Source organism: Nocardia glycosmidis, from assembly GCF_052545115.1.
Genome location: NZ_JBQWRH010000020.1, coordinates 1 through 55587 on the forward strand (window position 1 = coordinate 1; position 55587 = coordinate 55587).

At 67.6% G+C, this 55587-nt stretch carries 57 protein-coding genes and 1 pseudogene (1 of these 58 only partly in view); 21 read left to right on the top strand and 37 right to left on the bottom strand.

The window, feature by feature from the left end; genetic code table 11:
* The first annotated feature begins 301 nt into the window (after positions 1 to 301).
* Entirely contained in the window at positions 302 to 1003 is a 702-nt protein-coding gene (locus tag ACT86A_RS22605; RefSeq protein ID WP_445094195.1) for a recombinase family protein, read from the top strand.
* A 145-nt stretch (positions 1004 to 1148) separates the two neighbouring features.
* Here ACT86A_RS22605 and ACT86A_RS22610 read toward each other — a convergent pair whose 3' ends face one another.
* Complete coding sequence (locus ACT86A_RS22610; RefSeq protein ID WP_445094196.1) at positions 1149 to 2087, bottom strand: NmrA family NAD(P)-binding protein; 939 nt, start codon at positions 2085 to 2087, stop codon at positions 1149 to 1151.
* A 116-nt stretch (positions 2088 to 2203) separates the two neighbouring features.
* Here ACT86A_RS22610 and ACT86A_RS22615 point away from each other — a divergent pair, with 116 nt between their 5' ends.
* Positions 2204 to 2728 carry a winged helix-turn-helix transcriptional regulator gene (locus ACT86A_RS22615; RefSeq protein ID WP_445094197.1) on the top strand — a complete coding sequence of 175 codons (525 nt, stop codon included), beginning with the start codon at positions 2204 to 2206 and terminating at the stop codon, positions 2726 to 2728.
* Positions 2729 to 3367: 639 nt separating this feature from the next.
* Here the strand turns inward: ACT86A_RS22615 and nuoN are convergent.
* From nuoN to ACT86A_RS22685, 14 genes are all read right to left on the bottom strand, one after another.
* Entirely contained in the window at positions 3368 to 4915 is a 1548-nt protein-coding gene (gene nuoN, locus ACT86A_RS22620; RefSeq protein ID WP_445094289.1) for an NADH-quinone oxidoreductase subunit NuoN, read from the bottom strand.
* A gap of 313 nt (positions 4916 to 5228) precedes the next feature.
* A complete protein-coding gene (locus ACT86A_RS22625; protein WP_445094198.1) occupies positions 5229 to 6854 on the bottom strand; it encodes an NADH-quinone oxidoreductase subunit M in 1626 nt (541 codons plus the stop codon).
* Positions 6851 to 8728 carry an NADH-quinone oxidoreductase subunit L gene (gene nuoL / locus ACT86A_RS22630; protein ID WP_445094199.1) on the bottom strand — a complete coding sequence of 626 codons (1878 nt, stop codon included), beginning with the start codon at positions 8726 to 8728 and terminating at the stop codon, positions 6851 to 6853. Before nuoL ends, ACT86A_RS22625 begins: the two co-directional genes overlap by 4 nt.
* A gap of 1 nt (position 8729) precedes the next feature.
* Positions 8730 to 9029: an NADH-quinone oxidoreductase subunit NuoK gene (gene nuoK, locus ACT86A_RS22635; RefSeq protein ID WP_445094200.1), complete on the bottom strand. Its 300-nt coding sequence runs from the start codon at positions 9027 to 9029 to the stop codon at positions 8730 to 8732.
* Complete coding sequence (locus ACT86A_RS22640) at positions 9026 to 9856, bottom strand: NADH-quinone oxidoreductase subunit J (RefSeq protein ID WP_445094201.1); 831 nt, start codon at positions 9854 to 9856, stop codon at positions 9026 to 9028. The genes nuoK and ACT86A_RS22640 overlap by 4 nt, the downstream gene beginning before the upstream one ends.
* On the bottom strand, positions 9853 to 11799 hold the full coding sequence (nuoH, locus tag ACT86A_RS22645; protein ID WP_445094202.1) for an NADH-quinone oxidoreductase subunit NuoH: 1947 nt from the start codon (positions 11797 to 11799) through the stop codon (positions 9853 to 9855). The genes ACT86A_RS22640 and nuoH overlap by 4 nt, the downstream gene beginning before the upstream one ends.
* Positions 11792 to 14305: an NADH-quinone oxidoreductase subunit G gene (locus ACT86A_RS22650; protein WP_445094203.1), complete on the bottom strand. Its 2514-nt coding sequence runs from the start codon at positions 14303 to 14305 to the stop codon at positions 11792 to 11794. The genes nuoH and ACT86A_RS22650 overlap by 8 nt, the downstream gene beginning before the upstream one ends.
* Positions 14302 to 15624 carry an NADH-quinone oxidoreductase subunit NuoF gene (gene nuoF / locus ACT86A_RS22655; RefSeq protein ID WP_445094204.1) on the bottom strand — a complete coding sequence of 441 codons (1323 nt, stop codon included), beginning with the start codon at positions 15622 to 15624 and terminating at the stop codon, positions 14302 to 14304. Before nuoF ends, ACT86A_RS22650 begins: the two co-directional genes overlap by 4 nt.
* The gene (gene nuoE / locus ACT86A_RS22660) at positions 15621 to 16391 is read right to left on the bottom strand and encodes an NADH-quinone oxidoreductase subunit NuoE (protein ID WP_445094205.1); all 771 of its coding nucleotides are present in this window, start codon (positions 16389 to 16391) and stop codon (positions 15621 to 15623) included. The genes nuoF and nuoE overlap by 4 nt, the downstream gene beginning before the upstream one ends.
* Positions 16388 to 17722 (bottom strand): NADH-quinone oxidoreductase subunit D, encoded by a 1335-nt coding sequence (locus ACT86A_RS22665; RefSeq protein WP_445094206.1) that lies wholly within the window; start codon positions 17720 to 17722, stop codon positions 16388 to 16390. The genes nuoE and ACT86A_RS22665 overlap by 4 nt, the downstream gene beginning before the upstream one ends.
* Entirely contained in the window at positions 17722 to 18498 is a 777-nt protein-coding gene (locus ACT86A_RS22670) for an NADH-quinone oxidoreductase subunit C (protein ID WP_445094207.1), read from the bottom strand. The genes ACT86A_RS22665 and ACT86A_RS22670 overlap by 1 nt, the downstream gene beginning before the upstream one ends.
* Complete coding sequence (locus tag ACT86A_RS22675) at positions 18495 to 19049, bottom strand: NuoB/complex I 20 kDa subunit family protein (protein WP_445094208.1); 555 nt, start codon at positions 19047 to 19049, stop codon at positions 18495 to 18497. The genes ACT86A_RS22670 and ACT86A_RS22675 overlap by 4 nt, the downstream gene beginning before the upstream one ends.
* A gap of 51 nt (positions 19050 to 19100) precedes the next feature.
* A complete protein-coding gene (locus ACT86A_RS22680) occupies positions 19101 to 19481 on the bottom strand; it encodes an NADH-quinone oxidoreductase subunit A (RefSeq protein WP_445094209.1) in 381 nt (126 codons plus the stop codon).
* A gap of 490 nt (positions 19482 to 19971) precedes the next feature.
* On the bottom strand, positions 19972 to 20391 hold the full coding sequence (locus ACT86A_RS22685; RefSeq protein WP_445094210.1) for an Rv3143 family two-component system response regulator: 420 nt from the start codon (positions 20389 to 20391) through the stop codon (positions 19972 to 19974).
* Between the two features lie 147 nt (positions 20392 to 20538).
* Here ACT86A_RS22685 and ACT86A_RS22690 point away from each other — a divergent pair, with 147 nt between their 5' ends.
* Genes ACT86A_RS22690 through ACT86A_RS22700 form a run of 3 tightly spaced genes read left to right on the top strand, consistent with a single transcriptional unit; the run spans position 20539 to position 24029 of the window.
* The gene (locus ACT86A_RS22690; protein WP_445094211.1) at positions 20539 to 22080 is read left to right on the top strand and encodes a hypothetical protein; all 1542 of its coding nucleotides are present in this window, start codon (positions 20539 to 20541) and stop codon (positions 22078 to 22080) included.
* A 3-nt stretch (positions 22081 to 22083) separates the two neighbouring features.
* A complete protein-coding gene (locus ACT86A_RS22695; RefSeq protein WP_445094212.1) occupies positions 22084 to 22527 on the top strand; it encodes a hypothetical protein in 444 nt (147 codons plus the stop codon).
* Positions 22524 to 24029, top strand: a complete 1506-nt coding sequence (locus ACT86A_RS22700; protein ID WP_445094213.1) for an FHA domain-containing protein — start codon at positions 22524 to 22526, stop codon at positions 24027 to 24029. Before ACT86A_RS22695 ends, ACT86A_RS22700 begins: the two co-directional genes overlap by 4 nt.
* On the opposite strand, the gene ACT86A_RS22705 is transcribed toward ACT86A_RS22700, so the two are convergent.
* Positions 23998 to 25311, bottom strand: a complete 1314-nt coding sequence (locus ACT86A_RS22705) for an FAD-dependent monooxygenase (protein WP_445094214.1) — start codon at positions 25309 to 25311, stop codon at positions 23998 to 24000. The two genes, ACT86A_RS22700 and ACT86A_RS22705, sit on opposite strands and share 32 nt — an antisense overlap.
* A 396-nt stretch (positions 25312 to 25707) precedes the next feature.
* On the opposite strand from ACT86A_RS22705, the gene ACT86A_RS22710 reads away from it, so the two are divergent.
* Positions 25708 to 26055, top strand: coding sequence for a BlaI/MecI/CopY family transcriptional regulator (locus tag ACT86A_RS22710; protein ID WP_445094290.1), 348 nt, complete (start codon positions 25708 to 25710; stop codon positions 26053 to 26055).
* A gap of 106 nt (positions 26056 to 26161) precedes the next feature.
* On the opposite strand, the gene ACT86A_RS22715 is transcribed toward ACT86A_RS22710, so the two are convergent.
* Positions 26162 to 26734 carry a TetR/AcrR family transcriptional regulator gene (locus tag ACT86A_RS22715; protein WP_445094215.1) on the bottom strand — a complete coding sequence of 191 codons (573 nt, stop codon included), beginning with the start codon at positions 26732 to 26734 and terminating at the stop codon, positions 26162 to 26164.
* A 248-nt stretch (positions 26735 to 26982) separates the two neighbouring features.
* On the opposite strand from ACT86A_RS22715, the pseudogene ACT86A_RS22720 reads away from it, so the two are divergent.
* Positions 26983 to 27285 (top strand): annotated as a pseudogene (locus ACT86A_RS22720) (alpha/beta fold hydrolase); the annotation flags it as partial.
* Between the two features lie 195 nt (positions 27286 to 27480).
* A complete protein-coding gene (locus ACT86A_RS22725; RefSeq protein ID WP_445094216.1) occupies positions 27481 to 28380 on the top strand; it encodes a tyrosine-type recombinase/integrase in 900 nt (299 codons plus the stop codon).
* A gap of 175 nt (positions 28381 to 28555) precedes the next feature.
* On the opposite strand, the gene ACT86A_RS22730 is transcribed toward ACT86A_RS22725, so the two are convergent.
* The 4 genes from ACT86A_RS22730 to ACT86A_RS22745 form a co-directional block, all read right to left on the bottom strand.
* Positions 28556 to 29629, bottom strand: coding sequence for a glycoside hydrolase family 113 protein (locus ACT86A_RS22730; protein WP_445094217.1), 1074 nt, complete (start codon positions 29627 to 29629; stop codon positions 28556 to 28558).
* Positions 29626 to 30084: a Clp protease N-terminal domain-containing protein gene (locus ACT86A_RS22735; RefSeq protein WP_445094218.1), complete on the bottom strand. Its 459-nt coding sequence runs from the start codon at positions 30082 to 30084 to the stop codon at positions 29626 to 29628. The genes ACT86A_RS22730 and ACT86A_RS22735 overlap by 4 nt, the downstream gene beginning before the upstream one ends.
* 20 nt (positions 30085 to 30104) lie before the next feature.
* Positions 30105 to 30320, bottom strand: coding sequence for a helix-turn-helix domain-containing protein (locus ACT86A_RS22740; RefSeq protein WP_445094219.1), 216 nt, complete (start codon positions 30318 to 30320; stop codon positions 30105 to 30107).
* A gap of 200 nt (positions 30321 to 30520) precedes the next feature.
* Entirely contained in the window at positions 30521 to 33547 is a 3027-nt protein-coding gene (locus ACT86A_RS22745; RefSeq protein WP_445094220.1) for a Tn3 family transposase, read from the bottom strand.
* Between the two features lie 152 nt (positions 33548 to 33699).
* On the opposite strand from ACT86A_RS22745, the gene ACT86A_RS22750 reads away from it, so the two are divergent.
* The 3 genes from ACT86A_RS22750 (at position 33700) to ACT86A_RS22760 (ending at position 35429) form a co-directional block, all read left to right on the top strand.
* Positions 33700 to 34191 carry a hypothetical protein gene (locus ACT86A_RS22750; RefSeq protein ID WP_445094221.1) on the top strand — a complete coding sequence of 164 codons (492 nt, stop codon included), beginning with the start codon at positions 33700 to 33702 and terminating at the stop codon, positions 34189 to 34191.
* Positions 34192 to 34485: 294 nt separating this feature from the next.
* Entirely contained in the window at positions 34486 to 34899 is a 414-nt protein-coding gene (locus tag ACT86A_RS22755) for an NUDIX hydrolase (protein WP_445094222.1), read from the top strand.
* Between the two features lie 32 nt (positions 34900 to 34931).
* Positions 34932 to 35429 (top strand): hypothetical protein, encoded by a 498-nt coding sequence (locus ACT86A_RS22760; RefSeq protein ID WP_445094223.1) that lies wholly within the window; start codon positions 34932 to 34934, stop codon positions 35427 to 35429.
* A 129-nt stretch (positions 35430 to 35558) separates the two neighbouring features.
* On the opposite strand, the gene ACT86A_RS22765 is transcribed toward ACT86A_RS22760, so the two are convergent.
* The 3 genes from ACT86A_RS22765 to ACT86A_RS22775 are packed head-to-tail and all read right to left on the bottom strand — an operon-like array spanning position 35559 to position 36935.
* Entirely contained in the window at positions 35559 to 36158 is a 600-nt protein-coding gene (locus ACT86A_RS22765) for a GTP-binding protein (RefSeq protein ID WP_445094224.1), read from the bottom strand.
* Positions 36139 to 36513: a DUF742 domain-containing protein gene (locus ACT86A_RS22770; RefSeq protein WP_445094225.1), complete on the bottom strand. Its 375-nt coding sequence runs from the start codon at positions 36511 to 36513 to the stop codon at positions 36139 to 36141. Before ACT86A_RS22770 ends, ACT86A_RS22765 begins: the two co-directional genes overlap by 20 nt.
* Positions 36510 to 36935 carry a roadblock/LC7 domain-containing protein gene (locus tag ACT86A_RS22775; protein ID WP_445094226.1) on the bottom strand — a complete coding sequence of 142 codons (426 nt, stop codon included), beginning with the start codon at positions 36933 to 36935 and terminating at the stop codon, positions 36510 to 36512. The genes ACT86A_RS22770 and ACT86A_RS22775 overlap by 4 nt, the downstream gene beginning before the upstream one ends.
* A 157-nt stretch (positions 36936 to 37092) precedes the next feature.
* On the opposite strand from ACT86A_RS22775, the gene ACT86A_RS22780 reads away from it, so the two are divergent.
* Both ACT86A_RS22780 and ACT86A_RS22785 read left to right on the top strand, forming a co-directional pair.
* Positions 37093 to 38646, top strand: coding sequence for a succinic semialdehyde dehydrogenase (locus ACT86A_RS22780; RefSeq protein ID WP_445094227.1), 1554 nt, complete (start codon positions 37093 to 37095; stop codon positions 38644 to 38646).
* Between the two features lie 127 nt (positions 38647 to 38773).
* A complete protein-coding gene (locus ACT86A_RS22785) occupies positions 38774 to 39196 on the top strand; it encodes an MmcQ/YjbR family DNA-binding protein (RefSeq protein ID WP_445094228.1) in 423 nt (140 codons plus the stop codon).
* Between the two features lie 9 nt (positions 39197 to 39205).
* On the opposite strand, the gene ACT86A_RS22790 is transcribed toward ACT86A_RS22785, so the two are convergent.
* From ACT86A_RS22790 to ACT86A_RS22800, 3 genes are all read right to left on the bottom strand, one after another.
* Positions 39206 to 39529 carry a hypothetical protein gene (locus ACT86A_RS22790; protein WP_445094229.1) on the bottom strand — a complete coding sequence of 108 codons (324 nt, stop codon included), beginning with the start codon at positions 39527 to 39529 and terminating at the stop codon, positions 39206 to 39208.
* 75 nt (positions 39530 to 39604) lie between these two features.
* Positions 39605 to 40747 (bottom strand): alkaline phosphatase family protein, encoded by a 1143-nt coding sequence (locus ACT86A_RS22795; RefSeq protein WP_445094230.1) that lies wholly within the window; start codon positions 40745 to 40747, stop codon positions 39605 to 39607.
* Positions 40748 to 40790: 43 nt separating this feature from the next.
* Positions 40791 to 41102, bottom strand: coding sequence for a nuclear transport factor 2 family protein (locus tag ACT86A_RS22800; RefSeq protein WP_445094231.1), 312 nt, complete (start codon positions 41100 to 41102; stop codon positions 40791 to 40793).
* Between the two features lie 636 nt (positions 41103 to 41738).
* On the opposite strand from ACT86A_RS22800, the gene ACT86A_RS22805 reads away from it, so the two are divergent.
* The gene (locus ACT86A_RS22805; protein ID WP_445094232.1) at positions 41739 to 42623 is read left to right on the top strand and encodes an LLM class F420-dependent oxidoreductase; all 885 of its coding nucleotides are present in this window, start codon (positions 41739 to 41741) and stop codon (positions 42621 to 42623) included.
* A gap of 21 nt (positions 42624 to 42644) precedes the next feature.
* Here the strand turns inward: ACT86A_RS22805 and ACT86A_RS22810 are convergent, their stop codons facing one another.
* The 4 genes from ACT86A_RS22810 to ACT86A_RS22825 form a co-directional block, all read right to left on the bottom strand.
* The gene (locus ACT86A_RS22810; protein ID WP_445094233.1) at positions 42645 to 43040 is read right to left on the bottom strand and encodes a hypothetical protein; all 396 of its coding nucleotides are present in this window, start codon (positions 43038 to 43040) and stop codon (positions 42645 to 42647) included.
* A 197-nt stretch (positions 43041 to 43237) separates the two neighbouring features.
* Positions 43238 to 43585: a hypothetical protein gene (locus ACT86A_RS22815; protein WP_445094234.1), complete on the bottom strand. Its 348-nt coding sequence runs from the start codon at positions 43583 to 43585 to the stop codon at positions 43238 to 43240.
* 58 nt (positions 43586 to 43643) lie between these two features.
* Positions 43644 to 44264 (bottom strand): HAD family hydrolase, encoded by a 621-nt coding sequence (locus ACT86A_RS22820; protein WP_445094235.1) that lies wholly within the window; start codon positions 44262 to 44264, stop codon positions 43644 to 43646.
* A 124-nt stretch (positions 44265 to 44388) separates the two neighbouring features.
* Positions 44389 to 45534 (bottom strand): LLM class flavin-dependent oxidoreductase, encoded by a 1146-nt coding sequence (locus tag ACT86A_RS22825; RefSeq protein WP_445094236.1) that lies wholly within the window; start codon positions 45532 to 45534, stop codon positions 44389 to 44391.
* A gap of 337 nt (positions 45535 to 45871) precedes the next feature.
* Here ACT86A_RS22825 and ACT86A_RS22830 point away from each other — a divergent pair, with 337 nt between their 5' ends.
* The 3 genes from ACT86A_RS22830 to ACT86A_RS22840 all read left to right on the top strand — a co-directional run bounded on the left by ACT86A_RS22830 (position 45872) and on the right by ACT86A_RS22840 (position 49063).
* Positions 45872 to 46531, top strand: a complete 660-nt coding sequence (locus ACT86A_RS22830; RefSeq protein ID WP_445094237.1) for a pentapeptide repeat-containing protein — start codon at positions 45872 to 45874, stop codon at positions 46529 to 46531.
* Positions 46532 to 46690: 159 nt separating this feature from the next.
* Complete coding sequence (locus ACT86A_RS22835) at positions 46691 to 47740, top strand: AraC family transcriptional regulator (RefSeq protein WP_445094238.1); 1050 nt, start codon at positions 46691 to 46693, stop codon at positions 47738 to 47740.
* Positions 47741 to 48238: 498 nt separating this feature from the next.
* A complete protein-coding gene (locus tag ACT86A_RS22840) occupies positions 48239 to 49063 on the top strand; it encodes a PP2C family protein-serine/threonine phosphatase (protein ID WP_445094239.1) in 825 nt (274 codons plus the stop codon).
* A 561-nt stretch (positions 49064 to 49624) separates the two neighbouring features.
* On the opposite strand, the gene ACT86A_RS22845 is transcribed toward ACT86A_RS22840, so the two are convergent.
* Both ACT86A_RS22845 and ACT86A_RS22850 read right to left on the bottom strand, forming a co-directional pair.
* A complete protein-coding gene (locus ACT86A_RS22845; RefSeq protein WP_445094240.1) occupies positions 49625 to 49951 on the bottom strand; it encodes a hypothetical protein in 327 nt (108 codons plus the stop codon).
* A gap of 198 nt (positions 49952 to 50149) precedes the next feature.
* Positions 50150 to 50611 carry a hypothetical protein gene (locus ACT86A_RS22850; RefSeq protein ID WP_445094241.1) on the bottom strand — a complete coding sequence of 154 codons (462 nt, stop codon included), beginning with the start codon at positions 50609 to 50611 and terminating at the stop codon, positions 50150 to 50152.
* Positions 50612 to 50717: 106 nt separating this feature from the next.
* Between ACT86A_RS22850 and ACT86A_RS22855 the strand changes: the two genes are divergently transcribed.
* Positions 50718 to 51137: a CBS domain-containing protein gene (locus ACT86A_RS22855; protein ID WP_445094242.1), complete on the top strand. Its 420-nt coding sequence runs from the start codon at positions 50718 to 50720 to the stop codon at positions 51135 to 51137.
* Positions 51138 to 51147: 10 nt separating this feature from the next.
* Here ACT86A_RS22855 and ACT86A_RS22860 read toward each other — a convergent pair whose 3' ends face one another.
* The 3 genes from ACT86A_RS22860 to ACT86A_RS22870 are packed head-to-tail and all read right to left on the bottom strand — an operon-like array spanning position 51148 to position 52705.
* Positions 51148 to 51867 carry a metallophosphoesterase family protein gene (locus tag ACT86A_RS22860; protein ID WP_445094243.1) on the bottom strand — a complete coding sequence of 240 codons (720 nt, stop codon included), beginning with the start codon at positions 51865 to 51867 and terminating at the stop codon, positions 51148 to 51150.
* Between the two features lie 5 nt (positions 51868 to 51872).
* Positions 51873 to 52142 carry a BON domain-containing protein gene (locus ACT86A_RS22865; RefSeq protein ID WP_445094244.1) on the bottom strand — a complete coding sequence of 90 codons (270 nt, stop codon included), beginning with the start codon at positions 52140 to 52142 and terminating at the stop codon, positions 51873 to 51875.
* Positions 52142 to 52705, bottom strand: a complete 564-nt coding sequence (locus ACT86A_RS22870; protein WP_445094245.1) for a nucleotidyltransferase — start codon at positions 52703 to 52705, stop codon at positions 52142 to 52144. Before ACT86A_RS22870 ends, ACT86A_RS22865 begins: the two co-directional genes overlap by 1 nt.
* Positions 52706 to 52831: 126 nt before the next feature.
* Between ACT86A_RS22870 and ACT86A_RS22875 the strand changes: the two genes are divergently transcribed.
* Both ACT86A_RS22875 and ACT86A_RS22880 read left to right on the top strand, forming a co-directional pair.
* Positions 52832 to 53257, top strand: a complete 426-nt coding sequence (locus tag ACT86A_RS22875) for a ChaB family protein (RefSeq protein WP_445094246.1) — start codon at positions 52832 to 52834, stop codon at positions 53255 to 53257.
* The gene (locus ACT86A_RS22880) at positions 53244 to 53738 is read left to right on the top strand and encodes a DUF6328 family protein (RefSeq protein ID WP_445094247.1); all 495 of its coding nucleotides are present in this window, start codon (positions 53244 to 53246) and stop codon (positions 53736 to 53738) included. The genes ACT86A_RS22875 and ACT86A_RS22880 overlap by 14 nt, the downstream gene beginning before the upstream one ends.
* A gap of 12 nt (positions 53739 to 53750) precedes the next feature.
* Here ACT86A_RS22880 and ACT86A_RS22885 read toward each other — a convergent pair whose 3' ends face one another.
* On the bottom strand, positions 53751 to 54962 hold the full coding sequence (locus ACT86A_RS22885) for a glycosyltransferase (RefSeq protein WP_445094248.1): 1212 nt from the start codon (positions 54960 to 54962) through the stop codon (positions 53751 to 53753).
* 387 nt (positions 54963 to 55349) lie between these two features.
* Between ACT86A_RS22885 and ACT86A_RS22890 the strand changes: the two genes are divergently transcribed.
* Positions 55350 to 55587: the 5' portion of an STAS domain-containing protein gene (locus ACT86A_RS22890; protein WP_445094249.1), read on the top strand. The gene runs 176 nt beyond the window's last position; only the first 238 of its 414 coding nucleotides appear in the window; the start codon lies at positions 55350 to 55352; its stop codon lies off the right edge, out of view.

Here is a 55587-nt window from a genome sequence, read left to right on the forward strand (position 1 = left end):
GGCGGTTTCTGGCGTATCCGGGTCTGGCGTGCCATCCCCTCGTCAGCCGTGTCGGAGAGATCCGCGAGTTTCGGGGCGACGTCGAGCTCAGGGCGGAGATCGGCGGCCCGAACTTCGATGTCTGGGTGGAGCCTGCATAGAGGCCCACTCCCAGCCGGGACGGGCGTGCGGCATAGCCGACGAGCCTTCAAAAAACGTTTTCTGAAGATCGCCCCGCAAGGCCGCCCGGACCCCTCACGGCCTTCAAAAAGCCCTTCAAAAACCGGGGTCGTTCAACAACCTCGGACCACCGTTTTCTGACATGATCCGGGGCCATGACCGCCCCCGAACCGGCCGAGCCGGATCTCCTCGTCGCCGAACCGCTCGTCCGCGCCGAGATCAAGATCGGATACGCCCGGTCTCGACCAGCGGGCAGAAACTCGAACGACAGCTCGACGCACTCAACGCCTCCGGATGCCGGAAGATCTTCGCAGACAAGAAGTCCGGCAAGAACGCGCTCCGCCCCGAGCTGAAGGCGTGCCACGCCTTCCTCGACTCCGGCGACACCCTCGTCGTCCCGAGTCTGGACCGCTACGGCCGCAGCCTCCAGGACCTCATCAACATGGTCGCCGAACTCCGCACCCGGGGCATCGGCTTCACCTCGCTGCGCGAGAACCTCGACACCACCACCCCCGGCGGCCGCCTCGTCTTCCACGTCTTCGCCGCCCTGGCCGAGTTCATCCGCGAACTCATCGTCATCGGCACCAACGAGGGCCTAGCCGCCGCCCGCGAGCGCGGCCGGGTCGGCGGACGCCCCAGCGTCGCCACCGAGGAAGTCATCCGCACCGCCCGCGACCTGCTGCCCGACCCCGGCCGCTCGATCACCTCGATCGCCAAGCTGCTGGGCGTCTCCCCGGGCAGCCTCGACAACCACATCCCCGAGGCAGACCCAAGCAAGATCAATCTCAGCGGCACTTTCCGTACCTCAACTACTCATGAGCGGGGTAAGCGGCGAACTCCATGAGTTTGCTGAGAGGTTGCTTTACGTCGTCCGCCATCGTGTCGGCGCGGCCGGCGACGGCGGCCACTCCCGGACGATAGTGTCTCGGCCGGGGATTTTCCGACACTCGACCCGATGCCGACGCGTTCGCCGTCCAGTCCGAAGACCCTCAGGGGTATTGGAATTCGTTCCGATGTCGGCCCACGAACTCAGTGAACGGCATCGGCTCATGGCCTATCAGCTTGGCGAGCCGGTGTCGGTCGGGGGTGACCGGCAGCGCTGCTGAGGGGTTTGCCAGCATGGCTCCGATGGTCGATATGTGTTGGGCCATGTCCGGGTTGATCACCGGTCCGGCGGCACCGGCGAGTTCGGCTTGCCATTGCTGTTGCGGGATGTGGGTGTAGTGGACGCGACTGCCGATTTCCGCGCTGATGACCGAGGCGATGTCGGCATGGTTGAGCAGTTCGGCGCCGGGCGTGTACGTGATCGGGTGATCGGCGAATCGATTCGGGTCCACCAGCGCCGCAACCGCTAGGTCGGCGGCATCACGTCCGCTGATCCACGGTACCCGGCCCGCACCGAAGCTGTTGGCGAAGCCGCCGGCCGCCCGGATGGACGGACCATGCAGGAGCAGGATGTTCTCATAGAACAGAGCGGCCACCCGCAGCACCGTCGGCTTCAGCCCGGCCCAGGCGAACAGCTCTTCGGCCACGTATTGAGCTCGCCCGAGTCCGCTGGGGCTTTCCGCGGCCGCAGCGGCCATCGACATCACCACCAGATGCGGTGCCAGCGCGGCTTCACGCAGGACCGAGGCCAGGTTCGCCGCCGCGGGCACGATACCCGGCGCGACCGGGTAGGCGAAGTAGACCGCGTCCATGCCATCGACCGCCGCACGCAACGTCCGCCGATCCAGCAAGTCGCCGATCACCACATCGACGCCTTGTTCGCGCAGTTCCTCGGCCGCGTGCCCGTCGGCACGGGCCATTACCCGCATCTGGTGACCGTGGCCGAGCAGCCGCTCGACGATCCGCGCGCCAGTTCGGCCGTGGCGGCCGGTGGCGCCGAGTACCAGCGTCCGTTGGTCGGAGTGAGTCGCAGGGGCTGTCATGGAGCACCTCGTTGTCGTGGTTGCCGGAGTGGAACACACGGTATGGCGAGTGACTTCTATTATGCAAGTAAAGTAGTCGAGGCTGACCGCCGATATCACGAAGGAAAGGAGCACCTGTGCGACACACCAGTTTCCAGTCGATGGGCTGCCCGGTGGCCGGGGCGTTGGAACTGGTCGGGGACTGGTGGACGCTGGTGATCATGCGCGACGTGCTGGACGGGTTCACCCGATTCGACGAGCTGCAACGCAATCTGGGCATCGCTCCGTCCATGCTGACCCGGCGGCTGCGAACGCTGGTCGAATCAGGCTTGCTGCAGCGGCGGCAATATACGGCCACGCCGAAACGCTTCGAATACACGCCGACGCCGCGTGGCAAGGATCTGGCCGTGGTGATCGTCGCTCTTTACGCGTGGGGCGTGAAGCACTCGGCTGTCGGAAACAGCCAGGTTGTCCTGGTCGACCAGGGCAACGGCGAGGAGATCATCCCGGTCTTGACCGATCAAACCAGCGGTCGACAACTATCGGCGATCAACTCCGCATTCCTGGCAGGACCGCAAGCCGACGCTTTCATGAAGGACAGGCTCGACCCCACACTGCGCCAAGCGCGTCGACTACGGGCACAGTCAGTCACCGAGTCATAAATCCGCTGCTCACCGCCTGGGTTCAGCGTGAACCTTCGCTGGCCTCGTCGGGATTGCGCAACGGGCGGGCCGCCCACCCCGATCAGGGAGGACGAAGCCGGGTACCCGTCGAGGCCGAGGTGAGTGCGTGGATTCCGCCCGGCAGCGCAAGCGCATGTGCGTGGCCCTCGAAGAGGGGCACCTGCCTCAGTTCAGTGCAGCGATGCCGGTAATCGACGCGCGTTACGCACCCATCAGTGGATGATTGCGCAGTGTGGAATCGGTGGTAGACATTGTTGCTCATTATGGAATCGGCGCGTGGCTCCCTACTGCGACAACAGCATTCAGGCCACAGGCGGCCAAGGTAGTCGAGTGAAAAGTTGCATCCTGATCTCGGCTGTGTCCACCTGGACGCCTGTGCGCGGGCGCCCAGTAGTTGGCGAGGGTGATGAAGGCCTGTCTTGTGATGCTTCGAGCGGCGAATTCGCTATGAGACCAACCGAGTTCGGTGGCACGGTGTGCTTGGCCGCCATCATGGCTTTGCCAACGATGCACTTTCCCGGCAGATCGCAGTGGCGGAGGCTGTGGAACTTCGGATGGAGCGCTTCCATTCCGTAGCGGAGCGTGGCGGGGTCTTCGGCGTGGCTGCGGCTGATCGGGTCAGCGGACGAATGTCGCCGCCTGGTCGGCCAGGTCGAGTAGTGGCTGTGGGAAGACGCCCAGCACGAACGTGACCGCCGCGGTGACCGCGACGAGGGTGGTGGTCAGTGGCGGGGTGACCAGAACCGGACCGTCGGCGGGCGAATCGGTGAAGAACATCAGCACGATGACCCGCAAGTAGAAGAACGCCGCGATGGCACTGCAGATCACACCGACGATCACAAGTTCTATGGCGCCGCCCGAGGCTGCGGCCTCGAAGACGGCGAACTTGCTGACGAAACCGCTGGTGAGCGGCAAACCCGCGAACGAAAGCAGAAACAGCGCGAAAATCGTTGCCAGCCAGGGTGAACGGCGGCCGAGACCAGCCCAGCGGGGCAGGGCGGTGGCTTCGTCACCACTCGGTTCGCGGACCAGACTGACCACGGCGAACGCACCGAGAGTACCGATGCCGTAGGTCGCCAGGTAGAACAGCACCGCGGCGACGCCACGGTCGTTGGCCGCCACCGGGCCAGTGAGCAGGAAACCGGCATGGGCCACCGAGGAATACGCGAGCATCCGCTTTACGTCGGTCTGCGTGATCGCCATTACCGCACCGACCGCCATGGTGGCGATCGCGACGGCGGCAAGGATCGGGCGCCAGTCGTCGCGCAGGCCGGGCACCGCGACCTGCAGCACGCGCACCAAGGCGCCGACTGCCGCGATCTTGGTGGCCGCCGCCATGAAACCGGTGATCGCGGTCGGGGCGCCCTGGTACACGTCCGGCACCCAGGACTGGAAAGGTACCGCACCGATTTTGAAAAGCAGCCCGACCGCCAGCATGGCGATCCCGAGCAATGCCAGCGTCGTGTCCTCGGGATGCCCGCCGATAGCGTCGGCGATGCCACCGAGTCGCACCGTGCCCGCCTGCCCATACAGCAGCGCGACACCGTAGAGGAAAAACGCCGAGGAGAACGCGCCGAGCAGGAAGTACTTCAGCGCGGCCTCCTGGGAGAGCAGCCGCTTGCGCCGCGCCAACCCGCACAGCAGATACAGCGGCAGCGACAGTACCTCGAGCGCCACGAACATGGTGAGCAGGTCGTTGGACGCCGGAAACAGCAGCAGCCCACCGACGGCCAGCAAGGTCAGCGGGAACACCTCGGTCGTCGCGACACCCGCGCGCAACGCCGCGGTTTCGGCCGCGCTGCCGGGCACCGCCGAAGCCTGCGGAGTGAACGCGTCCACGCCGCGCCCAAGAGTCGCGGCCGCCAGACTCCAGGTTCCCGGGCCCGACCGCGCCTGCTCGCGCGGCTCGGCTCCGCGTTCGGCGATGAACAAGATGCCGAGGATCGACACCACCAGGATCGTTCCTTGCAGGAACAACGTGACGCCATCTATTGCCACGGCGCCGGCGACAGCAGTGGACTCGGTACCCGTCAATGCCACCACAGCGACCAGCGCCGCGGCCAGACCGACCAGGCTCAGCACCAGATGCGTCGCATACCGGAAGCGGCGGGCGACGAATGCCTCGGCCAGCACGCCGAGGACGGCGGCGCCGAACACGATGAGCATGGGGGACAGGGCGCCGTATTCGATGCTCGGCGCCGGGACGCTCGCGGCGAGCGTTGCGGTGTAGTCGAAGTTGTTCACTCAGACCGTCCTGTGTTTGTTTGGCCGCGCCCGCGACGCTGCGTGTCAGCGGCCCTCTGGTCGTTCGCGTCCGCGCGGCCGGCGCCGGCGACTTCGTCGTGGACGCCGCGGCCGCTCGGACGTGAGCCGGGCATGCTCGGTCTCGCACCGCTCGACAATGATGTGGTTGCGCGGGAGGGCGATCGCCGCACTCGGCGTTCGCTGTGCGTCGATGTATCGCCGACAGTGCGCGCACTCATTTGTGTACGCCCTCGGTGTGGTGGGCTGATCCGGCTTCGGGCAGCGGGGGTATCGACGGCGCGGGATCGCTGCGGCCGATGGTGGTGAGGGTTCGGCTCACCGTGGGATTGATGAAGTCGGTCAGAACTTTCGGGTAGACGCCGAGGAACAGCAACGCAACGATCAAGGGGACCACGACGGCGACTTCGCGGGGAGCGAGGTCATAGATTCGTTCATTGCCTTCCTTCACCGGGCCGGTCATCATCCGCTGGTAGAGCCACAGCACGTAGAGTGCGGCCAGCACCAGGGCGCTGGCGGCGACGACCGCCGCCAGTTGGTAGCGGGTGAAGGTGCCGACCAGCACGAGGAATTCGCTGATGAACGGTGCGAGGCCGGGCAGCGACAGCGTCGCAAGCCCAGCGATGAGAAAGGTGCCGGCCAGCACCGGGGCAACCTTCTGCACGCCGCCGAATGCCGCGATGAGGCGAGTGCCCCGCCGCGACACCAGGAAGCCGGCCACCAGGAACAGTGCGGCGGTGGAGATGCCGTGATTGACCATGTACAGCGTCGCACCGGTCTGGCCCTGGCTGGTCATGGCGAACACGCCGAGGATGATGAAGCCGAAATGGGAGATCGACGTGTAGGCGATCAGCCGCATCAGATCGGTCTGCCCGATGGCCAGCAGTGCGCCGTAGACGATGCCGATCACCGCTAGCGTGATCACCAGCGGCGCATAGGTTTGCGACGCGCCGGGAAACAGCAGCAGGCAATAGCGCAGCATGCCGAAGGTGCCGACCTTGTCCACCACGGCCATCATCAGTACCGCGCTGGACGGTGTCGCCGCGACAGCGGCGTCCGGCAGCCAGGTGTGCAGCGGCCACAGCGGAGCCTTCACGGCGAAGGCGAACATGAACCCGAGGAACAAGGCGTTGAGCACCGCGGGCCCGGCGCCGAGCTGGCCCGCAGCGGCCGCCGCGACCACGACGCGGAAATCGAACGTCCCCGACGAGCCCTCGCCCAGCCCTTCGCGGGCGGTGAGCACGTACAGCCCGATGACCGCGGCGAGCATGATCAGTCCGCCGAACAGGTTGTACAGCAGGAACTTCACCGCCGCCCGGGAGCGCTGTCGGCGCAGGAGCGCGTCTGCCGTGCGTGGCCCGAATCCGCCGATGAGGAAATACATCGGGATGAGCATCGCCTCGAAGAACACGTAGAACAGCAGGATGTCCAGCGCGACGAAGGAGATCAGCACCATCGCCTCGACGAGCAAAATGAGCGCCACATAGGTGTGTGCGACCCGTTTACCGCTGCCCACTTCACGGTCGTCGTGCCAGCCCGCCAGAATCAGCAGAGGTACCAGGGCCACAGTCAGCAACACCAGCACCAGCGCGACGCCGTCCAGGCCGAGGGTGTATCCGGCGCCGAATGCCGGAATCCATCGGTGGGATTCGACGAATTGGTATTGCGCTCCACCGGGATCGAAGCGCACGGCGAGCACGATGCCGGTGACCAGCACGAGCAGCGAGAAGCTCAGCGCCACACCGCGTGCGAGGGTGCGTCGCGCGGCCGGGAGGACGAGCACGATCGCCGCACCGACGAGCGGAACCAGCCACAGCGTCGTCAACCAGGGAAAATCGCTCACCACAACCTCACCGCCAGCAGGGCGGCGACCACCAGGGCCGCGCCGGTGAACATGGACAGGGCATACGCCCGCACGAACCCGGACTGCATCCGCCGGGCACGCGCGGACAACCCGCCGATCAGCGCCGCGGTGCCGTTGACGACGCCATCGATGCCGCGGTTGTCGAGGAAGACCAGCGCCCGGGTCAGATGCTGTCCTGGCCGCATGAACGCTGCCTCGTTGACCACATCGCCGTAGAGGTCTTTGCGTGCCGCGACGGTCATCGCGGACACCGGTACGGGCGCGGTCTCGGGGATGTCGCGCTGCGCGTACTGGGCATAGGCGAGGACCACTCCGATGGCGACCACGCCGAGCGCGAGCACCGTCACCAGTGCCGCTGGGATGGTTTCGGGGCCGTGGTGAGCGCCGACCACCGGTTCCAGCCAGTTCTGCAACGAGGAGCCGAAGACGAACACCGCGCCCGCCCCGACCGAGCCCACCGCGAGCAGGATCATCGGACCGGACATCACCGCGGGTGCTTCGTGCGGATGGGTGTCCGGTTTCCAGCGTCGCTCACCGAAGAACGTCATCAGCATGACCCGCGTCATGTAGAACGCGGTCAGTCCCGCGCCGAGCAACGCCACCAGGCCCAGCGCCACACCGCCTTGGTTGAACGCCGCCTCGATGATGCGGTCCTTGGAGAAGAACCCGGCGAACGGCGGGACCCCGATGATGGCGAGGTAGCCGAGGCCGAAGGTGACGTAGGTGATCGGCAGCAGGGTGCGCAGGCCGCCGTAGCGGCGCATGTCGGTCTCATCGTTCATCGCGTGCATCACCGACCCGGCGCCGAGGAACAGTCCGGCTTTGAAGAATCCGTGGGTGAGCAGGTGCATGATGGCGACCGCGTAGCCGGCCGGGCCGAGACCCGCGGCCAGCACCATGTAGCCGATCTGGCTCATCGTGGAGGCGGCCAGCGCCTTCTTGATGTCGTCCTTGGCGCAACCGACGATCGCGCCGAACAGCAGCGTGACCGCGCCGACCAGCACCACCCCGAGCCGAGCGTTCGGCGCCAGATCGAAGATGGGATTGGACCGGGCGATCAGGTATACGCCCGCGGTGACCATGGTGGCGGCGTGGATGAGCGCCGACACCGGCGTGGGGCCTTCCATCGCGTCGCCGAGCCAGGATTGCAGGGGCACCTGCGCGGACTTGCCGCATGCGGCAAGCAGCAGCAACAGGCCGATCGCGGTGAGCGTGCCTTCGCCCGCGCCGGGCGCGGCGCCGAACACGGCGCCGAAGTCGACCGAGCCGAACGTCGCGAACATCACCATCATGGCGATCGCCAAGCCCATGTCGCCGACCCGGTTGACCACGAACGCCTTCTTGGCCGCCGTTGCCGCGGAGGGCTTTTCGTACCAGAACCCGATCAGCAGATAGGAGGCGAGTCCGACGCCCTCCCAGCCGAGATAGAGTACGAGGTAGTTGTTGGCCAGCACCAGCAGCAGCATGGCCGCCAGGAACAGGTTGAGGTAGGCGAAGAAACGCCGCCGCCCTGGGTCGTGGCTCATGTAGCCGATCGAATAAATGTGGATCAGCGAGCCGACGCCGGTGATCAACAGCGCGAAACACATCGAAAGCTGGTCCAATTGCAGCGCGAAGTCGACGTGGAGCCCGGCGACCGGAACCCAGCTGAACAGATTCTGATGGACCGGCCGTTCGGGAGTATCGCGCCCCAGCATGGCGATGAAGGCGTTCGCGGCGACCGCGAACGCAGCCAGCGCCATCGCGGTGCCGAGAAGGTGACCCCACTTGTCGCCGTAGCGCCCGGCCAGGAGCAGGACGATCGCACCCGCCAGGGGGAGGGCGGGCAGCAGCCACAGCGTTGCGGTGTCCACGTCAGAACTTCAGCAGGTTGGCGTCGTCGACCGAGGTCGAGCGGCGGGTGCGGAAGATGGTCATGATGATGGCCAAGCCGACGACCACCTCGGCAGCCGCGACCACCATCGTGAAGAACGCGAATACCTGCCCGTCCAGGTTGTCGTGCATCCTGGCGAAGGTGACGAACGCGAGATTCACCGCGTTGAGCATCAGTTCGATGCACATGAACACCACGATCGCGTTGCGCCGCAGCAGCACGCCGGCCGCGCCGATCGTGAACAGCAGGGCGGACAGGAACAGGTAGTTCTCGGGATTCACCGGTTGCCTTCCTCGTCGCTGGAGTTGTCGGTCACGTCCGGTGCTTGGGCGTCGCCGACCGAGATGACGGCCGCTTCGGTGAGCGCCCTGGTGCGGCGGTGCCGCAGAATGGTGCTGACCGACAGCTCCTCGAACGAGCCGTCGGGGAGCCGCGCGGGGATGTCCACCGCGTTGTGCCGCGCGTAGACCCCGGGGGTGGGGAGCGGCGTCGCGCGGTGCCCGGTCTCCCGGAACCGGCGCCGGGACATCTCGCGCTGGCCGGTGCGGGGCCCGAGCTGCTCGCGATGGGCCAGCACCATCGCGCCGATGGTCGCGGCGATCAGCAGGGCGCCGGTGAGTTCGAAAGCCCACACATAGCGCAGGAAGATCAGTTCGGCCAGCTCGGCGATCACGTCGCGGCCCGCGAAACCTGAAGTGGGAAAGGTAAATCCGGACTCACGCACACCCCGGGCGATGCCGCCGCTGAGCAGCAGCCCGAAGCCGACGCCGACGCCGGCGGCGGCGAGGCGCTGACCGCGGATCGTTTCCCGCAACGATTCGGCCGAGTCGACGCCGACGAGCATCAGCACGAACAGGAACAGCATCATGACCGCGCCGGTATACACCACGATCTGCACGACGCCGAGAAACAGCGCGTCCTGGGCGATGTAGAAGGCGGCCAGCGCGATCATCGTCGCGGCCAGGCACATCGCGGAATGCACTGCCTTGGGCGCGAAGACCATGCCGAGCGCCCCGCAAACCGCAAGCGGGGCGAGAATCCAGAATTCGACGGCCTCGCCGGTCGAGGTGTGCGTGAGCGGCTCCGCCGCCAGGATCAAATCGGTCACCGTGCTGCTCCTTCCGCGGCCGCCGGTTGCCCGGGCGCGCCGGCCGTGGGCTCGGGGCCGTGCGGGCCGCCGGGCACCTGGCCGAGGTAGTAATCGGCTTCGTCGGTGCCGGGGTACATCGCGTGCGGGGGCGCGGTCATGCCGGGTTGCAGCGGAGCGAGTAACCGGTCCTTCTCGTAGATGAGGTCGGCCCGGTTGTCATCGGCCATCTCGTAGTCGTTGGTCATGGTGAGCGCGCGGGTGGGACAGGCCTCGATGCACAATCCGCAGCCGATGCAGCGCAGGTAGTTGATCTGGTAGACCCGGCCGTAGCGTTCACCGGGCGAATAACGCTCGCTCTCGGTGTTGTCCGCGCCTTCGACGTAGATCGCGTCGGCGGGGCAGGCCCAGGCGCACAGCTCGCAGCCGATGCATTTCTCCAAGCCGTCGGGATGACGGTTGAGCTGGTGCCTGCCGTGATAGCGCGGCGCGGTCGGCGTCTTGTATTCCGGGTAGAACTCGGTGTTCGGTTTCTTGAACATGGTCGCGGCGGTGACCGCGAATCCGGACAACGGCTCGAGCAGACCGGCTTTGGCGCGGGTGGCGTCTCGAATGTGCGCGTCGGCGGGCAGCGGCGGCACCGGAAAACCGAGGAAGACCCGGGAATCAGCGGCGGCGGGCTCCTCGATAGGCGCCGGTTCTCCCTTCGCCCGGCCCGCCCGCAGGAACTGCAGCACCAGCAGGCCGGTGATCACCAGGCCCCCGATCACCAGGATCGGTGTCTGCACGGGGTAGCCCTCGGCCTGCAGCACCCGGGCGGTGGCCACCACCATGACCCAGCCCAAGGAGGCCGGGATCAGCAGTTTCCAGCCGAGATTCATGAACTGGTCGTAGCGCAGCCGTGGCAGCGTGCCGCGCAGCCAGATGAAGACGAACAGGAATGTCCAGACTTTGGCGGTGAACCACAGCACCGGCCACCAGCCGGAGTTCGCGCCGTCCCACATGTTCAGCGGCCACGGCGCGCGCCAGCCGCCCAGGAACAGTGTGGTCGCCAGCGCGGAAACCGTTGCCATGTTGACGTACTCGGCAAGCATGAACATGGCGAACTTCAGCGAGGAGTACTCGGTGTGGAAGCCGCCGACCAGCTCGCCCTCAGCCTCCGGCAGGTCGAACGGCGCCCGGTTGGTCTCGCCGACCATCGAGACGCAGTAGATCAGGAACGACGGCAGCAGCAGGAAGACATACCAGGTGCCTTCCTGCGCCGAGACGATGCGTGAGGTCGCCATGGTGCCGCCGAGCAGGAACACGGCGGCGAAACACAGCGCCATCGCGATCTCGTAGGAGATGACCTGCGCGGTCGAGCGCAAGCCGCCCAGCAGCGGATAGGTGGAGCCCGACGACCACCCGGCCAGCACGATGCCGTAAACGCCGATGGAGGTGATCGCCAGGATGTACAGCACCGCCACCGGCAGGTCGGTGAGTTGCAGCGCGGTGGTGACACCGAAGATCGACACCTGCGGCCCGAGGGGAATGACCGCGAAAGCCATGAAAGCGGGCACCACCGAGATGATCGGCGCCAGAATGTAGATCGGTTTGTCCACGATCGCCGGGACGATGTCCTCTTTGAGGGCCATCTTCACGCCATCGGCGATGCTCTGCAACGAGCCGAACGGTCCGGTCCGGTTGGGACCGATACGCATCTGCATGCGTGCCACGATCTTGCGTTCCGCCACCACCGCGACCAGTGGGATCAGCATCAGGTAGACGAAGATGGCGAGCGATTTCGCGATCACGAGCCACAGGGGGTCGTGTCCGAAGCCGACGGGCGCGTAGGGCTCGGCGGCGTGTGTGGCCAGGGCCGAAGTCGTGACGAACCCGGCGAGCGCGTCAGGCCCGGCGGTGCCGGCATGCGTGACCACGGAAGGCACCGCGGTCGAGGCGATGAACAGTGTCGGGTCACTCATGACGGTGCTCCTTCATCCTCTCGTCGGCGCGCCGGAGTTGGACGATGGCGCCGGGCTGGACGGCGAGCTGTTCGGTGACGGAGCAGCCGGGCGAGTGCTGCGGCAGCCAGACCACGCGATCGGGCAGATCGCTGATCACCAGCGGCAGCGTGATCGCGCCGCGGCTGGTGGCGACGGTGACCGGATCGTGTTCGGCGACACCGATCTCCGCGGCGGTGGTCGCCGACAGACGCAGCACCGGGGGCCTGGCGATGCCGGCCAGGTTCGGTTCGCCGTCCTGCATACGCCCCCCGTCCAGCAGCATTCGCCAGCTGGCGAGGATCGCGGTGCCCACTTGCGCCACGGCCGGCTCGTGCGGCCGGCGCGTGGGCGCGGCGACGGGCACGCCGTCCCAGGCGCCGAGTTCGGCGAGTTCGGCGCGGGCGGATTCGGTATCGGGCAGGCCGAGACGCACCGACATCTCCTCGGCGATGGCGTGCAGCACCCGTTGATCCGACAGCGATGCGGGTTGGCGGCGGACCATGTCGTCGCCGAGCGCGGCGGCGAACGGACGCGGCCTACCTTCCCAGGTGCGGAAGGTGCCGGACTTCTCCATCGCCGAAGCCACCGGGAAGACCACGTCGGCGCGTTCGGTGACCGCGCTACGCCGCAATTCCAGGCTGACCACGAACCGGGCGGCGTCGATGGCGGTCAGTGCCGCGGCCGGGTCGGGCAGGTCGGCGACGTCGATGCCGCCGATCACGAGGGCGCCGAGGCCGGATGCCGCCGCCAGGATGGCCGTGGTGTCACGACCGGCGCCGACCGGCAAGTCCGCGGCGTTCCAGACCGCCCGGACCTGTTGCCGGGCCCGGGGATCAGCGACCGGGCGTCCGCCGGGCAGCAGACCGGGAAGCGCGCCCGCTTCGATTGCGCCGCGTTCACCCGCCCGGCGCGGCACCCAGGCCAGGGCGGCTCCGGTCGCATCGGCGAGCCGCACTACCGCCGACAGCGCGCCGGGGACACCGGCCATCCGCTCGCCGACCATGATCACCGCGCCCGGCTCGCGCAGCAGCCGGGCCAGGTCGGCAAGCGCCGCGGGATCCGCGCCGGTCGTGGTGATCTCCCCGGCACCGATCGCGTCGAGCAGATGGGGTTCGGCGCCTGGCACGGTGCGCATCAGGCGGCCGGACATGCGGTCCAGGCCGCGGGAGTGGAAAGGCGCCAGCGAGTAGACCGGCAGGCCGCGCTTGCGGGCGGCTTTGCGCAGGCGCAGGTAGACGATCGGCGACTCCTCCTCCGGCTCGAACCCGACCAGCAGGACGACCGGCGCGGCTTCCATGCTGTCGTAGGTGACCGCGGCGGGCCGGCCCGCGACCCGGGCGGCAAGGAAGTCGGCCTCCTCCGCCGAGTGCGCCCGGCAGCGGAAGTCGATGTCGTTGGTGCCGAGCGCCATTCGCGCGAATTTGGCGTACGCGTAGGCGTCCTCTTCGGTGACCCGGCCACCGACGAGGACACCCGCATTGCCGACCGCCGCGGCGAGACCCGCCGCCGCCGCGGCCAGCGCCTGCGACCACGAGGCCGGGGCGAGGTTACCGTCCCAGCCGCGCACCAGCGGGGTGGTGATCCGGTCGGGTTCGGTGGCGTAGGCGAAGGCCCAGCGGCCCTTGTCACAGTTCCATTCCTCGTTGACCTGCGGGTCGTCACCGGCCAGCCGACGCAGTACCTTGCCGCGGCGGTGATCGGTGCGCTGCGCGCAACCGGAGGCGCAGTGTTCGCACACGTTCGGACTGGACACCAGGTCGAAGGGGCGGGCGCGGAAGCGGTAGGTGCTGCCGGTGAGCGCGCCGACCGGACAGATCTGTACGGTGTTGCCGGAGAAGTAGGAGTCCAGCGGCTCGGCCTGCGCGGTGCCGACCTGTTGCAGCGCACCGCGATCCAGCAACTCGATGAACGGGTCCCCGGCGATCTGCTGTGCGAAGCGGGTGCAGCGGGCACACAGCACACAGCGTTCCCGGTCCAGCAGTACCGCCGTCGACAGCGGGATCGGTTTGGGATAGGTGCGTTTGTGTCCGTCGAACCGGGATTCGGCGCGACCGGTGGACATCGCCTGGTTCTGCAGCGGGCACTCGCCGCCTTTGTCGCATACCGGACAGTCGAGGGGATGGTTGATCAGCAGCAGTTCCATCACGCCCTCCTGCGCCTTGTCGGCGACGGCGGAAGTGAGCTGGGTACGGGCTACCATGCCGTCGGTGACGGCCATCGTGCAGGACGCGACGGGTTTGCGCTGGCCCTCCACCTCGACCAGGCACTGGCGGCACGCTCCGACCGGGTCGAGCAGGGGATGGTCGCAGAAGCGGGGGATCTGGATGCCGATGAGTTCGGCGGCCCGGATCAGCAGGGTGCCGGGTGGCACGCTGACGGTGGTGTCGTCGATGGTCACGGTCACGAGGTCGGCCGGAGCCGGCCCGCTGACGATGGCGGGAGCACCCGTCGCCCGGATCGAATCGCTACGTGGTACCGGATTCATCGCACCCCTTCTCCTGACTCGGCCCATGCGGTGCACCGCGCCGGGTCGAATGGGCATCCGCCAACCCGCAGGTGGTCGGTGTACTCCTCGCGGAAGTACTGCAGCGAGGAGATGATCGGGCTGGCCGCGCCGTCGCCGAGGGCGCAGAACGACTTGCCGTTGATGGTGTCGCTGATGTCGAGCAGCTTGTCCAGGTCGGACTCGTCGCCGTCGCCGGACTCGATCCGTCGCAGCAGTTGAACGAGCCAGTAGGTGCCCTCGCGGCAGGGCGTGCACTTGCCGCAGGACTCGTGGGCATAGAACTCGGTCCAGCGCAGCACCGCCCGCACCACACAGGTGGTGTCGTCGAAGATCTGCAGCGCTTTGGTGCCGAGCATGGATCCTGCGGCTGCGACGGCCTCGTAGTCGAGCGGAACGTCGAGGTGTTCGGCGGTGAACAGCGGCGTGGACGAGCCGCCCGGAGTCCAGAACTTTACGCGGTGCCCAGCGCGCACACCACCGGCGTAGCCGAGCAGTTCCCGCAGCGTGACACCCAGTGGCGCCTCGTACTGTCCGGGCCGGACGACGTGGCCCGACAGCGAATAGAGGGTGAAGCCGGGGGATTTCTCGCTGCCCATCGAGCGGAACCACCCGATACCGTTGCGGATGATGGGTGGCACGCTGGCGATCGATTCGACGTTGTTCACCACCGTCGGGCAGGCGTAGAGGCCGGCCACGGCAGGGAACGGCGGCCGCAGGCGGGGCTGCCCGCGGCGGCCTTCCAGTGAATCCAGCAGCGCGGTCTCCTCACCACAGATATAGGCGCCCGCGCCCGCGTGCACGATCAGTTCGAGGTCGTAGCCGGAGCCGAGGATGTCGTGACCGAGGAAACCCGCTTCGTAGGCTTGCACCACCGCGGCCTGCAGCCGTCGCAGCACCGGAACCACTTCGCCGCGGACGTAGATGAACGCGTGCGCCGCGCGGATGGCGTAGGAGGCGATGACCACACCCTCGATCAGCGCTTGCGGTGTGGCCAGCATGAGCGGAATGTCCTTGCAGGTACCAGGTTCCGACTCGTCGGCGTTGACCACGAGGTAGTGCGGTTTGGTGACGCCGTCCGGCCCGGGGCCCTGCGGGATGAAGCTCCACTTCATGCCGGTGGGGAAGCCCGCGCCGCCGCGACCGCGCAGGCCCGCGTCCTTGATGGTCTGGATGACCTGGTCGGGCTCCATCCGCAGGGCGGTGCGCAGCGCCTGATAGCCGTCGTGGCCCAGGTAGGTGTCCATCGTCCAGGACTGCGGGTCGTCCCAGTACTCGGTCAATACCGGCGTGAGGGTCATCGGAGGCCCTCCGAATCGTCGTGCGGCGCAGGCGCTTGCCGGTCCTGCTCGCGGGCGATGCGCAGGCCGGCGAGTGTCGCCTCGCCTGCGGCGCCGTCCAGGACACCCGCGCGCTCGTCCGGGAATCCGGCCAGAATGCGCGCGGTCTGTTTGAACGTGCACAGGGGCGCGCCTCGGGTCGGCGTGACTTGCTTTCCGGCGCGCAGGGCATCCACCAGGGCACGCGCGGACTCGGGGGTCTGATTGTCGAAGAACTCCCAGTTGACCATGATCACCGGCGCGAAGTCGCACGCGGCGTTGCACTCGACGTGTTCGAGGGTGATCGCGCCGTCGGCGGTGGTCTGGCCGGGTTCGATGCCGAGGTGGCGCTCGAGCGCGGCGAGGATGGCGTCCCCGCCCATGACCGCGCACAGCGTGTTGGTGCACACACCGACGTGGTAGTCGCCGGTCGGGGTGCGCCGGAACATCGAATAGAAGGTGGCGACCGCGGTGACCTCGGCGCCGGTGAGGCCGAGCTGTTCGGCGCAGAAGTCGATGCCGGTGCCGGTGACGTAGCCTTCTTCGGACTGCACGAGGTGCAGCAGGGGAAGCAACGCGGACCGCGGATGCGGGTAGCGCGCGATGATCTCCTTGGCGTCGGTCTCCAGCCGCTCACGCACGAGCGGTTGGTACGGCTCGGGCCGGGTGCCGAGCTGCAGCAGGACTGCACCGGCACCTGTCACCTGGCCGGCGCCGCCGCGGGAATCGCTATCCGATGCTGGGTTCATCGATCCACTCCGCCCATGACCGGGTCGATGCTGGCGACCGAGGCGATGACATCGGCGACCATGCCGCCCTCGCACATCGCGGCGACCGCTTGGAGATTGGTGAACGAGGGGTCGCGATAGTGCACCCGGTAGGGGCGCGTGCCGCCGTCGCTGACCATGTGCACGCCCAGTTCGCCCCGCGGTGACTCCACCGCCACGTATACCTGGCCGGCCGGGACCCGGATGCCCTCGGTCACGAGTTTGAAGTGGTGGATGAGCCCCTCCATGGACCTGCCCATGATCTTGCCGATGTGCTGGGGTGAGTTGCCGAGACCGTCCGCGCCGAGCTGCAGGTCAGCGGGCCAGGCGATCTTCTTGTCGTCCACCATGACCGGGCCGGGGCGTAGCTGGTCCAGGCATTGCTCGGCAATCTTCAGCGACTCCTTCATCTCCTCCACACGGATGGCGTAGCGGCCGTAGCAGTCGCATCCGGTGGTGGTCGGGATGTCGAATTCGTAGTTCTCGTAGCCGCAGTAAGGCTGTGCTTTGCGCAGGTCGTGCGGCAGGCCGGTGGCGCGCAGCACCGGGCCGGTGATGCCGAGGGCCATGCACCCTTGCAGATCGAGATAACCGATGTCCTGGGTGCGGGCCTTCCAGATCGGGTTGGCGGTGAGCAGATGCTCCATGTCGCGCAGCCGCTTGGGCAGCAACGCGAGCAGCTCGCGTACTTTGCGCACTCCGTCGTCGGGTAGGTCCTGGACGAGGCCGCCGGGCCGGATGTAGGCGTGGTTCATCCGCAACCCGGTGATCGTCTCGAAGACGTCGAGGATCAGCTCACGTTCGCGGAACCCGAACAGCATCGGAGTCAGCGCGCCCAGTTCCATGCCGCCGGTGGCCAGGGCGACGAGGTGCGAGGAGATCCGGTTGAGCTCCATGAGCAGCACCCGGATAATCGTCGCGCGCTCCGGGATCTGCTCGGTGATGTCGAGCAGATTCTCCACGCCCAGGCAGTACGCCGTCTCGTTGAAGAACGGCGATAGATAGTCCATGCGCGTCACGAAGGTGACGCCTTGGGTCCAGTTGCGGAATTCGAGATTCTTCTCGATTCCGGTGTGCAGGTAGCCGATTCCACAGCGGGCCTCGGTGACCGTCTCGCCTTCGATTTCCAGGATCAGCCGCAACACGCCGTGCGTGGACGGGTGCTGCGGGCCCATGTTGACGACGATGCGTTCCTCACCCGCGCCGGCCAGCTTCTCGGCGACCTGGTCCCAGTCTTGTCCGGCTACGGTGACCGCGGCGGCTTCCGGTCCGGTGTCATCGGCGACGCCGGGCCGGGTGTCGGTGTCGTTCATCAGCTGTATGCCCTCCGCTCGTCGGGCGGCGGGATGCGCGCGCCCTTGTATTCGACCGGGATCCCGCCGAGCGGGTAGTCCTTACGCTGCGGGTGGCCGCGCCAGTCGTCCGGCATGGTGATGCGGGTGAGCGACGGGTGACCGTCGAACCGGATGCCGAAGAAGTCGTAGGTCTCGCGTTCGTGCCAGTCGGTGGTCGGGTACACCTCGTAGAGCGAAGGGATGTGCGGGTCCGCGTCCGGCGCGGACACCTCCACTCGCAAGCGGCGGTTGTGGGTGATCGACATGAGTGGGTAGACGGCGTGCAGTTCCCGGCCGGAATCCTCCGGGTAATGCACGCCGTTCACGCCGAGGCAGAGCTCGAAGCGCAGTGCGGGGTCGTCGCGTAACGCCTGCGCGACGGCCGGCAGATGCTCTCGGCGCACGTGCAAGGTGAGCTCGCCGCGGAATACGATCACCTTCTCCAGCGCCGCGTCCAAACGGATGCCGACCCCGGCCAACGCGGCGCGCAGCGCGTCGACCACCTCGTCGAAGTAGCCGCCGTAGGGGGCCGGCGTGCTGCCGGGCAGGGCGACCGGTCGGACCAAGCCGCCGTAGCCGGAGGTGTCGCCGGTGCCGCCGGCACCGAACATGCCGCGCCGTACGGCGATCACGTCGGCACCGGGCTGCGCGCACTCCTGTTCGGGCAGTGTCCCTTCGGGACCAGCGGTGGCCGCGGCGTCGATCGCGTCGTGCGCGGCCGGAGTGTCGGTGTTGTCGGCGGTATCGAAGGTCATCGCAGCAGACCCTCCATCCGGATGGTGGGCGTCGAGGCGAGTGCGGCCTCTTCGGCGGCGCGAATGGCCTCCTCGCGGTTCACGCCGAGCGGCATCTGCCGGATCTTCGCGTGCAGTGCCAGGATCGCGTTGAGCAGCATCTCCGGGCGCGGTGGGCAACCGGGCAGGTAGATGTCGACCGGCACCACGTGATCGACTCCCTGCACGATCGCGTAATTGTTGAACATTCCCCCGGAGGAAGCGCAGACGCCCATCGCCAGCACCCACTTCGGTTCGGTCATCTGGTCGTAGACCTGGCGCAGCACCGGGGCCATCTTCTGGCTCACCCGGCCCGCGACGATCATCAGGTCGGCCTGCCGCGGTGAGGCGCGGAAGGCCTCCATACCGAAGCGAGCGATGTCGAAACGTCCCGCGCCGGTGGCCATCATCTCGATGGCGCAGCAGGCCAGGCCGAACGTGGCCGGCCAGAGTGAGCCCTTGCGCAGGTATCCGGCGAAATCCTCCACCGTGCTCAGCAGGAAGCCGCTGGGCAGTTTTTCCTCGAGACCCATGTTCGTCTGACTCGCTTCCACTCGTCGGCTACGAATTCGGTTGCGCGGCGCTCAATCCCAGCTGAGCCCGCCGCGTCGCCATTCGTAGGCGTAGGCCACGGAGACGTTGATGATGAACAACGCCATCGCGGCGAGGCCGAAGAGACCGAGCGCATCGAAGTGGACTGCCCACGGGTAGAGGAACACGATCTCGATGTCGAAGATGATGAACAGCATGGCGGTGAGGTAGTACTTCACCGGAAAGCGTTGTCCGGTAACGTTTCCCGGCCCACCGGCGACAGCATGCGGCGTGGGTTCGATACCGCATTCGTAGGCTTCCAGCTTGGCTCGGTTGTAACGCTTCGGGCCGACCAGGGCCGCCGCGACAACGGAGAACAGCGCGAACGCCGCCGCGATCGCGCCGAGGACGAGAATCGGCATCTCGATATTCACGACTGCACTTCCCCTCCTTGCGAGCTGCAGCTGGGTGACAACAGCGCCCGAGGCGGGCTGACGTCGCTGTCCGCCTCGGCCGGACTCGCCCCTAGGCTTCGGCTTCACCGGGATGGGTCATTACCAGGACCTTTACCGTGTGAGATAGGGCACAGCCTACAACTGAAAGCTCCGGCCGCCGCGAGTTTCGCGACGTCGTTTGATCGAATTCGGTACAACGATTTATGACTGAAACGGGGGTAATCCCGGAGGTCGCCTCGTGAGGTCGCTCGGCGTCCGCCCGCCGCCGCGAAGTAGCGATGCCGGTGACCTCAAATGTGGTTCCGAGCGGGTTCGAAGCCCGAATCCACCGTCGGCGGGCCGCGACGGCATGGCCCGCCGGACGGTTGGGGGTTGATCCATGCGGCACGAGAAACCGCGGGCGAGCGGCGCGACTAATTAATGCATAATCGCTATGAATTAGCTGGCCGGGGCGGCTGTGGTATGGCGATCAGGCGGCGGAGCGGCTGCGCAGTAGACCGACGACGGTCTCGGTGAGACGGATCGGATCGATGGGATGCGCCACCGACGCCTCAGCGCGCGACCAGCTGGCCAGCCACGCATCGTCTGCGCGGCCGGTGAGCACCAGAATCGGTGGGCAGGAGCTGATCTCGTCTTTCAACTGCTTGGCGATGCCCAGTCCGCCGGCTGGGGTCGCCTCGCCGTCGAGAACGGCCAGATCAATGCCGCCGGCGTCCATCTGGGCGATCACCACCGCCGCGGTGGCCACCTCGAGATACTCGAACGCCGGAAGTTCCGGGGCCGGGCGCTTGCCCAAGGCCAGGATCACCTGGCGGCGGGTGTCGGTGTCGCTGCTGTACACGAGAACCCGCAGTGGGGTGGAACGAGCGGAATCGGCCACGAACGGCATGGTACGTCCAGAAGGGCCCACCGCGGGCCAGGTTGACGCAGAACGTCTCCGCGTCGTCCACCGGTGCACCGCGCGTCACCGGCAGTGTCATTACACCGAAAGCCGATGACAAGTTGTCGATAAGGATCTGCCGGTAGAGTCCGCCCAATGCGGGGCGATATCACGCAGGCCCTCGTCGATACCGACGTGTGGACCGATGCGATGCTGGACACCACTGGGATTCCGGTGATCGACGTACCTTTCGTGACTGTCGGCAGTGGGATCGGATCGTTCGTCACCTATGACACCCTCCGGATCTTCGGCGTGCCCGCGCAGGCGATGGCGGTACTCGGCCCGCAGGACCACCCGTGGGCCTCCTATGAGTATCTGACCAGGGTTTCGCAGATTCCCCGCACGGAACGCTTGCGCAGCGACTCGGCCTCCACACCGGACAACATCTGGGGCTTCCCCTCCTACGCGGTCCGGGAGGCCATCGCGGACAAGTCGATCAAGCCGCTGTGGAACGTTTTCGTCGAACCGATCTTCGCCAACTATTACACCCCGCGGGCAGGCCAGGCATTCGTCTCGATGGAGCGGGAATTCCACCGCATCGGCTACGCGAACTCGCTGCACCGCGGACACGCACGGATGGTGCGCAAGCGCCAGGGCGGCGGCTATTTCACCGTTCTCACCCCACCCGCGGGCTCGATGCCGACCAAGCGCGTCGCCTTCCGGAGCCGGTATGTCCATGTGGCGGTGGGTTATCCGGGCTTGAAGCTGTTGCCGGACCTGCAGGAGTACCGCGAGACCCATCGCGATCCGACCCGCGTGGTCAACGCCTACGAGCCGCATGAGCACGTCTACCAGGCGCTGCAGCGGCGGCCCGGCACGGTGATGATCCGTGGCAGCGGGATCGTGGCCAGCCGTGTCCTGCAGCGGCTCATCGACGACCGGGACAGCTACGGACTGAACACGCAGATTCTGCACCTGTTCCGCACCTACGTCGCAGGCGCACACGGCAAGAACCTCTTCAATCGGCGCAAGGGCGGCGACGGCTGGGCTTACCAGGGCTTCAACTATCCGAAATCGGTGTGGGGCGGTCAGCTGAAGCAGAAGGTGCGAGGGCTGCAAGGGGAGGAACGAGCAACGGCGTACCGGGAGTTCGCGGGCACCAACACCCCGATCAGGGACAGTTGGCAGGAACAGTTGCGGCGTGGCCGCGAACAGGGGTGGTATCAGGTGATGGCCGGCACGATGCGCGCGCCGCGCCCGGCCGCGGGACGTCAAGGCGTAGTCGCGACGATTCTCCCGGATGCCGCCGCGCCGCTGCCGTTTCCGCCGCCGTCGCAGCCGTTCGACACCGCCGTCGACTACATCATCGACTGCACCGGGCTGGAGGCCGATATCCGTGAACACCGGCTGCTGGCCGACCTGCTGGACCACACCGGTGCGGGGCGCAATCCGATGGGTCGGCTCGACGTGGACACCACGTTCGAGCTGATCGGAACCCGCAGCGGCGACGGGCGGATGTACGCGTCCGGCAGTGCGACGCTCGGTGGGCCGTTCGTCGGCGTGGACACCTTCCTCGGTTTGCAGATCGCCGCGCAGGAGATCGCCGACGATCTCGCCGCCGTGGGATTCTGCCGCAGGATGGGTCCGCTGCGCTCGACGCGGCAATGGTGGTTGTGGGTTACGAACAAGAAGATCTGAGCGATGCTTCCTACATTGAACGGGCGAATTCAGACCCGTGTACTCGCGCTGAGCGTGATCGGGTTCTTCGTCGCGCTGGTCATCACCCCTTTTCTGCCGACCGGATCGTTGAGTATCGGTCAGGCGTATCGGGTGACGTTGTCGGTCCTGCTCGCGACCGTTCTGGTCGGCGTGCTCTGGGAGTTCCTCTACCATTTCCTGCAGCAGTTCCGCTGGGAAAAGGACTGGCCGACACTCTTCGGGTTCGTCACCATCCTCAACGAGGCCGCGTTGATCTGGGTCCTGGTGCGCTACACCACGGTGGTGCTGCCCGAGCATCTGCGTCCGTCTCCGGCGGCGTTTCTACTCCAATTCGTGGCCACATGGATTCTCTTCTGGCTCATCGTGAACGGGCCCATGCGGGTGGTCTTCCATCGGTGGCGGTTCCACGGCGGTAGGTTCCTGTGAGCGGGCAGATCGAGGTGCTGCCCGGCGCGCATGTGGTGGCGAGCGTGGGCGGCGCGGTACTGGTGGTCGCACATCGCGGCGAGGGCCCGGTCGGATCGGACACGATGGCCGCTCGGACGACGGCGGTCCTGCTGGACATCGTGCGGGAGGCTGTCGCGCGTGATCGGCACCGCAGTGGGCGCGTAGTGGCGCGACTGGCGACGACCTGGCTGATGAACCTGACCCACGGAGAGGAGGACGACGTCGAATTCGGCGTGATCACCCCGGTGGAGGAGGGCATCGCGGTGTTCCTGCATGGCGGGGTGACCGCGATTCTGCGCGGACTCGAGCGCACGGAGGTACTGCGCGGGCGGGATGCCGGATTCACCGTCGACCGGGTAGTGACACCCGGGCCCGGCATCGGCACGGGGTTGTTCGTGGACGAGCCGCCGCACAGTGTGGGTTCGCTGCCGGGGCGTGGAATCTTCACGCTCGACGCGGGGACAGCGCCGGGGTCCGGCGTTGTGCTGTGGGCGACGGCTCAGCCGCAGCCGACATCACACCCGCGACCGGGTGACCGGTTCCACGCCGCCGCCGTAGCGCGAGCTACGTCGAAACCAGCTCCGGACGCGGAACCGGACTCGGCCGTGACGTCTCACGAGACGGCCGCAGCACAACCTTTCGCCGAGTCCGAAGCGATGTCCGACCCGCCCCTTACCGAGCCCGTCTCCGGCGCGCGACCACCCGGTTCGCCCCGGCTGCGGCCAGGTCCCGGCCAGACATCCGACTCGCCGCGCCACCGGACGCCGAGCCTGCAGAAAGGCGAATCCAGCGATGACGCAACGGAAGTCGATCTCCAGGTGCGGACATCTGGCGCGAACGTAATGCCGTCGATCCCGCCGCCGGATGGCAGCGGAGTGCGACCGGAGCGTGGCAGTGATCGGGACTACGCGATCGCCAACGACGCGAATCTCGCCGAGACGATGGTGCCCTCCGCGGACGCCGTCGCCGACGCACTCGAAGCTGGTGGCACCAACACGCTGGGCCCTCGGGTGATCGTGCACGGTTTTCAATGCGCGCGACATCATCACAACGATCCGCGGGTGTCGTTCTGCGCGGTGTGCGGCATCCGGATGGACCAGCTCACCTGTGTGCTGACCGAGGGTGTGCGGCCGCCGCTCGGGGTGCTGCTGCTCGATGACGGGACCTCCTACGTTCTGGACAACGATTGCGTTCTCGGACGCGAGCCGGAGCACGCGGAGGCGGTCGGGCGCGGCGCTCGCCCGGTGCGCTTGGAAGACAGCTCTGGCGGGATGTCCCGAGCACATGCGGAAATCCGGCTCATCGACTGGGACGTGACGGTGGTCGATGGCGGTTCCACCAACGGCACCCACGTCCGCCAGCCTGGCCATCAGGAGTGGATGCGGGCCATTCCCGGCCATCCGCTCGCCCTCCTGCCCGGCGCTCAGATCCAGCTCGGCGGACGGGTTCTCACCTTCGACTCACCCCATGGACAGCTGTAGGTGTAGCTCTCGCGGCGCGTACTGTGCTGCATCCAGCAGGTCCGGAGTCGGGCACCCCTGCGTAGTCGGGCAGTTCGACGCCGTTGATCGCACGCCCGACCAGTTCGACGAACCATTCGCCGGCGAAATCGGGGCTCGGCTCGGCGCCCGGACCGGGGACGTCGCGGCTGCGCGCGTGCAGCCGGCCGATCTCCTGGTTGGCCTCGACGAACGAGCGCATCCGCTGTTCGTAGCCGGCGAACCCGGCTTCCGGGTCCCACCCGGCGGCGGCCAGCTCTCCGGCCAGCAGGTAGGCGCCGACCAGGGCCAGCCCGGTGCCCGCCCCGGACATCGGCGACGAGCTGAACGCCGCGTCCCCGAGCAGCACCACCCGCCCGGTCGACCAGCGGTCCATCACCACCTGGGCGACCTGGTCGAGATAGAAGTCCGGGGTATCGTCCAGATGCGCGAGGATGTCCGAAGTCAACCAGCCCAGGCCGGCCGTCCGCTCGCGCAGCAGGCGCTTCTGGGCCGCGACGTCGCGGTAGTCGACGTCGAGGTCGGCCGCGGTGAAGGAGAACATGGCCATCGCCCGGGTGGCGTCCTGGATGGGCCGCAGGCCGGCTGAGCGCCCGGACTCCTGATAGTCGATCAGCCAGCGGTCCAGCCCGAACTCGTTGGGCACACTGTAGAAGGCCAGCACATGCCCGAGGTGGCGGACGAACCGCTCGCGCGGCCCGAAGACCATCGCTCGCAGCGCCGAGTGCAGCCCATCCGCCCCGGCCACCAGGTCGAAGCGCCGCCGGTCGCCGCCTGCGAAGGCCACGTCGACTCCGTCCGCGTCCTGGGTGAGTTCGGCGATGCGGTCGCCGAAGACGTATTCGACACTGTCGCAGGTGTCGTCGTAGAGAACCTGGGACAGGTCTCCGCGCAGGATCTCGATCTCCGCGATGTACCCGTCGCCGCCGTCGTCATCGGCACGGTAGGTTTCCAGCACGTTCCCGTCTACGTCCACGGTGTACGCGCCGGCGGTCTCGGTGCAGGCCGCGCGTACCGCCGCGTCCAGCCCCATCCGCCGGATGACCTCCTTGGCCACCCCACGCGCATCCACCGCCTGCCCACCGGGACGCAACGCGGGAGCCCGCTCCACCACAGTCACCTCGGCTCCCCGCCGGCGCAGCCAGTGGGCCAGCGCGGGCCCCGCGATGCTCGCCCCCGCCACCAGCACCCTGGGACCGCTCACCCGCGCCCCCGGCTCACCCGTCCGGATCATGTGCTCCTTTTCGGAGTCGTCGACGCTCATCATTGCCTCCCTGTGTTTCCTCGCGCACTGGAACGGGTCCCAGCACAGGCCCACCGCTGTCGGTGTATCCAGCCGTATCGACTACGGATCCACACAAAATTCATCGGTACAGCCGAAATCGTGTCCACGCTCCTGCAAACACCCTGAACTCGGCATTACCGAGCGCCCTCAGGGGACCTTGCCGGCCGTGGCGTCAACCATCTGACCAGCGAAATCCTGCCAAGATCTTGACTCGAGACATCCGACAGGTGTTGTGCCGTCCGGCGGGCAGCCGGATGGGTCTACTGCTTACCTCCGTAGTCATCGCCCAGGCCGGTACCCTGTCCCCACGATGGGCACAGTTCGGATGAGGGAGTCGGTACGGTGCGAGGGTTCGGGGATCTGGAGGCGGTGATCATGGACCGCATCTGGGATCAGGACGCGGAGGACACCACGGTGCGCGAGATATTCGACGAGCTGTCGGCTCAGCGGGACATCGCCTACACCACGGTCATGTCGACCATGGACAACCTCCACCGGAAGGGCTGGCTGGCACGCGACCGCGCGGGCAAGGCCTATCGATATTGGCCGACACTCACCAGAGAGGAGCACAGCGCCCGGCTCATGCTCGAGGCCCTCGGCTCCGGCGGGCGTTCGGACCTGGTGCTCAGTCATTTCGTCGATCGGATCAGCGCCGAGGAGTCGGCCGGGCTGCGCGCCGCGCTGCGCAGGCTGGCGGCGCGCAAGACGCCAGAAGCGCCGTGAGCCTGGTCATCTGCTGATGCTGTACGGCAGCGTCGTGGCGAGTCCCGGTTGCGCGGTCGGACTCGTCGCGGCATCGCACCACGCTTGGGTCTGATCGACTGGCCGACTAGAGGGAGTCGATCCAGCGTTGCAGACGGCGGCCCTCGGTGGCCATCAGCTCTGGCTCGCGGAACGTGTTGGTCAGCACCGAGATCCCCTGGTATGCCGCGACCAGCGCGACGGCCAACTCGCGCGCATCGCGCTGATGTCCCATCTCATGGAACTGCCGTTCGGCCCAGCCGACCAGGCTGCGCATGTGTTCGGCCAGCTTCTGGTCCAGGCCGTCGGCGCGCTTGTCCAGTTCTGAGGCCAACGTGCCGGTGGGGCACCCGTAACGCGCGGCGAGGTCGCGCTGATCGACCCAACCGCGGACGAGCGCCGCTAGCCGCCGGCGTGGGGTGGGTAGCGCGTCGAGCTGGGCGAGCAGTGCGCACAGCGCGTCGCCATGCGCGCCGATGGCGGCCTCGACCAGCTCGTCCTTGGTCTTGAAGTAGTAGTAGATGTTTCCGACGGGTACGTCGGCGGCGCGCGCGATGTCGGCGAGCGTCGTCTTCTCGACCCCCTGCTCATGCAGGACGGTGGCCGCGGCGGCGGTGAGACGTTCCCGCTTGCCCAGCTCTCGCGCAGTTGAGTGAGTCACCTGACTAAGTCTAGACAAGTCCGCGGGTCTCGGCTAACGTCGGCGTCTAAGTCAGTCAACTAACTAACTCTGGGGAGTAGCAGTGATCGTGGTACTGCGACCCCGTCCGCCGACTCTGACCGGGTAGCCATCGCTGCCCGCCGGTACCACCGACGCTACCGACACGCGCCGCCGAAGCCCGCCGGTCGGGTCGTCATCGAGATCGTGGTCGACCGCGTTCGCACCCTCAACCTCTGATAAGGACATCCATGCCTGACATCCGCGTACTCGAATCGACCATGCATCACCGCGAGACCGGCACCGGCGCGCCGATCGTGTTTCTGCACGGCAACCCGACCTCGTCGTACCTGTGGCGCAACATCCTGCCCGCCGTCGGCCCCGGCCGGTTGCTCGCCCCGGACCTGATCGGTATGGGGCACTCGGGTAAGCCACCGATCGACTACACGTTCGCCGACCACGCGCGATACCTGGACGCCTGGTTCGACGCGATGAGGTTGGACCGCGTGGTGCTGGTCGGCCACGATTGGGGCGGCGCGCTCGCGTTCGACTGGGGGGTCGAGGAACATCGCTGATAAATCCGGCGCTAAGCAGTTACCGCATATAGCCGCACACTATGTGCGGTAACCTCGGGGTCGCCCTGGCGCGATGTCCCTTTCGCGCGGGGTCTACTCGGGAAACTATCTGCGGTAGCGGTCGGAGGTCGGTCGATGGGTCGGGTTCGGATGCTTCCGACGCCGACGAGCGGTGTGCGATTGGCCGATGCGGTGCGGATCTACCTCGCCACGATCACCGTGCCCAACACCCGGGCGACCTACGCGGCGGCGCTGGACAGGCTGGTGGCGGATTTCGGCGCCGACACGAATGTGGCGCTGCTGGACCGGGAACCGGATCGGGTCGCCGGCTGGTTCACGTTCGTGTGGGGTGGCAAGGCCCCCAAGACGTTCAACATCCGGTTGACCGCGCTCGCGGCGGCGTGCGGGTATTGGCGAGAGCAGGAGTGGCTGGCCGGTGACCCGTTGGTGCGGTTGCGGGCGCGGCCCGCGCCGCCGGACACCAGCAAGGCGTTGAGCCGGGATCGGGTCACCGAGATCCTGGGGTCGGACACGCTGCTGCGGGAACGGGTGTTGTGGCACATGCTCTACGAATCCTCGGCGCGTGCCGAGGAGGTGCTGATGCTGGATGTGCCCGAGCTCGATACAGCGAATCGGTGTGCGGTGGTAACCCGCAAGGGCGGTGCGCGGGAGGTGATCGCGTGGCAGACCGGCACCGCACGGTTGTTGCCGCGGATGCTGGTCGGCCGCAAGTCCGGGCCGCTGTTCCTCACCGACCGCAGGGCCCGACCCTCGGTGGCGAAGAACGATGTCGACCCGGTGACGGGGCGAGCGCGCCTGTCGTACCGGCGCGCGGCCGAGCTGTTCGAGATCCACACCAGCCAGTACGACGGCGGCCCGTACACACTGCATCAGCTCCGTCACTCGCGGCTCACGCACGCCGCGGAGGACGGCGCGTCGACGCCGGTGCTGATGAAGCTGTCCGGGCATACCTCGGTGCGCAGCCTCGCGAAATACGCGAGGGTGTCCGACGATGCGCTGCGGCGCTATCAGGCAGACAGCGACCCGGCCGCACGGCGGCGGTCAGGCCGTTGATGGTGTCGCGCCGACTCGCCTTCTCGCGACATCGGTCAGTCCTCGTGCGTGCCGGGTTTCGCGCGGCGGGCGAGGCGGCTCAGGGTGCCGGCGCGGGTGAATTGCCCCTGCGGATGCACGTCACCGATTGGCGACCGCCCATGGACGAGTCGATTCTGGGGAATGACGCCGGGACTCAGACGTGCTCGGTGTTCGTTGCGTAGTAGTCGGCGACGGCGGTGAAGGATCGTTTTGGGTCCCAGGGCATGTCGGGGTAGCTGGTGCCGAGGCGGTGGCGGTCCCACCAGGGTGCGTCGGGGTGGTTCGGGCCGAGGCGGGTGCCGAAGCTTTTCACCAGGCTGTAGCTGGCCATGTCGAGGTCGTGGTGGGGGTCGTCGCTGTAGGGGTGCAGCGGATCGACGAAGGTCATGACGAAGGTGGCGTCGACTCCGGCGGCATCGAAGATCGACAGTGTCTCGGTGAGTTCGCGGGCTTGTTCGTCCTCGTCTCGGGTGTAGTCGCCGTCCAGCCGTGCCGGGGAGGCGTCGCGATCGGAGGTGTCGAGGATGGCGAACCCTCGGGCTCCGGCGTCGGCGGCGCCTTGATAGGTGCAGCAGCCGAACTCGGTGATGGCGACGGGCAGGTCGAAGGCGAACCAGCGGCGTAGCAGGTCGGCAAACCGATCCCGGATACGGGCGTCGCGGTAGAGATCGAGGCCGACGATGTCGAATCGGCTCCAGTCGACGGTTTCCAGCGGTATCGAGGCGTAGGTGAGCGGTCCGTCGAAGACACGGCGCGTTCGGGCGGTCGCGTCGGCGAGGAAGGCGTTGAGCGGCTCGTTGTGTTCACCGGTCTGGATGCGCTGCCAAAAGTCCGGACGCTCTAGCCGCTCGAACACCGAGCCGCCCTCGACGATGCCGGCCATGAACAGCGTGGCCTCCGAGCCGACACTGAGCACCACGCGGCCGGGTTGCTGCTGGTGAAGGTGTCGGGCAGCCTCGGCGGCGGTGACGATGTAGTCGACGGTCTGCTCGGGAGTGTGGTCCCACAGTTCCGGCGACAGCCATACCTCCAGGCCGCGGTCGAGCGCGGCCTGTCCTGCGACGAGCAGCCGGTCGATGTCCTGTCCGCAGATCCGCACCGCGTTGCAGTGCAGATCGTCGTGGATGATCTGCAACTCGCGGCGTGTCTCGTCCGGTGAGAATTCCGGGCGCCAGCTCTGGCCCCACATCACACGGCCAACGTCGTAGCAGACACCTCGGCGGTTCATCCGGTCTCTCCTTCATCGGGTTCGGATAGGCGTGCACGCACGGTGTCGGGGTCGACGTCGAGTGCGGCCAGAAGTTCGGCGGCCGGGTCGGGGCGCTGCGTCGTCAACAGCGCCACCAAGAAATGCGTTGCGTTTATGGGCCCGGTGCTCAACGGCCGGGCCTCGTCGATGGCGCGTTTGAATACCGCCCGTGCACCGGAGGTCAACGGCAGCCGCCGGCTCACCGGCACCGGGGGGTTGTTCTCGTCGAGTGTGTCGGCCCGGATACCGACGGCGGCCAGCGCCGCCACATCCAGCGCATCGGACGCGGCCCTCGCTTGCGGCAGCGACACCCCCAGCGCGTTCGCCGCCCGTGAGTTGTCGTGCAGGAGCCCCAACAGTAGGTGATCGGTGCCCACTCGCCGATCCCCGCGCCGCGCGGCTTCTTCGAACGCCGAGGTCAATATCAGTTTCACGACGCTGGGTCGCCTCGGCATCACCGCACCCGCTTTCCGTATTTGGCGTGAATCGACTGACGCGAAACCCCCAGGGCATCGCCGATCTGCTCCCACGACCAGCCGTGCTCCCGAGCCAGCCGGACACTGCGCGCCTCCACCTGCTCGGCGAGCCGATGCAGCGCGCCCACGGCCCGCAGACCGACAGCGGGATCCTCGACCCTGCTCGTGTCCGCTGCCGGCTCGCGCTCACCCATACCGTCAGTCTGAACTGACAGCACCCTGGGTGTCAACCTGGACTGACAGTGATGATGGAAGTGAGCATCTCCCACCGGAGCCTGACTCATGGACTGTTGTCGATCGTCTCGGCGAACTACGTCATCACCGAATGCGTCAGATCAATGAGGCTCGCCCCCAGATTCGATGAGACAAGACAGTGAGCACCGACAGCGGCTGCTCATTCGTCGTCGCGGGCGTCGGGATCGCGCAGCCGGCGGTGGGTGCCGCCGAGGTCGGGCAGGTGGAAGGCGTAGTGCCCGTCGATCCCGATGTGGCCGCGGATGAACGCCGACACCCGGGCGGCGTCCTCCTCACGCACCGGATAGTCTTGTGCGCGAAGCTGTTCCAGGGCACGATCCAGGTAGACGGTGTTCCACAGCACGAGACAGTTGAGCACCAGGCCGAGCGCGGAGAGCTGGTCTTCCATGCCCTCGTAGTAGGCGCGCACCATCTCACCTTTGCGGCCGTGGTAGATCCGCCGCGCGAGGTCGTGGCGTCCTTCGACGAGGTTGGCCTGGGCCTTGCCTTCGCGACGGTAGGGTTCGTCGTCGGCCAGCCGCAGAATGTGCAGGGTCTTGAAGATCCGCCCATAGTGGGCGATGGCCTCTCCCAGCGGGGTCGGTCGCCCGTCACGGGAGATCATGCGGGTCACGTCGTGGCCGCTGACCTCGCCGGAGTGGATGGACACCGCGACCCGGCGCATGTCCTCCCAATGCGTGGTGATCTTGTCGATGTCGATCCGGCCGCGCGCGGCCTGGTCCAGCGGCCCGTAGTCGGCGCGGGTGTCGAACCGCCACAGCCGCTGATCGGGCAGGTTCGCCAACTGCGGCCGGTACCGATATCCGGCCAGATGCAGGAGCCCGAAGACGATATCGCTGTACGATCCGGTGTCGGTGATGATCGAATCGGGCACTTGCCCGCCGCGCTGGCTCTGCAGCACGTCGACCAGGTGCAGCGAGTCGCGCGGCGTCCCGGACACGACCTTCGCCGCCAGGCCCGCGGCCTGATCGTTGAGCATGTTCAACCAGGTGATGCCTCGGCGGCGCCCGAAAAACCGTGGGCTCGGCCGGGCGTGGATCGCGCGGACCGGGGTGACGAACCGGATGCCGTCGACCGACGCCAGCAGCCCGCCGCCCCATGTCTGCGCCAACGGTACTTGCGCCTGGGCCTGGATCAGCGTGACGTTGGCGGCACTCATCGTCTCCGGCCGCACATAGTGCTGGTCGACGTGATGCAACCGGTCCCGGGTCAGCGCGGGCACGCCGGGGCTGGTCACTGGTTTGAAACCCACGTTCATGGCGTGCCCGCAGAGCACGGCCGCCACCGATAACCCGAGGTCGGCGACGCGGGCGTCGTTGCCGGAGGCGTGGACGAACGCCTCGGTGAACCCCGGCACCCACGACATCACTTCCAGCACCATCTCCGGCAGGTCGACTTCCGGCACCATCCGCTCGACCCGGCGCCGTAGATCCACCAGAGACGGCGGATCCGGGATGGCCTGCAGTGCGGTCAGGTGCAGTTTGCCGTCCTCGTCGACGCTTGCCGGGCCGTCGCCGTCCAGTCGTGCGGCGACCTGCCGGTAGGCGGCATCCACCGCGGCGGCATGGTCGGCCAGCAGCTCCGTGGGGTCCGATGGCAGGTTCAGCGCGTTCATGCCGGCCTCGCGGGTCCGCTCCCACGCCGGGCCCGACAGCAACTGGGCTCGCGGGTCGCGCCACCGCGACGAGTGCGGCGCGAAGATGTTGCGGTGCTTGAGATGTCGGTGGAACTGCTCCAGCACGCACAACGTGTAGGCGGCGCGATCCACCGTCTCCGGCGGGCGTCCCTCCCGATACACCAGGCGTTTCCATGCCCCGCCGATCAGGTCGTGGTCGACCCTGCGGGCATCGAGCCAGGTCGCGGGCAGCTTCGTCTTCGTGGTCATCAACTCGGCGAGGGTCTTCGCCGCCGCCAGCACCGCCGCGCCCTCGGCGGTCGCGCCGAACTCGACGACCCGCATCATCGCCGGCAGGAACGTGCGCACTGTTGCCAGCCTCCCGGCCAGCTGCTCGAGCCGCTGCCCGTTCAACTCCGCGTCGTCGACCGGGACCAGTTCGTCGATCGCGGCCACCGCTCTGCGCAGCTCGCCCTTGGTGACGGCGTTTTCGATGTGGTCCCAGATCATCTCCAAGCTCAGTTTCGGTTCCAGCTCCGTCATCTCCAGCAGCACCTTCACTGCGGCGGCGAGCCTGCCCGCGTGCCGGGACACGCGCGGGTAGCGGCGTAGCTTCTCGTCTTTGGATTCGCGTTCGGCCTTGGAATACAGGTCGGTGACCATCAGCAGGTCGAACAACTCGAGAACGTCGTCGGTGGCCCGCCCGATCAGCACCTTCACCGTCGCGACCAGCACCGCCAGCCGGTACTCCGGCGGCTCCAGTCGGCGCAGCTGGGGCGCCTTGCTCGACAGCCCGTAAGTCGCCAAACCGACCAGCCGACGTGGCGGCACCCCCGACACGTCCAGATCCACCCCGATCCCGAGCAGGCTCGACAAACGATCCACCGCCGCGACCATGCCCTTGGAGGTAGGCCGGAACACGCCCCTGCGCAGCCGCTCCAACTCGGTCACCCGCTGCTTGCGATCATCGGCCGGCGGGCTCAGCAGCGACCGCAGCGCCGCCTTCGACGAGCCCGACAACCGTCCCGTGAGCTGCAACCACAGTCGTTGATCAGCCGCCTTACGGCTCTCCCCGACCAGCCGTTCCAACGTCGTGATCCCCGGCAACAGGGCTTGGCGCTCCCGCAGCCAGGCCACCGCGCCGTCGAAGATCGCTTTCGGCCCGTCGCCGGTCATCCACGACTGATCCGCGATCCACGCCGCCAGCTCCGCCTCGACCTCGCCGAACGAGGCCAAGCCGTACTCCCGCTGAATCTCCCAGGCATGTTCGAGCCTGGTCTTCTCCCGATCCACGTAACTCTTCACACACAACGGATCGGCGATACCGAGCTGCTCGGCAACGTACTCGACCACCTCCGCCGGCACGGCCAGCGGATCGACCAGGAACATGCCCAAGTGACGGACCGTCACCATCTGAAGCGCGAATCCAAGGCGGTTGTAGTCACGGCGACGGGCCGCGATCAACCGCCGGTCCTCGTCGTCCAAATAGAAGAATCTCTCCAGCTCAACCCGTGAATACGACCCGAACCGGCCGTAACCCTCATCCGTCACCGCGACATGAAATCACCTGCTGGCCAACCCCGTTGGCCGAATCAGCTCGCTAGCGCCGGATCTCGCGAAACTGTTCCTCGACCCCCGACTGGGCGGCCCGCCATCCGGGCCGGGTACGCGGGGTCGCGTTCACCGAGACAATCGTCAAACCGATGAACTGGGACGAGTTTCCCGAGGCCGGTCGAGGCCTGTGGCGCGCCATCCGGACCGACGGCGTCGGCGAGTCGATGTTCCTGGACGACTCATTCGTCCAGGACGGGCTACGTGCGATCTCGGACCAACTCGACCCCGCTGACCTGAAGGTTTACCAGCGGCCGTACCCGACGCGGGAAAGTCGGCTTCCGCTGCTGCGCTGGGCACGTTCGATGCCGCTGGACGGGACACCGAGCGACGTCGTCGCGCGCGTCGAAGCATACGACGAATGGCTGGCGTCCAGCCAGGACGTACCGAAGCTCATGGTGACTTTCACGCCGGCGTACGGAACGATGACCGAACCCGCCGTCATCGACTGGTGCGCGAAAACTATCTCTGCCCTTCATATCCAGCGGTGCGATGAAATCGCCGGCCACCATACGCCCGAGGACCAGCCGGACGTGCTCGCCGCCGCCATCTCCGACTGGCTGGACCGCAACAGCCTCCGCTGACCCGGCACGCGATCCCGGTGAACGCCCGGGCGCAGCCTCGTGCGAATTACCGCCGTGATCCGATTACCCTCGTCCTCCGGACGAGCTGGGCGCCGGCGTCGTGAGGTGTCGGTGGAACATCCACCACGGCAGCAGGATTGGATTCAATCCATACCGGGCCTGTGCGAGCATGCCTTCAGCTGACAGGACCGATCGACGCTACTGTCCTCGCCACTGGACCCCATGAGCCTTCTCCTGACCGGCGGACCAGAGGCCGTGCGGTGTGGGCACGCGAGGCGGCGTTAGGCTGCGGCGGTGGCGGACGGGCGAGTGCGGCAGTTGATCGATACGGTGGCGTGGGTGCGGATCGAGGGCGGACGGATTCTGTGTGCCAGACCGCGCGGCAAGGACGTCTTCTATATTCCCGGCGGCAAACGCGAGGGCGACGAGACCGACCTCCAGACGCTGGTGCGCGAGATCGCCGAAGAGCTCACCGTCGTACTGCTGCCGGAGACCGTCGCGCACGTCGGCACCTACGAAGCCACAGACGGTCCTGCGGACGCCGCGCTGGTGCGGATGAGTTGCTACACCGCCGAATATCGCGGAACGCTGGCCGCGAGCAGCGAGATCGAGGAGGTCGCGTGGTTCCGCTACGCTGATCGCGTCCTCGTTCCGCCCGTCGACCAGTTGCTCTTCGACGATCTGGTGACCGCCGGCTTGCTGCGGTGAATCGCGGGCCGAACGGCGCTACCGTCGGCGGTATGTCGTGGCTTCGGACACTCATTCGGTATGCGGCGTATGCACTGTGGGCGTTGCCGCTGGCGATACGGCGAATTCCGACCCGATTGCGCGTGCCCCGGCGGATGCTGGGCGAATCTGTACTCCCGCGCAAATTCTCGGTAGCCCGATCGGTGCTGCACTCGCTGCTCAGTGGCGTCGTCGGCGTGCTGGCTTGGTTGCTGGTGTTTCTCGGGGTCGTCGCCGCGGTGCGAGGGATTTGTTATCCCCTGGTCGCAAACGACAATCTCGAAGATTCCTGGGGTGGGCCGACATTGGCGGGCGCATGGGTGGTGCATGCAGTCCTCGGCGTCGCCGTGCTGCCGGTCTGGCTACTGGCCCTGGCTGGGCTCGGCGTGTTCCAAGTACGCCTCATCTGCGGCCTGCTCGGTCGGAACGGGCCGCAGTGGCCCGCTCCGGCGGCGGTGGCGTTGGCCGCGGCCGCAGCGCTGCTGGTGCGCGCCTGGCTTCGACAAGCGTGAGAGTCGGCAGTACGGGTAGCCCCCCGGCCCATTTTCAGCAGGCAGGGCAGGATTCCCGCCGCGAGGGCGGTCGACTCGGCGTCGACCGCCCTCGCGGTGCGGTGACTAGGCCCGAAACAGGCAGCGTGCTCAGGTAGCGACCCGCGCCCGTTGCACACGTTGAATCAGATGTTCGACGAGGGTGAGCAGCACGGTCTTACAGGAGCCGCGGTCACGGGCGTCGCACAGCATCACCGGGGTGCCCGAGTCGATGTCCAGCGCGTCGCGGACTTCGTCGATCGTGTAGCGCGGTGCGCCGTCGAAACAGTTCACTCCGACCAGGAAGGGCAGGCCGCGCCGCTCGAAGAAGTCCACGGCGGCAAAGGAATTGCTCAGCCGGCGGGTATCGGCGAGCACCACGGCGCCGAGCGCGCCGCGCGCCAGCTCGTCCCACAGGAACCAGAACCGATCCTGGCCGGGCGTGCCGAACAAATAGAGCACCAGGTTGTGGTCGATGGTGAGCCTGCCGAAGTCCAGCGCGACCGTGGTCGTGGACTTCTGCTCGACGCCCGACAGGTCGTCGACGCCGGTGCTCACCTCGGTGATCAGCTCTTCGGTCCGCAGGGGTGCGCATTCGCTGATCGCCGAGACCATGGTGGTCTTGCCTACACCGAACCCACCGGCGACGAGGATCTTGACCGAAGTGGCCAACTGCGGCGTGCCGCTCAGGTCAAATTTTACGGATTCCATCCAGTACCGCTCGCAATATGTTGAGGTCATCGGGGCCGGCCTCCGTCGGAACGGGGGCACGGAAGATCAATTGCCCATCGCCGATCAGATCACCGACGAGGATCTTGGTCACCGCAAGCGGCAACCGCAAGTGGGCGGATACTTCGGCTACGGTCTGTGAAGTCCGGCACAGCCGTAGAATATCCGCGTACTCCGGCTCGAACCGCTGCGGGGTGGGCGCGGTGCGGTTGACGATCAGGGACGTGAGCATATCCAGTTCGGGCCCGGCGACCGTCGTGCGTCCGCGCGTGAGCGCATAGGGACGAACCAGGGGACCTGCCGCGTCTTCGAACCACGGTTGGCGCGGATTGGTCATGACAGATTGGGTTCGCCGTGCCCCACGAGACGTTGACGCGGGGTGGTGGACAGGAAGTTGCCGACGCGCTGGACGGTCAGGTTCATCTCGTAGGCGACCATGCCGAGATTCGCCGACTCGGCGGCCTGCAATGCGAGGCAAGCATTGGCGCCCGCGGCAGTGACGAACAGTACCGCTTGGTCGAGTTCGATGACCGCTTGCCGGACGCCGCCGCCGTCGAACCGGCTGCCCGCGCTGCGCGCCAGCCCGTAGAGCGCCGAGGACATCGCGCCGAAATGCTCAGCGTCCTCGCGGCTCATGGCGCTGGAGCGGCCGAGTAGTAGACCATCGGTGGACAGCAGCACGGCGTGGTGCACGCCCGTCAGCCGCGCGACGAGATCGTCGAGCAGCCAACTGAGATCACCTGCGGGAGAAACAGACACCCCTAACCTTCCTGTTTTTCCGACATAATGGCACAGCAGCCCTGCCATGTCCCGCTTTCGGTGGCGACATCAGATCGCGGGCGCGGCTCTGGGTTCGTGGCGAGCGATGTGCGGCGTAGATTGGTATCCCGGAGTTACCCCTGAGTAGGAGGCGACCATGCCCGCGCCGGAAGCCGACGTATTCGAACGCCTGGGCGCGCTTGCCGCGATCGAGGCGCCCACCGAACGCCGGCACACGACGATCGTCGAGACGTTCACCGGAAAACCGCTCGGCAGCGTGCCGATTGGTACCACGTCCGACGTCACGGCCGCATTCGACAAAGCCCGTGTGGCGCAGGCCGACTGGGCGGCGCGGCCGGTGGCCGAACGCGCCGCGGTGCTGGACCGTTATCGGACGCTGGTAGTGCAGCACCGCGACTTCCTGATGGACGTGTTACAGGCCGAGACGGGGAAAGCGCGCTGGGCGGCCCAGGAAGAAATCATGGGCATGATGTTCGCGGTCCGTTACTTCGCCAGGGTCGCGCCGCGCTTACTGAGCACCCACCGGGTTCCGGGCGCCTTCCCGGTGCTCAATCGTGCGTCGGTTCGCTTCCAGCCCAAGGGCGTGGTCGGTGTCATCGCGCCGTGGAATTATCCGCTGCTGCTCTCTATCGGCGATGCCGTCCCGGCGCTCCTCGCGGGCAACGCCGTGGTGGTCAAGCCCGACAGCCAGACCCCGTTCTCCACGCTGGCCGGGGCCGAATTGCTGTATCGAGCGGGTTTGCCGCGTGAGCTGCTCGCGGTCGTCCCGGGCCCGGGTGCCGTGGTGGGCACCGCGATTGTCGACGCGTGCGACTACCTGATGTTCACCGGGTCCTCGCAGACCGGCCGCCACCTGGCCGAGCAGTGTGGCCGGCGGCTCATCGGTTTCTCCGCCGAGCTCGGCGGCAAGAATCCGATGATCGTCGCACAGGGTGCGGATCTGGACAAGGCCGCCAGGGCGGCCGTGCGCGCGTGCTTCTCCAACGCCGGGCAGCTCTGCATTTCCATCGAGCGGCTCTACGTCGAGCGGGAGGTGGCCGCGGCGTTCACCGAAAAATTCGTCGCCGCGGTGGCCGCCGCGAAACTTGGCGCGGCCTACGATTATTCGGCCGATATCGGCAGCCTCATTTCCGAAGCGCAGGTGGAGACGGTGTCCAAGCACGTCGCGGACGCGACCGCCAAAGGCGCGAAGGTACTGGTCGGTGGCAACGCCCGCCCGGACTTGGGGCCGCTGTTCTTCGAGCCCACGGTGCTGACCGAGGTGACCGACGAAATGGCGTGCGGCCGCAACGAAACCTTCGGGCCGCTGGTGTCGATCTACCCGGTCGACAGTGTCGAGGAGGCCGTGCGGTTGGCCAATGACACCGACTACGGCCTCAATGCCTCGGTCTGGGCAGCGAGCAAGTCCGAAGGCGAACGCATCGCGGCGCGATTGCACGCAGGCACCGTGTGCGTCGACGAGGGCTACGCTCCGGCCTGGGGCACCACCGCGGCCCCGATGGGTGGCATGGGTATCTCCGGCGTCGGCCGCCGCCATGGCCCCGACGGACTGCTGAAGTTCACCGAACCGCAGTCCATCGTGGTCACCCGATTGCTCAATCTCGATGCGCCGAAGCTGTTCCCGAAACGCTGGTGGCAGCCGTTCCTGATGACGGTCGCCCGCAGCTTGCGCTTCCTGCCCGGACGTTGACGCGACCGTCCGAGTGGTCGCGCACAGCTCGGCGGACGCCCACCGGTCGACTCGAGCCTGCGCCGTGCTGCGCGCCGGCCGTCGCTATGGACCTCGGCGGCAGGCGCGGCGGCCTAGGCTGCTGCCCATGGCGACTGGTTTGCGGCGGGCGCGACTCGCCGATGTGCACGAGTTGGCCGCCGGCATGCCACACGCGACCCGCATCGAGGGACCACGTGGCAACGCCATCTATCAGGTCGGGGGCAAGTCGTTCGTATTCTTCCGGACGCCGCGTCCAGATGCCGTGGACCCGGTGACCGGTGAGCGGTATACCGACGTGATCGTGTTCTGGGTGCCGTCGGAGTCGGACAAGCAGGCGCTGATCCAGGACCCGGAATCGCCGTTCTTCACCACCCCGCACTTCGACGGACATCCCTCGGTGCTGGTGCGTGCCGGCCGCCTCGGCGAGCTGAGCCGTCAGGAACTCGGCGAGGTGATCGAGGACGCCTGGCTGGCCCGCGCCTCGCGCAAGCGGGCGGCGGACTGGCTCGCCGCCCATCCACCGCGCTGACCGGCGCCGTCACTTGCGCAGGAAAATGCCCGCGACGTCGGCGTTCTTGACCGGGGTGTCGGCGTTGGCCTGAGCGCCGCAGAGCAGCTCGACCGACACCATCGTGGCGTCCACCACGGTGCCCGCCGGCTCGTGGTCATTCTGGCTCTGTTGCTCGAGGAACTTGGTGATCGTCGTGCGCTTGGTGTCCTGGTCCTGCTTGATGTACTCGCTGCACGGAGTGTCGCCGCCACGATTGAGAGCGCGCTCGATATCGGTGCAGCCCGCGAGCGCCATGGCGACCACCGCAATCCCCAGGCCGGTTCGTCCGGTCCGTGACAGCGTGGTGTTCATGGGCTCCTCCTGAACTTTTCGTGCACGGCGACATCCGCCGCGATCGCTGTCCACCCTAAGGCTCGGCTGTGCCCATTACGCGCGGAAGACGCACAGCGGGATGTTCATCTCCGCCGGCGTGAGCGAACCATGGTGGCCGAGCAGCCGCGACTGCAACGGCTCGATTCCGCTGCGGATGACACCCCGCCGTCCGCGGGCGACCACGACGAGATCGCCGATGCGCTCGGCGGTCGTGGCGGTGACTCGCGGGCCGAACCAGCGGCAGGCTACCGCCTCGTCCCTGGTGAGCACCTCGAAATCGGGGCCGAGGGTGTCCTGCCAGGTCGCCGCTACGTCGGCGGTCGCGCCCGCCACGGTGTAGACGTGCCGGGCGCGGGGCTCGCCGCCCAGTTCCCGGACGCCCACGCGCAATATGTCGGTGGTGTCGAAATCGACGCGCCCGTCCAGTTCCACCATGCCGTGATCGGCGGTGACGAGCAGCGCCGCGCCCGGCGGCAGGTGTTCGGCCAGAGTGGCGGCGAGCCGGTCGGCGTGGGCGAGTTCCAATTCCCACGACCGGGACGAGGGCCCGCGCACGTGCCCGGTGAGATCGAGCTCGCCGTGGTAGGTATAGACGAGCGAGCGTGACCCGATACGCACGGCCTCGGCCACGTTGGCGACCAGATCGCCGAAGGATATCTGCGGGCGGAATTCGCAGCCACGCAGCACCGCCCTGGTCAGTCCCGACCCCGCCTGATCGCGCGGCGACACCTGGGCGACCGCGATCCCAGCGGCCGTGGCGCGTTCGAAAACCGTTGGGAGTGGTTGAAACTTCTCCGGCAGCAGCTCGGCCCGCAGATCGGCCTTGCCCGGATCGCCGTGCAGCCGCCAGGCCAGCGGATTGAGCAGACGGTCGTAGCCGGGGATGTTGAGCAGATAGCCGACGATCCCGTGCTCGCCGGGCGGGGCGCCGACCCCGAGCGAGCCCAGGCTGGTGGCCGTCGTGGTCGGGAACCCGGCGGTCAGGCAGACCGGCGCGAGGCCGGACAAAAATGGCGCGGCAGCGGGGTTGGCGGCCAGCGCGTCGTAGCCGAGCCCGTCGATCAGCAGCACGCAGACCCGGTCGGCGCCGAGCGCGAGACCGAGACGGTCGTCGACGCCCTGGACGCCGAGTCCGGCCAGGACCGAGGGGAACAGATCGGCCAGAGAACCCGTACCGTAACGGGGCGCGACGAACACGAAAGTCAGGATGTCAACGTTGCGGGCCGGATGGCAAGGGTATTCAGGCCTGTCCGGTTTCGAAGCGGCTGACTTTGCCGTCGCGCAGGACGAACCGCCAATTGGTGCGCATCGAGCCCCACCGTGAATTGGTGTAGTCCGCAACCAGTTCGGTGCCGTCGTCGCCGATCGACTCGACCCGCATGCGGGCGTTGCTGTCGAAGATCTCGGCTTCGGTCCACTTCGCCAGGTTGCGTTCCACGCCATCGTCGGACATGGTCGCGTCGTCGGTGAGCACCGCGTAGAACCGGTCCTGATCGTTGGCGTTGAGCGCGTCGACGAACTCCTGCACCGTCGGATCCAGCTGGGCGGTCATCCGTGTCGTCCTCTCGGATCGATGGGGGAAGAATCGATCAGCAAACTTCTGGCATCTACTGTAGGTCAGCGGTGGTGCCCGGCTCGATCAATGCGGCGAAGGCTACGTCACGACGTCCACGAGATCTGGCGGTCGGTGCCGAACCACCCCGCGCGTTTCGCCGATCGTCCGGCCCGTCACAGCGAGCCCGGGCCGTGGCTCATTCCCCAGGACATCAGCGCCGGCGATCGGCCCTGGCGGCGGGTAGTGCGCCCGTCAGCACACATACGGCGAACACGGCGTCGCCCGCTGCCATTATGGCGCGGTGTTCGCCGGGCTGGGAGCGCCCCGGGCAGAACATCAACCGGGAATAGGGCAGTGGCTCGTGGGCGAACCGCACGTAGGCGTGGTGAGGGCGGCCATACGCGTCGTCCCGCTGTCAGGCGTTCGCTCGGACGCCGGGTTGTGGGCGTGAACGCCGCCGAGCGGCGGACTGCCGGATCGGCCCGCCGGTGCTGCGACATCCGTCCCGGCCGCCGCCAATGGGCCGCGGCTCGAAGTCGACATGTCCGAGGGCACGCTGAATGCCGTGCTGAACCGTCGCATGCGGGGGGGGCTGGAGTGAACGCGCGTTCCCGGGTTCGCTAGACAAGACGGGTGACTGCGCAGCGCCCCTTCCGGTTCGGTGTCAACATGGTCGTCCCCGAGTCCCGGTCGAAATGGATCGAAAAGTGCCGTAAGGCAGAGGAACTCGGCTTCGACGTGGTCGGCGTCGCTGATCATCTCGGCATGCCCGCGCCGTTCCCCGCGCTGATCCTGGCCGCCGAAGCGACCGAGCGGGTCCGGCTGAACACGTTCGTACTCAACACCCCGTTCTACAACCCGGTGCTGCTGGCTCGGGACGTGGCCGGCGCCGATCAGTTCACCGACGGGCGAGTCGAACTCGGCCTCGGTGCCGGGTACGTGCGGGCCGAGTTCGAAACCGCGGGTATTCCGTTCGAGAGTGGCCGCAAACGCGTCGAGCACCTGGAGAACACGGTGCTCACGCTGCGCGGCTTGTTCGCCGATCCGCAGTACCAGCCGGCGCCTGCGCAGCCGTCGGGTCCACCCGTGCTCATCGGTGGCTGGGGCGATCGATTGCTGGGGGTGGCAGCGCGACACGCCGACATCATCGCCTTCACCGGCGCGGCAGCCGCACGCAATGGAGCACCGCTGCAGATGGCCGGACTCGTCGAAACCGAGGAGCGCGTCGCCTACGTGCGGGAGCTGCTCGGCCCGCGGCTGGACCTGGTCGAGTTCAACATCCTTGTGCAGCGGGTGGTTCCGCCCGCCGAACGCACGAGTGTGCTCGAGGTCTTCGGGCCCGCGTTGCCGCCGGACGTCGCCGACTCCCCGGAGGAACTCCCCACCCTGCTCATAGGCACCTCCGACGAGATGGCAGACCGGCTGCGCGATCGTCGGGAGCGCTTCGGGATCAGCTATATCACGGTCCTCGAAGACAGCATGGAGAAGCTTGCTCCGGTCATCGCGCTGCTGCGCTGATCCGCGTCGTTATCGGGCGGGTCAGGGCAACGCGTCGATGATGACGCGCGGGTCGATCTGACGCAGCCGCTTCGGGCGTCCGGTCAGGCAGGGCCAGTCCCGGGAGACCGCCTCGCGGGTCGCGTGACACGCCGCACCCAGCGCTTGCGCGCTGCGTGCCGTATCGAGCCGGCGTGCGGGCGCTCGATCGAACGTCGGGATCACGGTGTGCGGTAGACCGACCAGTACGCCGAGGATGTCGAGCCGGTCGGCAGCAATATGGCTCTGCGCCGCGTCGAGGACGGTGCTCGGCACGACGATGGTGTTGCCCGCGTCGACCGTCGCCCAGACAACCGCCTGGGCGTAGGTGGCCCGATAGACGAACGCGACGACCGCGGCGGCGTCCAGGACGACGCCACCCAGCGCCGGGGCGGTCACGCCGCGCCGGCAGCCAGTCCGCAAGCATCCCCGGACAGTGGCGGTCGACCACGTGCGGCACGGCCGATCAGCCCGAAAGAGCCTCGCGCGCCGAAGATCCGATCCTTCGCGCCGTGCGGCCGAGCGACACCGTCGCCGGGCATCGTGACGGTGACCTTCCGCGTTCTACGCTCCCGAGGCGACGCCATGCCACGACTTTATCGCGTCGCCGGGCCCGCTGGGACGGCCGATCGCTCCGGTTTACGCCAGAGCAAGGTGTAACGCCACATGAGCCTGCGCCGGATGCGGGCCCCAGGCAGGAATTGCACTGCGGCCGAACGGATGTCGGCGTAGCCTTCCTCCGGGTCACGCATCCGCACGTGCGGCTCGCCCATCCCGTGCAGGGCGTTCATCGCGCAGATGACGGGAAGCAGCGGGAAGTAGTGAAAGTCGTTGCGGGGAGCCATATTCCACAAGCCGACGACGACAAGGGTGCCGCCTGGCGCGACCAGGCGCCGAAGCGCGGACATGCCCTTGTGCAGCGGGACGTGATGGAGCGTCGCCACGATGCCAGGCACGTTGCGCGCGGAGCCGGACGGGCTGGCGCAGTGTTCCGAGGCTGCGTCAGCAGGCCGGGACCGCGCCGAATTCCGCGGCGAGCCAGCCGGGAAATTCGGTGAGGTCGGCCAGTACCACGTCGGCGCCCGCCGCGCGCAGTTCGTCCGCCGTGCATGGACCCGTGCTGATGCCGACCGCGAGGATGTCCGCGGCTCGTGCACCGCGCATGTCGCCGATATGGTCGCCCACGAATAGATCCGCCCTCTGCTCGCGCAGCGCTGCCGCCTTGTCCGCCGACCAGAGATCGCCGACCAGATGGTCGATGCGCCAACCGAGTTCGTCGATGTGCATCCGTGCCAGCGGAGCGTGCTTGCCCGTGACCACGAGCACCCGCCCGCGGCGCGCCTCGATGGCCGCCAGTGCGGCCTGCGCGCCCGGCATGGGCGGTATGGTCGGCACCAGCGCTGGATAGAGTGCGCGGTACCGGGTGATCAGATCAGGGACCAAACTTTCGGGAGCGCCCGCTTCGACCAGCAGTGTGGCCAGGGGCGGCCCGAGCCGATCGGCGAACGCGGAGCCGCTCAGGGGCAGGTCGAACTCGGCGGCGAGCGTGTCGATGGCACGTACTACGCCGGGCCGCGAATCGATCAGCGTCATATCGAGGTCGAAGCCCACAGTCCAGGTCACGACTCGACCCTACTGCGTTCGTTTTCGCCGCGGCGGTGCGCCATGTGATTCCTGTGAAATGCGCACTGCCGTCGGCATCGGCTTGAATGCAGCTGTGGGGCAGGCGGTTTCGCGTTGCCGTCGGTCAGCTGCTGGACGACGCCGCGAAGGGAGTGGCTGCGGCGACGCGGGCGCCTCGGTTCGGGTGCTGCCACAGTCCCTTGTGCTCCAGGATCGGCAGCACGCCTTCACCGAACCAGTACGCCTCTTCCAGATGCGGATAGCCGGACAGGATGAAGTGCCCGATGCCCAACCGCGCGTATTCGGCCAGCCGCTCGGCGACCTCGGCGTGCGAGCCGACCAGCGCGGTGCCCGCCCCGCCGCGGACCAGGCCGACACCCGCCCAGAGATTGGGCGCGATCTCCAACCGCTCGGTGCTGCCGCCGTGCAACTGCGACATCCGCCGCTGGCCCTCGGAATCGCTGCGGGCCAGACTGGCCTGCACCCGCTCGATATCCGCCGGATCGATACCGGCCAGCAGACGGTCGGCCTCGGCCCAGGCCTGCTCGGAGGTGTCTCTGCTGATCACATGAATGCGCAGGCCGTAGTCGAGTGCGCGTCCGTGATCGGCGGCCAGGCGGCGGATCCACTCCAGTTTCCTGCTGACCGCGAGCAGCGGTTCGCCCCAGGTCAGGTAGGTGTCGGCGTAGCGAGCCGCGACCGGCCCGGCTGGTTCGGAGGATCCGCCGAAGAAGACCGGCGGAACCGGATCGGGACGGTGGTTCAGCAATGCCTCGTGCACCCGGATGTGTTCGCCCTCGAAGGTCACCGGCTCGGTGGAGTTCCACAGTTCCCGCACCACGTGCAGGAATTCCGCGGTGCGCGCGTAGCGCTGGGTCTTGTCCAGGAAGTCGCCGTAGGCCCGCTGCTCATGCGGCTCGCCTCCGGTTACCACGTTCAGCAGCAGCCGGCCCTGGGAGTGCCGCTGGAAGGTGGCCGACATCTGCGCGGCGAGCGTGGGGCTGAGCAGCCCGGGACGGAACGCCACCAGGAACTTCAGCGTCGCGGTGGTCTCCACCATCATCGCGGTGGTCAGCCAGGCGTCCTCACACCAGGCGCCGGTAGGGGTGAGCACGGCCTCGAACCCGTTGTGCTCGGCCGCGGCGCCGATCTGGTTCAGATAGCGAAGGCCGGCCGGACGGTCGCCGGACATGAAGGTGCCGTGCCCGCCCGCGATCAGTCCGCGGGAGTCGCCGTAGGTGGGGAGGAACCAGTGGAACGACAGGCTCATGGCAGACCGACTTCCTTCCGGAGTCCGCGACGAAGCCACCGGGGTGACCGCCGCGCGGGCGAAGCCACCCGAGCCGATGACGTGACACCCGGGTAGCTGGGGACAGGGCAGGCGGCGCACCCGGTGGGCGCGCCGCAGTGATCCATCGTGGGCGGCCGGTCGCCGGACGTCACCGTTTGAAACCAGACCGGTTTTATTTCGGGTATCTCGGCAACCGCGCTACCTGGCTGCCCGCCTGGACACGCCCGCGGACTCAGCCGGGCGGTGGCGCGGAACTTGTCATGGCGCACCGGAATACTCGTCGCCGACCGATCTCGGCGACGAAACGGAGGAGCGCATGGCGCGCGAACTCGACGACCTGCCCTACATGCGGTATCTCACCGCGCCGGAGGGCGATCTCGAGACCGAAGGCGATTACGACTGCGTCCGGGTAGACGGCGGCGAATTGGACGGCGGCGGCCTGGACGACGTCGACGTGCGGCACGCCCGATTCAGCGAATCCGTGTTCACCTCGGTCGCGTTCACGCGGGGAAGCTTGCGCTACACCCGCTTCAGCGACGTGTGGTTGCGTCACGTCCGCTGGGTCGGCACTGAGCTCGCCGACACGGTCTGGCTGGACGCCGAGGTGGTATCGGGCGCGATGTCCGGTGTGGATATGGCCGGCGCGACCTTGCGGCGGGTTCGGTTCGAAGGCTGCAAATTCGACTCGGTCAATTTCCGGGCGGTCCAGTTGCGTGAGGTGTCCTTCATCGACTGTGTATTGCGTGACTGCGATTTCGCCGCGGGAGCCCTGACCGAAGTCACGGTGCCCGGCTCGACACTGGCCCGGCTGTCGCTGCGCAATGCGCGGTTGACGAAGGTGGACCTGCGCGGCGCGACGGTCCTGGACATCAGCGACGGGCTCGACAGCCTACGCGGCGCGACGATCACCTCGCTGCAGTTGATAGACCTCGCGCCGGCTTTCGCGCGTTCGGTCGGCATCACCGTGCGGGACTGATTCGCCCGGCAGCGTATCGAATTCCGCGCCGTCGAAAAGCGCTCTGCGAAATCCTCGAGCGACCCCTGTCCCCATTTCGGCGATCTGTCGATGCGGGGCACACCTGATTGATACATTGCGCCGATACCGCGCAGTACCGCTTCATCGAGGACGCGAGCCATGATCGATCGGGATTCCCTTCGCAGCGCCGCCGGCGTGCGCACTCTCGTGCGGATCGCCGGAGACCGGGGGATGACGCCCGCCGAGTGCCTGGTCGCAACGGAAGTGCCGCCCGCGGCGCTGCTCGATCCCGCCGCCGAGATCAGCGTGCACGATGAATTGCGCGTGGTGCAGACAGTGCTGGGCCGTTTCGGCGACGAACCGGGGCTCGGTCTCGTGGCGGCTCGTCAGTACTTCCGCTCGAGTGGACCCTCGAGTGGACCGTGGAGCATCGCGCTGCTCGGTAGCCGGACGCTGCGCGAGCTGCTCGAGGTGGCGCAGCGCAGTGCCGCTCGCACCATGCCACTCGGGCGGCTGACCTTCGAGGAAGCCGACGGTGAAGCGCGGCTGCTGTTCCACGACGTCGAGATTCCGCCGGGCATGCGGGCGTTCTTCGCCGAAATGACGCTGGCGGGTCTGCCCGCTTTCGATCGCGAACTGTACGCCGTCGGGGTCCCCGTCCGGCGGGTGAGTTTCCGGCACACGTCACCCGGCGACGTCGAGCGCTATCGCGATATTTTCGGTGTTGTACCGGTTTTCGGCGCGGCGGTGAGCGGGGTGGTCTTCGACCGCGGCCTGCTGGATCAGCCGCTGCCACCAGCAAACGACGCCGCGCGGGATAGCTGCGGTCAACTGTGTCGCGCTCTGTTGGACCAGCGCCTTACCCGCACCGGCGTCGCCGCGTCGGTGCGCGATCAGTTGGTGCGCAATCCCGGTGAGATCCCCGATCAGGTGACAGTCGCGCTCGGCCTGTACATGAGTTCGCGCACGCTGTCGCGGCGCCTGCACGAAGAAGGAACGTCGTTTCGGGCCCTGCTCGACGAAGTGCGGCAGACGATGTCCGAGGTGTTGCTCACGCATACCGATATGACCACCGAACAGGTCGCTGCCCGGCTCGGCTACGCCGAAGCCGCCTCGTTCATCAGGGCCTTTCGTCGCTGGCAGGGCTGCCCGCCACAGACTTTCCGCTCCCGCGACCTTCGGCCCAATCGCTCGCCCGAGTTGGTCTGAGCGACGCGGGCTCGCGGCGCGGTGTGCCCCTTACCCGATGCTGACGGGCCAAATTGGCCGCCGTGACGGGCAGATCGTCGGCTATCCGCGATCTCGGCAGGGCCGGTCGATCCAGGACTGGCACCTGGCACCTGGCATGCTCCCGTACTATCGCGATCGGACTCGGCCCGGCGGGGAGACGAAGGAGGACGGTGTGGACGTTCGCACCAGCAAGGCCCCACTGTGGTTACGTTCGTGCCGACGGCTGGCGGACACCACCGGGAAACCGGTGTCGCCGGTCGGACCGGAGGCTTTCCGATGAGCGACGACGGCGGCGTCCTACGCTGTGCGGGGTGTGCGGCCGTCGGTCTGGACAGCCGCCGTTGTTCGTCCTGCGACCGCGACCTCGGCTACCACTATGTCGCGCTGCCCGCGCACGGCCCGGGCCGGTGCCCGCAGTGCGGCGGAACTCGATGCGACAGCGATGGACGATGCGCGCAGTGCGGACGGTCCCGGCAGGTGCCGGATCGATTCGCAGCTGACCTCGGTGCGGTCGCGGTGCTCACCGATCGCGGCATCGTCCACACGCGCAACGAGGACGCCGTTGCCGCAGGAGTCCTCGACGAGGCGATTACCGGGGCGTCGACGACCGTCGTGATCGCGGTCAGCGACGGTGTCTCGACCTCCGCGCGGCCGCAGGTGGCCTCGGGAACCGCGGTACGCGCCGGTGTCGGCGCCACCGCCGCCGCGCTCGCCGCCGGGCAGCCTGCGACCGACGCCATCATGGCGGGTCTCGCCGCCGCGGCGGACGCCGTGCGTGCCATCGATGTCCCGGATGGACCGGCTCCCTCTTGCACCTACGTGTCCGCCATCGTGACGCACACCGGCGCCGATACCACGATCACCGTCGCCAATGTCGGTGACAGCCGGGCGTATTGGTTGGCAGCGACGGACAACGAGCCATCGCGGCGGTTGAGCACCGACGATTCCTGGGCCCAAGCCCTGGTCGATGCCGGTGCACTGGACGAACAAGCGGCGATGGCCGACCGCCGGGCGCACACCTTGATCCGCTGGCTTGGTGCCGACGGCCCGCCGAAACCCTGGGCGGACAATTGCGTGCAGACGATGCGGGCCACAGGTCCCGGCATGCTGCTGCTGTGCTCGGACGGGTTGTGGAACTATCTGCCGGCCCCGTCAGCCCTGACCGAACACGTGGCCGGGTTCGCCCCCGCTGCGGCGGCGAACGCGCTCGCCGAGTTCGCCCTGCGTAGCGGCGGCGGTGACAACATCACCGTGGCGCTGGCTCCGGTGCCCTGGCCCGGCCACCCAGATGATGCCCGGTGAACTGCGAAAACGGCAGATCTGCGCGTCCTCTGACCGGAGCGACGTCATGGTGCCGAGATATCCGGTCTCGATAGGCCGAAACGCCCGAAATCCGTTCGGCACACCCGCACTCGGCGGCGAGTTGCCGATCAGCGGCGGCGGCCACCTCGGCGACGCTGGTCAGCGGCAGCCCCGGCGTGCGAGCGACCGGGCCCGCACATCATCGACGCGACCTGCTCACAGGATGACCCGCACAGTGGTCGCAGGGGACCCGCCGCCGGGTCGACGTCGTTGGCGAACCCGGGGCGGGTGTGCCACCAGCTTCGAGCCGCTCACCGGAAAGCCGTGCGAACGCCGGGAACGCGCGTCTCGAAGTCGCCGGCCGATGCGCTCCTCGACGCCGTTGTCGATGGCATGCGCTTCGGATTCCGGCAGTCCTCCCACCCGGGTCGGCGCCTGGGTAACCTACGGCGGGAGTGGTATTCGCGGATCGAACGAACTCTTGTGGTTCGTGAGGGAGATGCCCGGCCCGCTGAGTTCGAAACCTGCGGTTTCCACTCCTGCGATGGGCAACACGACACCCTATTTCGGTACGAGAACGCCGGTGAGATCCGCCTTCCGGATCGGGGTATCCGGGTTGGCCTGGGCCGCGCACATCAATTTGATGGCCGTGATCGCGGCATCCACGGTGGCGGCGTCCGGCGACCCGTTACCCTCGCGCTCCTGCTCGAGGAACTTCTCGGTGGTGATGCGCTGCTTCTCGGGATCCTGGGCGACGAATTCGTTGCACGGCGTGTCGCCGCCCTTGTTCACCACCTTCTTCGGTTCGTCCCCGCAACCTGCCGCGCACACGATCAGCGCGGCGAGCACGGCCATGCCCAGACGGCCGGGCCGGGCCGGGGCGCTCATCGCCCGACCCCGACCGGCGCCTGCCGCGCCACCTCGGGGCAGTTCTGCGTGGTGACACTGTCGATGACGAAGCGGTGGGTGACAACCAGGCCCCGGCTGCGGTGGTTTGTCATTTCTTCTCCCTCGAAATCGGCAAATGGGTCGCCATGTGAGCCGTAGCACTCGGCACAGCAAGGCGAAATCGGCGCGTGCGCCTGCTCAGTGACCGGCTGCGTCCCTCAGCCGCCTGCCTTCGTGCGCTTTGATCCGGCGATGCTCGGCGACGATCACGAGAACTCCGGCGACGATGCACACGGCGCTGACGACACCGGCGACCACCGCCCAGCCCGCGAACCCGTATCCGGCCGCGGTGAGGGTGAGCGCGACGGTCACAATGCCTATGCCGACCAGAATGATGCCCGGCCAGTTCCGGGCGTCCTCGATGGATTCCCCGGCATGCGTGCGGACAGTGCGGGCATGATCCGGAAAAGTCTCATGGGGGCGGCCGTGCTGCTCAGCGGCGCCGGAGCCCGCGTTCGATTCGTTCGGTCCTGGCAGCATCGGGTTGTCCTTTCTGTTCAGCGCCAACTGTTCAGCGCCAACCTGTTCAGCGGCAACGATTTCGGTGCGCGCGACCACGGCACCGGAAAAAGCCCTCGTCGCGGCGAACCATGCCGTCATAGCGGTCGGATGCCCGCGTTACGGGCTCCGAAACGCGGGTACGACGTGAGCGAGTCGCCCGATCCTCGGGGGCTCACACAACTCGAGACGTCCGAGGAGGACACCGATGACAACAGCACGGGACATCATGACCCCCGACGTGGAATGCATCCGCTCCAGCGACACCATCGTCACGGCCGCGCAGCGGATGGCGGAGTTGAATGTCGGCGCCCTGCCCATCTGTGGGGAGGACAACCGGCTGAAGGGCATGCTCACCGACCGCGACATCGTCGTCAAAGTGATCGCCGAGCGCAAGGACCCCCTGGGGGTGGACGCGGGCGAACTCGGCGGCGAAGAATTGGTCACCGTCGACGCCGACGACGACGTACGCAAGGTCATGTCGGTGATGTCGCAGCATCAGGTACGGCGCGTGCCGGTCCTGGAACACGGCCAACTGGTCGGCATCGTCGCGCAGGCGGACGTCGCCACCTCGGTCGAGAACACCGAGTCGGGCAGCACGGTGGAGGCCATCTCGACCGACTTCTGATCCAGTCTGCTCAGACCGCGGCCGGGTGCAAGTCATAGACCGCGTACGCCGCACGAATCACCGGCTGGGCGACATTGCGCACCCGGATGCCGCCCGGAGTCGTGCCGCGCTCGGCGCCGGCGTGTGCGTGACCGTGCACCGCCAGATCGGCTCCGTGCGCATCGATCGCCTCGCCCAGCAGGTAGGAGCCGAGAAACGGATAGATCTCCCGCGGCTCGCCGTGCAGCGTGTCACTGATGGGCGAATAGTGGGTGAGGGCGACCGTGATATCCGTGTCCAGGGCGGCCAGCGCACGGCCCAGCGCGGCGGCCACTTCCACGGTGTGGGCGGCGAATTCACGCATCAGACGTTCGCCGAAGACACTGGCGCACTTGCCCGCGAAGCCGCCCCCGAAGCCTTTCGTGCCCGCGACCCCGAGCGTCGCCCCGTCGACGGTCAGTGTCACCGAGCTCCCTTCCAGGACCACGATGCCATGATCACCGAGCAGAGATGTGATGTCGTGCTCGGCGTCGCAGTGGTAGTCGTGATTGCCGAGCACGGCGGCGACCGGCACGCCGATGTCCGCGAACTCCGCGGCGACGACCTTCGCTTCGTCGACGGTGCCGTGGCGCGTCAGATCGCCGGCAAGCAGCAGGACGTCGGCGCGCTCGGGCAGCTCGCGCAGCGCGGGCCGCCACTGCCCGCGCGAATCCACGCCCATGTGTACGTCGCCGACCGCGGCTATCCGCATGCCGCTCAACTCCTTTCGGATTCGTCCTGCTCGAGCGTCTCGGTTTCCAGGGGCGGCGCCGGCCTGGTGACATGGACGTCGTTGTGAATGCGCGCGTGCGGGAGTTGTTCGCGCACTATGGTTTCCATCTGCTGTTTGCGTTCTTCGCTGCTCACTTCGCCGCCGAGCACCACGACGTCGCCGCGGATGGTTACCTGCACGCCGAGTTCGGCGGTGCGCGGATCCTCGGCCAGTGCGCGGCGCAAGTGGGCGACAATGTATTGCGGCTGCTCCATCAGTCCACCTTTCCGGTGCGGGTGATGCCGAGATCATCCAGCAGGCCGAGGAAGGCCCGTGCGTACGGTGACGACTTGGTCTCCGCACGCACTACCTCCCAGTCCACCTGTTCCCGCAGGTCTCGCGCTATGTGCAGGATCGGGCTGAGGTCGAGTCGATGGGCGTCGAAGACGAGTATCTTGTCCACCATCAGGTCGGTGCCGCTGATCACCGGTGCTCTGGTCGGTCCGATACGCAACACGGAGGCCCGATCGAGCAGCTCGTCGGTCACTTCGCGGTCGTTCGGACGGTAGATCAGGTCGATGAGGATGTCGTCGGCGTAAACCTTGCGCAGCCAGTTCTCCGGCGGTTCGCATACCCGAAGTCCCGCGCGTGCCAGCACGTGGACCGCCCGCGCCGCGTCCGCCGGTTTGACGAAGAGATCGACGTCGTGTTGCGAGGCCGGACCGCCGCGAGCGTAGACCGCGCAGCCGCCGGCCACCGCGAAACGGATATCGGTTCCGGCCAGCGCGTTGACCGCGCGAGTGAGCGCGTGCAGCAGCTGATCGGTGGTCACGGCCATACAGCGGTGGTACCCGGCAGATGCCCGGTTAATCGAGGTTTCACCGGGTATGCGATGGGATACGGACAGCCCGTGCCGCGTCGCGAGCCGATTCCGGAGCACAGCACCATACGGAAGGCAGCGATCATGCCCAAGACGACAGCAGGCGGCGAACCCGACCAGTCCGAGTTGCCGGCCACCTTGCGCCGGTCGGACGAGAAGGCTCGACGAACCTTCGCGCAGGCGCACGACGCCGCGCTCGAACAGTACGACGGTAACGAGGAGCGCGCCCATCGTGTCGCCTACGGCGCGCTGAAACACAGCTACGAGAAGGTCGGTGATCACTGGGAGCGCAAACCGCGCCCCGGCCCCTCCGACGAACGCGCCGAGATCGGCGGTTCGGGGACCGAAGGGGAGACTGCCGAAGGAGTCGACGCCAATGCGCCGAAGCGGCACTTGCTCAACGTCGCTCGACGGCTCTCGATCCCCGGCCGCTCCCAGATGACCAAGGACGAGCTCGTCGAGGCGATCGAGCAACGCAATCGCCGGGAGACCCAGCGTGCCCGAGAATGACGACGCCTGGGTGCGCCGCGAGCGTGGTGAGACCGAAATCGAACGACTCGACCGCAATTGGGCCAGTCTGATTCAGGAACTGCGTGTTGTGCAGACCGGCGTGCAGTTCCTGTTCAGTGCGCTGTTGATCCTGCCGTTCGAGCCGTCGTTCGGCACGTTGTCGCCGGGCATGCACGCGCTGTATATCGCGACCCTCGGTGCCGCGGTGGGGGCGACGGTCTTCCTGGTCGCGCCGGTGTCTTGGCACCGCATTCTGTTCCGGCGGCACCGGCTGGGTAACGTCGTCGCGGCGGCGCACCGATGCGCGATGGCAGGAGTGGCGCTGCTGGGGCTCGCCTTGATCGGGGCGGTGATCCTCGTGGTGGACCACGTCGCGGGAAGAGTGGAAGCCCTGGCCGCGGGAAGTGTCCTCGCCGCGATGTTCTTGGCGGCATGGCTCATCGCGCCGTGGCGTTGGCGCGGCACACCGGCTGATCTGTGACCCGGCGATCGCTCACCTGGCCCGGGACACGACCTCACCCGCATGCGCGGGAGCGCCGCGGTGATAGGCATCGAGCGTCTCGACCGCGACGCGATCCCAGCAATGGCGGTCGGCCGCGCGCTGATAGCCTGCGGCGCCCCAGGTTTCACGCAGCGTCATATCCTCGAGCAGCGGACGCACCGCGCGGGCGATAGCGCCCGGCTCGAGTGGAGCGACCAATCGCCCGGTCACGCCGTCGACCACCGCGTCCAGCAGGCTGCCGACGCCGGTTGCGACCACCGGCCGGCCACATGCCATCGCCTCCCGCGCCACCCTGCCGGACGGCTCATACCACGGCGTGCACACCACGACGTCCGCGGAGCGGTACAGCCGCGGCAAGAGCGGTCGCGCCACCGGTCCGAGCAGCCGAAGACGTTCCCGCACACCGTATTCCGCGGCGATGTGGCGCAGTCTCCGACCTTCGGAGTTGTCCTCGTCGTCGGCCGTCGGGCCGCCGGCGATCACCAGTTCGGCGTCCGGCAGTTCCGGCAGCGCCTTGACTACCGCGTCGAATCCATTGCGCCGCACCAATTCCCCCGCGGCAACCAGCCGATGCCTGGCGTGCCGCTCGGCGCAGATCCCCACCGGGGCGAATACCGTGAGGTCGACGCCGCCCGGCACGATCGAAGTACGGAAGCGCGGCACTCCCATCCTGGTCAGTTCCACGGCTTCCTCGTGGCAGCTCGCCACGACGTGCGCCGCCCGGATCGCGATCAGCCGCTCGAACCGGATCCGCGAGCGTGGGCTCGGGTCCGCGAGACCTTCGCAGCGCCGTTGCACCGCGCCGAGTCCGTGAAACGTCAGCACGACCGGGATGCCATGCGCCCGCGCCGCCAGCTCGGCGGCGAGCCCGGACAGCCAATGATGTGCGTGCACGATGTCCGGCTGCTCGGCGGCCCAGTGCCGCTGCAGGAACGTGCCGAACTCGCCGAGATGGGGCAGTGTCCGGTCGCCGGGCAGCCGAGTGGGTGGTCCGGCCGGCACGGACACAACGCGGTAGCCGCCGTCGGCGACGAGTTCGGCGGGAGTCCCCGCTGTGGTGCGCCGGGTGTAGACCGTCACCTCGTGTCCGCGCCGCGTGAACGCCGCCGACAATCCGGCCACGTGGAGACCGCGCCCGCTCGCTTCGGCGGAACTCCCTTCGGCGAGCGGGCTGGCGTCTTCGGAAACCATGGCGATCTTCACCGGTTGCTCCGTTCTCGTCGCGGGGCTCGATCGGGACGCGCGAAAACGCGCGGCTGCCCAGCGATCGGCATCGCGTGACGTTCGGGGAATATGTGTCGGATATGCCCCCGAGGGCGACGGATGAAACCCCGCATCGGGCCGCGACCCGCGGCGGAAGCGGATCGCCTCGCTCGCGAGCGCGTTGCGGCGGTGTCAGGTTCTCCGGCCGAACGCTGTCGGGAACGGGTCGGTCGTGCCACACTGTATGGAGGTTGAGATCACAGCCGACCCCGGTTCGACGCACGGCGCAGCCGGTAGATGGGGCGGCATGACAACCGATTCACCCCGAGCGCCGCCCCTCGCCTAGTCGTCGCGGAGAACTGGAATCCCCCAGATGGGAGGTTCGACTTGTCTGCCATTTCTCTGCTACGAGAGCATGCCGAGGGTGTGCATCTCGACGGTTCGGGACCGGGACGTCGGCGCGACAACCGGTTGTGGGCACAGCGGGTCGATCGGCGCCGCGAATGCGTGGTGGTCCGAGTCGAGGGCGAGTTGGACGCCGCCGTGTCGACCGAGTTCTTCGCCACGGTCGACCGAGCGTTGCAGTCACAGTGCGATGCCGTGGTGCTCGACCTGCGGGCGGCAC

Excerpts from the sequence above, each read along its gene's own strand:
- ACT86A_RS22605 (WP_445094195.1), top strand. The coding sequence starts at position 302 with ATGATCCGGGGCCATGACCGCCCCCGAACCGGCCGAGCCGGATCTCCT.
- ACT86A_RS22610 (WP_445094196.1), bottom strand. The coding sequence starts at position 2,087 with ATGACAGCCCCTGCGACTCACTCCGACCAACGGACGCTGGTACTCGGC.
- nuoN (WP_445094289.1), bottom strand. The coding sequence starts at position 4,915 with ATGCTCATCGTGTTCGGCGCCGCCGTCCTCGGCGTGCTGGCCGAGGCA.
- nuoH (WP_445094202.1), bottom strand. The coding sequence starts at position 11,799 with ATGAGTGACCCGACACTGTTCATCGCCTCGACCGCGGTGCCTTCCGTG.
- ACT86A_RS22650 (WP_445094203.1), bottom strand. The coding sequence starts at position 14,305 with ATGAATCCGGTACCACGTAGCGATTCGATCCGGGCGACGGGTGCTCCC.
- nuoF (WP_445094204.1), bottom strand. The coding sequence starts at position 15,624 with ATGACCCTCACGCCGGTATTGACCGAGTACTGGGACGACCCGCAGTCC.
- nuoE (WP_445094205.1), bottom strand. The coding sequence starts at position 16,391 with ATGAACCCAGCATCGGATAGCGATTCCCGCGGCGGCGCCGGCCAGGTG.
- ACT86A_RS22665 (WP_445094206.1), bottom strand. The coding sequence starts at position 17,722 with ATGAACGACACCGACACCCGGCCCGGCGTCGCCGATGACACCGGACCG.
- ACT86A_RS22670 (WP_445094207.1), bottom strand. The coding sequence starts at position 18,498 with ATGACCTTCGATACCGCCGACAACACCGACACTCCGGCCGCGCACGAC.
- ACT86A_RS22675 (WP_445094208.1), bottom strand. The coding sequence starts at position 19,049 with ATGGGTCTCGAGGAAAAACTGCCCAGCGGCTTCCTGCTGAGCACGGTG.
- ACT86A_RS22685 (WP_445094210.1), bottom strand. The coding sequence starts at position 20,391 with ATGCCGTTCGTGGCCGATTCCGCTCGTTCCACCCCACTGCGGGTTCTC.
- ACT86A_RS22690 (WP_445094211.1), top strand. The coding sequence starts at position 20,539 with ATGCGGGGCGATATCACGCAGGCCCTCGTCGATACCGACGTGTGGACC.
- ACT86A_RS22695 (WP_445094212.1), top strand. The coding sequence starts at position 22,084 with ATGCTTCCTACATTGAACGGGCGAATTCAGACCCGTGTACTCGCGCTG.
- ACT86A_RS22705 (WP_445094214.1), bottom strand. The coding sequence starts at position 25,311 with ATGAGCGTCGACGACTCCGAAAAGGAGCACATGATCCGGACGGGTGAG.
- ACT86A_RS22710 (WP_445094290.1), top strand. The coding sequence starts at position 25,708 with ATGGACCGCATCTGGGATCAGGACGCGGAGGACACCACGGTGCGCGAG.
- ACT86A_RS22730 (WP_445094217.1), bottom strand. The coding sequence starts at position 29,629 with ATGAACCGCCGAGGTGTCTGCTACGACGTTGGCCGTGTGATGTGGGGC.
- ACT86A_RS22740 (WP_445094219.1), bottom strand. The coding sequence starts at position 30,320 with ATGGGTGAGCGCGAGCCGGCAGCGGACACGAGCAGGGTCGAGGATCCC.
- ACT86A_RS22750 (WP_445094221.1), top strand. The coding sequence starts at position 33,700 with ATGAACTGGGACGAGTTTCCCGAGGCCGGTCGAGGCCTGTGGCGCGCC.
- ACT86A_RS22760 (WP_445094223.1), top strand. The coding sequence starts at position 34,932 with ATGTCGTGGCTTCGGACACTCATTCGGTATGCGGCGTATGCACTGTGG.
- ACT86A_RS22765 (WP_445094224.1), bottom strand. The coding sequence starts at position 36,158 with ATGGAATCCGTAAAATTTGACCTGAGCGGCACGCCGCAGTTGGCCACT.
- ACT86A_RS22770 (WP_445094225.1), bottom strand. The coding sequence starts at position 36,513 with ATGACCAATCCGCGCCAACCGTGGTTCGAAGACGCGGCAGGTCCCCTG.
- ACT86A_RS22780 (WP_445094227.1), top strand. The coding sequence starts at position 37,093 with ATGCCCGCGCCGGAAGCCGACGTATTCGAACGCCTGGGCGCGCTTGCC.
- ACT86A_RS22785 (WP_445094228.1), top strand. The coding sequence starts at position 38,774 with ATGGCGACTGGTTTGCGGCGGGCGCGACTCGCCGATGTGCACGAGTTG.
- ACT86A_RS22790 (WP_445094229.1), bottom strand. The coding sequence starts at position 39,529 with ATGAACACCACGCTGTCACGGACCGGACGAACCGGCCTGGGGATTGCG.
- ACT86A_RS22800 (WP_445094231.1), bottom strand. The coding sequence starts at position 41,102 with ATGACCGCCCAGCTGGATCCGACGGTGCAGGAGTTCGTCGACGCGCTC.
- ACT86A_RS22825 (WP_445094236.1), bottom strand. The coding sequence starts at position 45,534 with ATGAGCCTGTCGTTCCACTGGTTCCTCCCCACCTACGGCGACTCCCGC.
- ACT86A_RS22830 (WP_445094237.1), top strand. The coding sequence starts at position 45,872 with ATGGCGCGCGAACTCGACGACCTGCCCTACATGCGGTATCTCACCGCG.
- ACT86A_RS22835 (WP_445094238.1), top strand. The coding sequence starts at position 46,691 with ATGATCGATCGGGATTCCCTTCGCAGCGCCGCCGGCGTGCGCACTCTC.
- ACT86A_RS22845 (WP_445094240.1), bottom strand. The coding sequence starts at position 49,951 with ATGAGCGCCCCGGCCCGGCCCGGCCGTCTGGGCATGGCCGTGCTCGCC.
- ACT86A_RS22850 (WP_445094241.1), bottom strand. The coding sequence starts at position 50,611 with ATGACGGCATGGTTCGCCGCGACGAGGGCTTTTTCCGGTGCCGTGGTC.
- ACT86A_RS22855 (WP_445094242.1), top strand. The coding sequence starts at position 50,718 with ATGACAACAGCACGGGACATCATGACCCCCGACGTGGAATGCATCCGC.
- ACT86A_RS22860 (WP_445094243.1), bottom strand. The coding sequence starts at position 51,867 with ATGCGGATAGCCGCGGTCGGCGACGTACACATGGGCGTGGATTCGCGC.
- ACT86A_RS22865 (WP_445094244.1), bottom strand. The coding sequence starts at position 52,142 with ATGGAGCAGCCGCAATACATTGTCGCCCACTTGCGCCGCGCACTGGCC.
- ACT86A_RS22870 (WP_445094245.1), bottom strand. The coding sequence starts at position 52,705 with ATGGCCGTGACCACCGATCAGCTGCTGCACGCGCTCACTCGCGCGGTC.
- ACT86A_RS22875 (WP_445094246.1), top strand. The coding sequence starts at position 52,832 with ATGCCCAAGACGACAGCAGGCGGCGAACCCGACCAGTCCGAGTTGCCG.